Source organism: Caulobacter sp. 10L414 (assembly GCF_056395525.1).
This window is the reverse complement of sequence record NZ_JBFTJR010000002.1, coordinates 54,770-109,464: the sequence shown is the minus strand read 5'-3', so window position 1 is coordinate 109,464 and position 54,695 is coordinate 54,770. Positions and strand designations below refer to the sequence as shown.

Below are 54,695 nucleotides of genomic sequence, written 5' to 3'. Positions count from 1 at the left end.
GCGGTCGCGGCCGGCCAGTTCGTCTACGGACGAGTTGATCAGCGCATTGCGGGTGAAGACCTTGTTGTCCAGGCTGGGCTTGAGCCGAGTCTCGGCGCGCCAGCGCAGGGTCTTCCAGAACTCCGAACCGATCTGGGCGCGGTAGAGCTCGCGCACCACCCCGGCCATCGGATCGCCCTTGCCCGACAGGCGTTCGGGATCGCCGTCCACCGGCCGGAACACCGTCATCATCGCCTCTTCGAAGAAGTCGCGCCGCGACACCGACAGGCGCCCGTAGCCCATGACCACGCCCGGTTCGTGCAGGGCCTTGGCGAAGCGCGGCCCGAACCCGGCCGCCGCTGTCTTCTCGTAGCTGGGCTTGAGGCGGACGTTGGGCGCCGTCTCGACCTCCAGGTCGACGATGATCCCCAGCAGGCCGTAGCCGCCCATGGCCAGGGCGAACAGGTCCGGCTCGACCTCGCGCGAGCAGCGCACCAGTTGGCCGTCAGCCGTCAGCAGCCTGATCGACCGGACGGTCGAGCCCATCGGCCCCAGCGGCGCGGCCCAGCCGTGGACGTTGACGCTGAACGCTCCGCCCAGGGTGAAGTCGTTGTTGGCCTGGGTGACCATGGGCGCGCGATCCAGCGGGTCGAGCGTCGCGATCACGTCGCGCCAGCGGGCCCCGGCGCCGGCGTGGTAGGTCCGGCCGTCGGCGTCCGGCCTGCAGACGCCGCGGTCGAAGGTGATCGCCGCGCCGTCCCGCGCCAGGCTCTGGCCGCCCATCGAGTGGCGCGCCCCGCCGACGCAGACCGGACGCCCCTCCGCGGCCGCCGCCTTCAACTCCCGCCGCAGCGTCTCGACCAGGCCCTCGCCGACCGGCGGCCGCAGGTGGCGGGCCACCGGCGTGGCGTTCAGGCCGCTGACGTCGTCGAGGATGATCGGGCCTGACGTCGGCGCGGCGATCGCCGGCGCGGCCAGCACGGCCGCCCCGGCCGCGATCCCGCCCACCGCCTCGCGACGGGAAGGCGCTTTGCGCCGAGAAACCGCTTCCGACATGCCGTCCGCCCCCGCGTCACTGACGCAGGCAGCTTAGCCTCAGGTTGTGAAGGCCGATAGCTCGCCGGTCAGGCCAGCGCCCGGCTCGTCCAGTCGATGATCTGCGGCGCGCTCATCAGGCCGGCCTGGCGGGCGACCACCGCGCCATCGCGAAACAGGATCAGGGCCGGGATGCCGCTGACGCCCAGGGCCGAGGCGGGCGCGGGATGGGCCTCGGAATTCAGCTTCAGCAGCCGCACGCGAGGCTCCAGCTTCGCCGCCGCCGCGGCGTAGTTCGGCGCCATGGCCCGGCAGGGGCCGCACCACGGGGCCCAGACGTCGAGCAGCACGGCCGCGCCCTTGGTCAGGCGGCGATGGCGGTCGAGGCCCGCGGCGTCGACCTCGACCGGCGCGCCCGTGAAGACGGCGCTCTTGCAGCGGCCGCACTTGGCCGCGGCGGGATCACGGTCTTCTGGCAGGCGATTGACCGCCCCGCACGATGGACAGACGATTTGCATGGGCCACAGGTGGGCCCGTCCGCCGGCTTCGCAAGCCCGGCGTCAGCCGCCGTCGCCTTCGCCGCCGTCGCCGGGACCGTGCTCGAAGGTCATCAGGTCGCCCGGCTGGCACCCCAGTTCCCGGCACAGGGCGTCGAGGGTGGAGAAGCGGATGGCTCTGGCCTTGCCGGTCTTCAGGATCGACAGGTTGGCGATGGTGACCCCGACACGGTCGGAAAGCTCGGTCAGCGACATGCGGCGTTCCAGCAGCACGCGGTCGAGATTGACGCGAATGGACATGGAAAACTCTGGGCTACGCGATCAGGAGGGACGCGGTCAGATGGTCAGTTCGGCTTCGCGGCGAAGGCGGGCGCCTTCGCGGAAGACCTCGGCCAGGACGAAGACGACCAGGACCGAGAACCACGCATTCAGGGTGAAGGATCCGTCGACGACCTGCTCGTCGCGCATCAGCACCTGGGTCAGGGCCGCGAACGCGTAGCGGCCGATCTCCAGCCCGGCCAGGATGGCGCCCACCACGCGCAGCCGGCGCACGTTGTCGGGGTGGAACGGGTCGCCCACGATCATGGTGGCGAAGATCTTGCGCAGGCGCTCGACGATGGCCATCCAGCCGCCGGACATCAGCGCCCAGCCGGCCAGGGCCACGGGCGCGCCGGCCCCGTACTTGCGCAGTTCCGCGGCCGCCTCGGCCGGCAGCATCGAGGTCAGCAGGTCGGGATTGAAGCTGAGCAGCAGCACCAGCACCGTCACCAGGGCCAGGAAGCTGACCCAGACCCACAGCGCATAGTAGCTGACGTCGAGAATGATCTTCAGGAAGCTCGATACCGAGCCCGGCCCCAAGGCGCGCATGGGCTTTGTCCCCCGCCAGTCACGACTCGCCTCCCCGGGCGGCCGCCGGATTGAAGTCTAGAGCGAGTGAGCCAGGAACGTCACGGCCGAGATCGGCAGGCCCGCGATCAGCGCCAGGGTCGCCAGGCGGACGACCGAGGATTCCAGGAGGCTGAACAGGCGGGGCGGCGTCATGAGGCGGTTCCGGACAGGGGGTGTCGGGCGATCCTCGCCGACGTCGCCAGGATCGCCGCTCCGCGCCCCACGAACAATGCTGCTTATCGATAAACGATATTAAACTTTCGCAATGATCCGCCCTTGCGGCGGGCGCGCGCCGGGGGTCTAAACACCTCCTGTTTTTCCGCCCGGAGGCTCCGATGACCCTGAAACTGATCAACGGCCAGAAGATCGTCGCCGCCACCCACAATCCGGGCAAGGCCAAGGAGCTGGCCGCCCTGCTCGACGGGCGTTTCGAGGTGCTGGCCGCCGGCGCCCTGGGCCTGCCCGAGCCGGACGAGACCGAGACGACCTTCGTCGGCAACGCCCTGCTCAAGGCCCGCCACGCCGCCGATTTGTCGGGCGAGGTGTCGCTGGCCGACGACTCCGGCATGTCGGTCACCGCGCTCGACGGCGCGCCGGGCATCTATTCGGCCCGCTGGGCCGGCCCGGGCAAGGACTTCGCCATGGCCATGGACAAGGTGGCCGAGCGCATCGAGGAGACCGGTTCGGAAGACCTGTCGGCCTGGTTCACCTGCGCGCTGGCCGTCGCCTGGCCGAACGGCGGCCCGGCCGTGGTGGTGCAGGGCGAGGTGCACGGAACCCTGGTGTTCCCGGCGCGCGGCGACAAGGGCTTCGGCTACGACCCGATCTTCGTGCCCAACGGCTACGACCAGACCTTCGGCGAGATGGAGCCGGCCCAGAAGGACGCCATGAGCCACCGCGCCGTGGCCTTCGAAAAGCTGAAGGCGGCGCTGTTTGAGTAAGCCCGGCCTCCCGCCTTTCAATCCGCCTGTCCCCGCGAAGGCGGGGATCCAAGCCGGCGTCCAGGAAAGCGTGCGGCGCGGAAGCTTCACCGCCTTGATCCATTCGGCATCTCAGCTTGGGTCCCCGCCTTCGCGGGGATGCGCGGCTTAGGGGGCGGGATATTGGAAAGCCCCCTCCTCCCTCTCGGCCTCTACGTCCACTGGCCCTACTGCGCCCGCATCTGCCCCTACTGCGACTTCAACGTCGTGCGCGACCGGGGGCGTACGGACGAGCAGGCGGCGCTGGCCGACGCCATCATCGCCGACATGACCGCCCAGCGCGCGCTGACCGGCGAGCGCCGGCTTTCGTCGATCTTCTTCGGCGGCGGCACCCCCTCGCTGATGGATCCGGCCGCCGTCGCCCGGGTGATCGAGACGGCCAAGGCCCTGTGGTCGGCGGCCGACGACCTGGAGATCAGCCTCGAGGCCAATCCCACCGACGCCGAGGCCGGGCGCTTCGAGGCCCTGGCGCAGGCGGGCGTGGCGCGGCTGTCGCTGGGCGTCCAGGCGCTGGACGACGCCTCGCTGAAGATGCTGGGCCGCAACCACGACGCCGGCTCGGCCCGCCGCGCCATCGCCACGGCCGCGCGCCTCTTCCCGCGCCTGTCGGTCGACCTGATCTACGCCCGCCCCGGCCAGACCGACGCGGCCTGGCGCGAGGAACTGGCGGAAATGCTGGCCTACGGCCCCGAGCACGTCTCGCCCTATCAGCTGACCATCGAGGCCGGCACCGCCTTCGACCGCGCCGTCGGCCGCGGCAAGATCGTCCCGCCCGACGAGGACCTGGCCGCCCAGCTGTTCGAGACCACGCAGGAGGTGCTGGAAGCCGCCGGCTTCGACGCCTACGAGGTTTCCAACCACGCCCGGGGCGCGGCCGCCCGCTCGCGCCACAACCTCGTCTACTGGCGCGGCGTCGACTATGTAGGCGTCGGCCCCGGGGCCCACGGCCGCCTGACGCTGGAGACCGGCCCAATCGGCGGCAAGGTCGCCACCACCGCCCGCTCGAAGATCGCCGACTACATCGCCGCCGTCGCCCGCGACGGCGTCGGCTTCGACCGCGAGGACCTCACGCCCGTCGAGGCCGCCGAGGAGCGCCTGCTCTTGGGCCTGCGCATCGACGACGGCGTCGCCTTCGCCGAGATGGCTCCGCTGGACCTGTCGCCGGACACGCCCAAGGTGAAATCGCTGGTCGAGACGGGACTTCTGGTCGACGACCCGGTTCGGTTGCGCGCCACGCGCCAAGGCCGATTGCTCCTCGACCGGCTGACAGGCGTGCTCGCGACCTGATAACGTCTCGCTTCACGGGCCCTGGCCCGGCCCACTCAACGGAAAGTACCGCCGCTTGAGCCGTTTGCTTCCCCCGCCCGTCCTGTCCGACGCCCCCCTCGCGCCCGGCCTCTATCTGGTCGCCACGCCGATCGGGAACCTGCGCGACATCACCCTGCGGGCGCTCGACGTGCTGGCCGCCTGCGACCTGCTGCTGGCCGAGGACACCCGGGTGACGGGCAAGCTGCTGTCGGCCTATTCCATCCGCACCAAGCTGGAGCGCCACGACGAGCACGTGGCCGAGCGCGCCATCCCGGCCATCCTCGAACGGCTGGAAGCCGGCGAGCGCGTGGCCCTGGTGTCGGACGCCGGCACGCCGATGGTGTCGGACCCCGGCTATCGCCTGGCCCGCGAGGCCATCGCCGCTGGCCATCCGGTGTTTCCCATCCCCGGCGCCTCGGCGGCCCTGGCGGCCCTGACCCTGGCGGGCCTGCCCACCGACCGTTTCCTGTTCGCCGGCTTCCCCCCGCCCAAGACCGGCGCGCGCAAGACCTTCTTCGAGGAATTCGCCGCGACCCGCGCCACCCTGATCTTCTTCGAAGGCGCCTCGCGGGTGGACGACACCTTGGCCGACATGGCCGCCGTGTTCGGCGCCGAGCGCCCGGCGGCGGTGTGCCGCGAACTGACCAAGCTCTACGAGACCTGCGTGCGCGGCCCGCTGGGCGAACTGGCCGTCGACCCGCGTTTCGAGGCCCCCAAGGGCGAGATCGTCATCCTGGTGGGTCCCGGCGAGGAGAAGGCCGCCAGCGCCGACGACGCCGAGGCCGCCCTGCGCGAGGCCATGACCCGCCTGCCCCTGGGCGAGGCCGCCTCCGAGGTGGCCAAGGCCCTGGGCCTGTCGCGCAAGGACCTCTACCGCCAGGCCCTGGCCCTGAAGGAGGCCGGATGACGGCCCCGCCGCTGCGCGAGATCCGCAAGGTCCGCGGCGCGGCCGCGCGGCGCTCGGGCCGGCGCGCCGAGGCTTGGGCCGCCGCCTGGCTGATGCTGAAGGGCTACCGCATCCTCGGCTTCCGCCTGGCGACCAGGGCCGGAGAGATCGACATCCTGGCGCAACGCGGACGCGTCTTGATCGTTGTCGAGGTCAAGAGTCGGACGAGCCTGGAGGCGGCGCTGGAGGCGGTGAGCTTCGAACAACGGATGCGCCTGCGCCGCGCGGGCGCGCTGGCCGCGGCGACGCGCGCCGGTCTCAAGGGCATGGCCGTGCGTCTCGACCTGCTGGCCATGACCCCCGGCCGGCCGCCTCGCCACGTGCCCGACGCCTGGCCCGACGACGGAAGAGCCTGGGCATGACCCGCGAAGAGGCCGAGGCCATCCTGACCCGCGCCGGCGAGCACGACGACGACGGCTTCCCGCTGTTCGAGGCCGCCCTGGCCTGCGCCGCGCACGACGATCCCGACCGCGACGAGCAGCCCGCCCTGGATCTGGCTCGCTCGGCCGTCGAGCGGCTGAAGGCCCGCATGCAGAGCGAGTCGCCCGAGGAGGCCATCGCCGAGGCCATGGCCGGCGACCTGCGCCTGACCGGCGACCTCCTGACCTACGACCATCCCGACAACGCCGACGTCATCGCCATCGCCGAGCGCCGCAAGGGCCTGCCCGTGGCGCTGGGGGTGTTCTACATCCACGCCGCCCGCGAGACGGGGCTGGACGTCAACGGCGTCGACTTCCCCGGCCACTTCCTGCTGCGCATCGAGACCGACGAGGGTCCGCTGGCGCTGGATCCGTTCAGCGAGGGCCGGGTGGTGCTGCCGTCCGAACTGTCGCGCCGGGCCCTGCGCACCGGCCTGATGCCCGACGTCGCCGCCCGCCTCGACCAGCTGATGGCCCCGATCTCGGATCGCGCCGTGTTGATCCGTCTGCAGAACAACATCTTCGCCCGCGCCCAGCAGTCGCGCGACTGGGCCAGGGCCGAGCGCTCGGCCCTGCGCCGCGCCCTGCTCGATCCCACCGACCACCACCCCTGGCTCGACGTCGCCGCGGCCCGCGAAGGCCAGGGCGCCCTTGCCGGGGCATTGCAGGCCCTGTCGCGGGCGCAGACCCTCGACGGCGGCGCGACCATCGCGGCCCGAGCGGCGCGCGAGCGGGTGCGGCTGCGGCTGAACTGACCCCTCTCCCCTTGCGGGAGAGGGTGGCCTCCGAAGGAGGTCGGGTGAGGGGTCGAAAGCCCGATCCGCCGCGACAGGCCCGATCGGCTAGGTAGGGACGGGTCGTTTTTGAGAGACCCCTCATCCGTCGGCTTCGCCGCCACCTTCTCCCGCAAGGGGAGAAGGATACTGAGATCGCCCCTCGCAATCGGCCAGCTTCGACTTAACTAGACACCAGCGCCGCGGAACCGTGTACCTGTGCGGCGTCCAGAAAGCCCCGGAGTCGTCATGTCGCTGAGAGTCGCCGTCCAGATGGATCCCGTCCTGGGGATCAACATCGACACCGACACCACCTTCCTGATGATGATGGAGGCCAAGATCCGCGGCCATAAGCTGTGGTTCTACACGCCCGACAAGCTCTCGCTCGAGGACGGCCGCGTCTTCGCCCGCGCTCAGCCGCTGGAGGTGTTCGCGGAAAAGGGCGCCCACGCCAAGCTCGGCGAGACCGTGCTGCTCGACATGAAGGACGACGTCGACGTGGTGCTGATGCGCCAGGATCCGCCGTTCGACATGGCCTACATCACCGCCACGCATTTTCTCGAGAAGGTGCACCCCCACACCCTGGTGGTGAACAATCCGGCCGAGGTGCGCAACGCGCCCGAGAAGCTGTTCGTCACCGACTTCCCGGGCGTGCAGCCGCCGACCCTGATCACCTCGGACCACGAGGCGATCTACGACTTCCGCGCCCGCCACGGCGACATCGTGCTGAAGCCCCTCTACGGCGGCGGCGGCTCGGGCGTGGCCCGTCTGCTGGCGGACGATCCCAATCTCGACGCCCTCCTGGAACTGCACGCCATGATCGGCCGCGAGCAGGTAATCGCCCAGAAGTTCGTCCCGGCCGTGAGCAAGGGCGACAAGCGCGTGCTGCTGGTCGACGGCGAGCCGGTGGGCGCCATCAACCGCGTGCCGGCCGCCGGCCAGGTGCGCTCGAACCTGCGCGTCGGCGGCCGCGCCGAGGCCGTCGAGCTGACCGCCCGCGACAAGGAGCTGTGCGCCATCATCGGCCCGGAGCTGAAGAAGCGCGGCCTGCTGTTCGTCGGCATCGACGTGATCGGCGACTACCTGACCGAGATCAACGTCACCTCGCCCACCGGGGCCCAGCAGCTCAAGCGGTTCAGCGGCATCGACGCCGCCGCGGTGCTCTGGGATCGGATCGAAACCATCCGATCAACCCCTGCGTGAGGAAGTGGCCATAGACGACTGAATCGTCACACTTTCCCGAAACGTTCGTTTTTCGTTCTTGCTCCGAACCGACAACCATGCTTGGCTTGTGGATAAGTCGAACGTTTTTCGGGGGAGAACGATGGCGGCCAAGGTCGTCACGGTGGCGTTCGAGGGCGTCGAGGCGCGCCGCGTCGACGTCGAGGTGCAGCTGACCGGCGGCAATATCGCCTTCGCCGTGGTCGGCCTGGCCGACAAGGCCGTGGCCGAGAGCCGCGAGCGGGTGCGCGGCGCCTTCGCGGGTCTGGGCCTGTCGATGCCCGGCAAGCGCATCGTCGCCAACCTGGCGCCCGCCGACCTGCCCAAGGAGGGCACGCACTTCGACCTGCCCATCGCCCTGGCGGTGCTGGGCGTCATGGGCGTGATCCCGCCCGACGCGCTGGACGGCTGGGCGGCCATGGGCGAGCTCTCGCTGGACGGCCGCATCGTCGCCTGCGCCGGCGCCCTGCCCGCGGCCATGGCCGCCGGGGCCATGGACCTGGGCCTGATCTGCCCCGAGGCCTGCGGGCCCGAGGCTGCCTGGGCCGGCGGCACGCGGATCCTGGCGCCCCGCTCGCTGGTGGCGCTGATCAACCACTTCCGCGGCAGCCAGGTCCTGGGCCCGCCCGTCCCCGGCCCGGTGATCGAGGGCGAGCGCGTCAGGGACCTGCGCGACGTCAAGGGCCAGGAACAGGGCAAGCGGGCGCTGGAGATCGCCGCGGCCGGCGGCCACAACCTGCTGTTCGTCGGCCCGCCGGGGTCGGGCAAGTCGATGCTGGCCCAGCGCCTGCCGGGGCTGCTGCCGCCGCTGACCTCGCAGGAACTGCTGGAGACCTCGATGGTCCATTCGGTGGCCGGGCTGATCGCGAGGGGCGCGCTGACCAGGGCCCGGCCGTTCCGCAGCCCGCACCACAGCGCCAGCATGGCCGCACTCACCGGCTGTTAATTTTCAAAGATAATGAGAATTATCAGAGAAAATGAGAGTGTGGGATGTCGGTTTTCGCAGCTGGCTGGATTCTATGCGAACATGTGGGGCCTGGTCCTCTTCCAGTGAAAACTTCGACGGTTGACGCTAATTGGCTGGACAGTTGTCACATTCGCTAACACCGGCAAAACAAGTGCACAGGCTCTCGTGATGATCCGAGCGCCGACGTCGACAGCTAGACCTCCGAGCCGCTTGTGAGATGTTCCTATGATGGCCAACCGGTTTCACGATCGACCTCATTCCAGGGAAGCGCCGGCGCACGTCACGGCTGCTGTTACGGATGTTCGCTCAGGCGATCCGAAACGCTAACTGCGAAGCTTGCTAACTGCCCTGCTCTGTCGATCTCGCTAGGGTCCCGCTGGCGTTCGGTGGAGCCCAGACCCTCTATCTCCGGCTAACCCGGATGACTTTTCGAGATCCGCCTGCCGGATGCGCGCCTCTCTGCTCCAGGCCTCGGGGCTGCTCTTCGTGAGGCCAGCGCATCGGTAGGCCTCTGTCAAGGAGCCGAACCGGTGAATGAAGAGCGCTGGCGGCGGGGACTCCGTGGCCCTGATCAGGCGTGCGGTGACATAGCCGTGGCGGGCGTGCAGTCGGCGCAAGTGGTCGAGAAGTTCATCGTCGGAGTATTGGCCATCGACGGTCGGCCACCGGGGAACAGTAACTCTCCGAGGCGGCAAGGCAGCCCGCCGGGCCGAGGTCCGGGCCATGCCGCGTCGCTTGAACTCGACGTAATCATACGGCACGCCCGCCAGCCGATAGGCGTTTGAGAGGTTTCCGAAGTGGTACCGGTAGAGGAAAGCGGAAGGTAAAGAGGGATCGGCGTTGAGCATGGCCTCGCTTAGGTGGCCCTCTCGCTCGTACACCGCACGGAGAACCGCCAGCATTTCTTCCTTGGCGACCAGCCCTTGCATCCGCGGACGCCGCCGCCAGCGCTCATTCTGGTACCCGAGGGCATCGTAAGCCGCCTGGAGCGATCCAAACAGCCTACACAGGGTTTGCTGACTTGGCGTGTAGGGGCAGCGATCGATCAGATCGCCAGTCAAGTACCCCTTCGCTTTGAGCAGTCGGGCCACTGCGGCGACAGCTTCGGCCCTCGGTAGCCGGCGGCGGGAGATACGCATCCGCTGTGCTGCACGATCGAACAGCGCCCGGCTGATCACGGGCTCCAACACCTTGGTCCGGATCCAGGCTTCAGGGGGATTTAGCCGCCGACGTCCTTTAAGCGGCTGGCTGGTGCGATTGAACACGTAAGTGCCGATCAACAACTCGTTCGTCAGGATGTTCCGTACTCGCAGCGCGGTCCAGGTGCCGCCGCCGGCCGTCGGCACGCCGGTTTCGTCCAGCCGCCGGGCGATGGCGACCAGGCTCATGCAGTCGGTACCGTACCAGCGGAAGATTTCCCGAATGACGGCTATTTCTTCGCTGGCGCCAACGGCCCAAACGACGCGCTGGTTGTTGAGAGCCTTGGTTTGACCTGGCTCCAGCTTCTGCACCGGATGGCCATGCTCGTCGACGAGGACGCGCTCAAATCCGTACCGTCGGTTGCCGCCTAGCTTGTGGCCCATCCGCGCCTGTAGAAGTTGGGCATACAAGACCTTTTCTGAGAGTTCGCGACTAAATTCGGCGGCCTGAACGCGCTTGATCTGCTTGAGAAGCGCCATAACCGGCGAACCATCGTTCTGGAAAATTTCCCGGCAAAAGACGACCGGCGCGCCCGCCTCGCAGCACAGAAACTCATACGCGGCGGCTTGATCGGTATTCTGGAAGCGCCCCCATCGGCTCACGTCCAGCACCAAAACTCGTTTAAACTGGCACGCTGGTTTCATGACGTCCGCAATCAGGGCCTGAAGCCCAGGGCGTTCCCGCAGCGTGAGTCCGCTTTCGCCGGGGTCGGTGTAGGTCTTGACGATGATGAAGCCGTGTTCAGCGGCATAGGCCGCGATGGCGCGAGCTTGGTTGCGTATCGAGTAGTCCTGATGGTCTTTCGACATGCGCAGGTATTGCGCCACCGGGATCGGCGACGGCGTGAGACCGGACATGGTTCACCTCCACGCCCCCACGGTGCCAAGGCATCCTAGCATTGCGGTCAGCGCATACGACGCGCAAACATTCGCCGTCTACACCCTAGCGTGCCTCCAAGAACCTTTGCATGATCAGAGCTATATGGCGTGGCATCAGCGCCATTCTATCGGGGCAAGAATGCAAGCGCCTTTTGAAATGACGGACGGCCTGTCCAAGCTAAAAGCAATCATAGCCGACTTTCCGACGGATAGCCGTCATTGGAACGAAGCGCAGAATAGGTTTCAGTTCATTGATCGGCTGATGATCGAGTGTCTGGGTTGGGAACACCCCAACATGGAAGTCGAACGGCGTGACGATGATGGCGGTAAGGCCGACTACGTCCTGGGAGTGCCCCCGAGGGCAGTCCTGGAAGCTAAGCGGGAGGCCGTCAAATTTGAGTTCTTACCATCTGGAAGGCCTGCGACTGTTCGCAGACTTCGGCCGCTGATCGAAGCGTGCCCCAATCTCAAGTCTGCGGTTCTACAAGTTATCAGTTACTGCTCTCTTTTAGGCGCGCAGACGGCCATAGTTTGCAACGGGCCGCAAATAGTCATCTTTCAATCAATTGCTATAGGCCACTCACCAATTGACGGTGAGTGTTACGTGTTTAACGGGTTTGACGAGTACATCTCGAACTTCGCACTTCTATGGTCACTAATTTCTCCAGAAGGCATCACGGAGAACCGCGCCTATCGCCAACTGGCCATCCATAGAAATCCGCGAATTCCCGCCAAGGCTTCGAATTCTATTACAGAGCCTTTCAAATATAGATATAGAAGCCCTTTTCAAGAGAACCTCCGGGGCTTGGCACTTACTTTGCTGGAAGATATCACTTCCCATCCAGCGGTACGAAGTGACTTTTACAAAGAATGCTACGTACCCATCGAGGCAAACAATAGACACCTGCTACTAAGTAAGAACATCATTGCGGCGCGCTACAAGCGCGCCTCCGATAGCGGCGTATCGCCATCGGCGATCGGCCTTCCAGTAGTTAGCGGCAAGCTACTTGTAGATGAGACCATCTTGGCAGAGGCGGCGGGGTCTCGGCCCATCGTGGTACTTGGAGATGTAGGGGTTGGGAAGACTTCGTTCTTTGAAAACCTATTTGAGCAAATCGAAGAAAAATATAAAGAAGACACATTTTTCATACATATAAATCTTGGCGTGAAGGCCACAATGACCGACGATATAAAGGCGTTCGTCATTGATGAAATTGCTCGGGTTTTAAAGGACGACTTTCAAACTGACATCCACAGCGGCGCGTTTGTAGATGCCGTATATCACTCGGCGCTAACATCATTCGATGGCAGCGTCGAGGGTCGACTGAAAGAAATAGACCGTATTGCATATGAGAAGGCTAAGATTGAATTTCTCAGGGAGAAGATCTCCCAGAAAGACAATCACATACAAGCTTCCCTTGGGCACATCACCCACGGGCGCGGAAAGCAAATCATAGTTATTATCGACAATGCCGACCAAAGAAGTTTCGAAACGCAGCAGAAGGCATTTCTCATAGCGCAGGAGCTAGCCGCCACGCGAAATCTAGTTGTGTTCGTAGCGTTACGCCCAAGCACATTCTATCAATCAAAAACGACCGGAGCCCTCTCAGGCTACCAGAACAAAATTTTAACAATATCACCACCACCCGCCGACGAGGTGCTTAGAAGACGAATATCATTCGCCGTCAATGTTGCTGAGGGACGCATCGCCCCCTCTGCGCTCACCAACATTCGCCTGAACCTTAGTAGCATTGTCTTCTTCCTGAGAGCTACGCTGCGGGCTATCCGTAGCAACGAGAAGATACGCGCCTTCCTGAGCAATATTGCAGGTGGAAATACGCGCTTAGTCGTTGAACTCATTACGGGCTTCTGCGGAAGCCCAAACGTTGAGAGCGAGCGCATTGTCAAAATTGAAGAAGAAGAGGGAAGCTACCAAATTCCGCTGCACGAGTTCACGAAACACGCGCTGCTTGGCGAGTATGCCTATTACAATGCGCAGTCATCTCTTGTAGCATGCAACGTATTCGATATATCTCTTGCTGATCCAAGAGAGCATTTTTTAGCGCCCTTGATTGTAAGCTATCTCTCGTCCTCAGTCGGCACCAAAGACAATGACGGCTTTGTTTCTGGATCGCATATTATTGAGGAGATGAAAGGCAGCGGATTTATCGAAGATCAAGTACGCCATAGCCTTAAACGGCTGGCGTTGAAACGCCTCATCGAGACTCCACATGCTCATTACAGGGAGATAAAGGTTCCCGAAGGCGAGCTCCCGGATAGCTTTTACTTTCGATCGACCTCAATCGGCATATACCATGTGCGCTTCTGGATGGGATCGTTCGCGTTCCTCGACGCGATGTGTACTGACACGCCGATATTCGACCTTGCGACACGAGAAGTTATATCGACAAGAGCGGGCTCTCTAGAGATTGGAGATCGCCTCAAGCGAGCAGAATCATTTAGAGAGTATCTCGAAAGTCAATGGACATCAGCAAATATCACTAGGCCATACCTGGATCTTGTGAGCGTATTCAACTCTCAAGACGACAGCTTTTCATCGGTTAGAAGAGCTGTAGAAGGAAAGAAGACTAGACATAGGAAATATCGCCCCGGCTCCAGATGGTCTAGTTAGAAATCGCCTTTTAGACATGAAATTTTCTAACCTGTCTGCGCGTTAAACCGATGCGTAACGCTAGGTTCTCATGGTTTCAAATAGAGGTTCGGATGGCCTCCTGCTTATTCAAGCGATCAGCTCTAGGGCGTGGGGGTCACCGGTCGTACGACCGGCTACCGATTTGAATGCCCCCAACACCTACCAGTTGGCCTTGAGGGGGTCCTAGGGCTGCAAGGAGGCCAGTTCCGAGCGAGCCCAATGGGCAGGCGGCAAGGCCAAGCCATTCGGCGCAGAGGCCAATGGTCGCCGCAAGGCCGCCAGCTTCGCGCAGCAACAGCGTCTCGGGTGAGGTATACGCGGCTTGGGCCTTTGCCAGGTCCCCGACCAAGCGCAAGGAGCAGCCGCTCCTGTGGCCCAGAAGCGCCGCCACATCCAGATCGTTCGCCGTCGCCAGACCGGGCGCGTCGATGACGTGCAGGCGATGATCAGTCGGCTCGTAAAGGGCGACAAGCTGATGGTCGCTGTTGATGAGCAGGACTCTGACGCAATGCAGTCCGCCGGCGGTCGGGTAGGGGCGATGTTCAGTAGCTATTCCCGCGCGCCCCACGCCGGTGGGAGTCGGCGCCATGACATACCAAAGAAGGTCGGCGACCTCATGGATGTGAACTGGACCGCCGATCGACGAATGGCGGGTCTGCAGGACGTCAAGGAAGGACCGCTCCGGCGGGAGGGTTGGTTCCGGCAGCGACAAGATGCGGTTTGCGCGGGGCCAGGCATCTGACCACGCGCCCGGTTCGCTAAGTGGAGCAGGCTCTTCAGTGAGCATCCCAGCCAAGGGCTTCCCAGGTCTTATAATGCTTGATGCAGCCGCGGCATTGCCCGCAGGCCAGATTGCCCGTGTGGCACGAGTGCGCCCAGGCCAGCACCTCGCGGGGAATGCCCGACGTGGTGACAAGCTCGACGGCGTCCAGCGCGATCGCCGGCGCCTCGACGGTCAGGCCACCCTCCTGCATCGCCATCAGGCCCGAAATCCGCTCGATGAACTCCGGGCGGCCGTCGGCATGCTCCCCGTCGGTGCGCAGGGCGCCAATCGCCAAGCTCTTTGCCCCCAGCTTGATCGCGAACATCCCGGCGAGGGTCAGCAGCAATTGATTGCGAAACGGCCACCACTCCGGAACCGGAGCGACGGAAGAGGCTGGTGTTCCGGCCATGTCGCCAGAGCCCAAGGGCGAGCAATCGACTTTTATGGCCCGGTGCTCGATGCCCATGGCCGCGCATGCCGCTGTGCCGGCGTCAAATTCAGCCTGGGCGGCGCGCTGGCCGTAGTCGATGAAGATTGCGACATCAGGTCGGCGCCACCAAGCCACGCTGATGGAGTCCATGCCGCCAGACATGAGGATGGCTCGCATGTCAGGGCAGCTTCCAGACGGCGCGGTAGAGCGCCGATGCGAAGTCGTCCGTGATCTCGCAGCCGGTGCCCTCGATCATCTTCAGGTCTTCTTCTTTCACGTTCTGCGCCAGCGCCATGACAGGGATACCCTTCTTGATCGCATACCCGACTTCGAAGATCGTGCCGGGGTCCAGGCCGTTGAGGATGGCGAAGACGACGTTGCTGGCCTCTAGGCCGGCGATGTCCTTGGGAGCGACATAGCTGGCGGGTCCGGGGCCGACCTCGTGGACGGGCGAAAAGACAGATGCGCCAAGAGCGGTGAGCAGGCTGAGGCTTTCCTCGACGAGCCAGCGTTGCCCGATATCGAAGAAGGGGCTGGCAAGATAGATCGTGCCGTCGCCTGGCTTGATCGGGGCAAACTGCAGTGCTTGCAGCGCGCCTACGGCCGGGGCGGGCAGGTAGCGGGTGTTGACATAGTTGGCCGTCGCTCGCGAGGCCAGGTCCGCGGCTTGGTCGGGCGCCATGCCCTGGCAGCCCCATAGCGCGGCGAAGGTCGCCGAAAAGACGTCGCCCGATCCGACCTTCCACACATATTGGGTCTCGTAGGCAGGGATGGTGTGCTCTCCCGAGGCAGTCAGGACGACGGCGCCATGGCTGCCCTTCTTGAGCACGATCACCTCGGCGCCTTCGGATTCCAGCAGGCTTCGGGCTGCCAACATCGGATCATCGATGCCGGTCATGGCGTGGACTTCAGTGCGATTTAAGACGAGCGCTAGGCGCTTTGCTTTGGAGCCATTTTCTGAGAAGGGGCGCGGATCGAAGGCTGATTGGGGATCGTACACCGCAACCCCGGCATCGATGATGGCGTCCCCTTCCATCATGCCGTAGCGCAGGACGACGTCGCCCTTGACGGTGATGGTGGGCGCTTGAGCGATCTGGGATGGAGGTGGGTAGATCGAGGGCCTCGCCAACGGGTGCAAGTAGCTGAAGCTGACGAACTGGGTTGCGGGGTGTGCCTTCAGGGTCGCGCCGCAGCGTGTTGCGAGATCCTCAACCGTGGCCTGGGCTTCCGTTGCGACATAGGTGACAAGTTCCACCGGGCCATCGACGAGTGTTTCCACCGCGTGGGCGGCTCGGCCGGCGGAGCCGAAGACCGCATCCCAGGCGGGCTCGATGCAGGTCTCGCCGTAGACGCCGCCAACAATTGTCAGGCCATGGGTCACTGCGGGTCTACCGTGACCTGGTAGACGCCGCCGGCGATGTTTGTGATCGTGGCCAGATAGCGCGCTCCGCTATCGATGCATTTGATTATGTTCAGGTAGCCGTTGAATGTCAGGGAGCCTGCTTCGGTCCCGGCGATCGTCTTGACCGCCAAAACCGGCGATCGGCCGGTTCTGTCGACGGAGACGCTGAGGGTGTCCCCGATCTTTGACCCGCCCAGAACGGCAGCCTTGGGGCTGTTGATCGGTCCCTTGTATGAGATCGAGCAAGGATCGATGGGGCCGCCGCCAGAGCCTAGCCCGCCGCCGCCACCGCTCCCTGAACCGCCGCCGCTGAAGTAGCCGTCGCTGCGGCCTCCGCCTGATCCTGACATTGCTGCTCGCCCCAACTTAAGAGGGGCAAAGCTTCGCCATTGCAATTTGAGGTGTCAATGAGGGAGGTCAGCAGCTTGCGATCCATGGATCGCATGGTGTGCCACATCACCGCGTCCACGACTGACGCGCGCACGCCCCCGGCCGAGCAAAAGTCCAGGAAGCGACTTTCCAGATCCAGATAGTGGCGGGCCGGATCAGAACCGTTCGGGAAGACGGCCATGTGCTCGCAGGCGCGGATGATGTGGACGTCCAGGATCGCCACCGCGTCGCTGGCGCGCCGATTCCTCACGATCCACGAGGCGGTCTTCGGCCCGATCCCTGGCAGTCCGCACAGCGCGTCGCGGAACTCAACGTCGGTCAGGCTCGTCTCGTCGATGTCGTCCAGGCCAACTAGGGCGCCGGCCAGGTACTTCGCCCTTTGCCGGGCGAAGCGATAGCGCACGGGCCTCCCCTTCACGATGAGGGGCTCAAGCAACAACGCCTCCAGCCGCCCTTGTGACAGGTGACCGGAGTCCTGGTCTGCAAGGGCGTCCAAAATCCGGGCAGACGCCGCCAGGCCCACTTCCGCCGGGGCGCCGTGCCCCCCGAGAAGGCACGTAACGACTTCTTCCCGCAGAGATTGGGTCAGCGTGAAATCAATCTCGCCGCCGTCGTCCTGCATCCACGACTGACTGACCCAGAAGGCGGGCGAGAGGATGTGTTCGAAGGCGCCCCACTGGATGCCGGGCATGATCTCAGCTTCGGGGCCTGGCAGGTCCAGAAAGCGATAGTGACCGTCGATGCCGGCGATGACCTGTTGCATGGTTGATCCATTCCATGTAATGCATGGAATATTATGTAATTTGTGCATGCGAGTCAATGACTTCGGTCGATCTGGTCGATGCAATTCTCGCCCGTATGGTGGCGGACGACGTAAGCCGGAGCGCCCTGGCTCGCGCGTGCGGGCTGTCACAGCCGCACATCAGTCGCGTTTTGAATAAGCAATTGAAACCCGGGCCAAAAACCCAGATTAAGTTGACGAGCTGGCTTAATGGACCAGGCGTTCAGCCCCCCTTGGAGGGGCCTGCGCCGTCGATCGCCGACCTTCAGCGATTGGTGAAAAGAATGGGCGGGAAGTCACCCGAGCGCCGCATGCAAATCATGCATTTTCTGCGGTTGCTGGACGCGGTGGCGGGCGATGGCTGATTGCCCGCCACCCATTGTCCTCCATCAAGTCAGGCGCAGATTGGCTGACGAACTAGGACTGCCGCGCGATGCTCAACCTCGGCCTCTCGTTGCTCACTTTCGCCATCGTGGTCGTCGGTGAGTGCTGGTGGATGGACCATCGGGGTGCTGCAGCTTCCCCTCCGAGCCGGCCGGGTCGGAAGATCAGACTTCGCTAGCCGCAATCGCCACGGTGGTCGCGCTTAGCGATACGGCGTCTTGCTCCAGCGACCACAACAGCCACGGCGCCTGTTCAGGTCATTCCGAGCTTTGATTGTGCAGGCTGACCAACACAATCACGGCGAAGTTTAGAAATCGCACAACTTTGCCGACTACCGATTGGCCCAGCGCCGTGGCCTCGTATGAGGACGCGGCCGGCGGCCACGGTGATGAGTAAGCCATGCGTACAAAGGCTCAGGCGCAGCTCTCGTTGAGCGCCTTTCCCAAGGACGGCTTGATTTGGCAGGTCGTTGGCCACGGCAAGATCAGGGCACCGACCGAAGTTGACGAGGCTGCTTGCGAGGTAAGCCTGGCCGAGGCTGGCTGGGACAAGGTGTCCTGGCAGCCGCCAGCGGCGGCGCGGACCTGCTCGATCTGGATTGGATTGGGTCAGCTGCCGCTTACGCCGGTGGGGAGCCTCTGGCGCGACGGCACCTATCTAGAGCAGGCCCCTAGCAAGGCCAGCCGCGTCGAAGTTGTCGGCACCTCGAAAAAGTGGTCGGATCTGCCGCTGGGGCGGACTGCCGCCTATCAGCTTTCGCCTACGGCTCCGTGGACACCAGCCTACCCGCTGGCCGAAGAAGCGGCCGCGCCGCTCTTTCTGGTCATGACCGGCGATGGCGGGATGCTGTGGGTCCCGGCTATCGAGGTGGCCAGGGCGACGTTCGGTGTAACGAGCCAATGGCTGAGGTTGATGATCGAAGGCGGCATGGACATCTGGCCCGACCTGCGGGGGCGGATCATCGATCCTAAGCGATCGGGACGCTATGGCGAGGCCGGCAGATCTCTGAGGGTTTGGGCCTATCGAGGCCTGGACGACCTGGACGTGCTCGCCGCCGCGCGAATCTGCGCTGAACATGGCCTGCGCTATAGCTTCAACCAGGTCTGCGAAAGTTTGCGGCGCAACGGCTTTGGACGTGGCCCCACCCATGTGCGCATACCGTTCCCGTTCGCTAGGCCAAGCACATGGACGGTCGAAACACGTTGGGTGGGGGTCCGGGCAGCCGATGGCCAGCTCAAGAAGCGCCACCTGGTCACGCGGATTTTGCACATAGAATACGATCTTGGCCTGGATCATGTTCGTGTTTTCCACCCCGGCCGGGTCGAGTCCGACGAGGGGGAGGTTCCGCTCGATACAAGCTCCCAGCGGCTGCGCCTGCGCGCCCAGGGCGACATCAGCCAGGACGTTCAGGTGATCACCGGCCAGGCGAGCTGGGCGGCGCTGGGCGTCATGCAGAAGACCTCGCTCAATCAGCGAGCGTCTGGGGGCTGGACCATCGAGCATATCCCTGTCGAGCCCGAAGAGTTGGGCGCGGGGAAAACCGCGATCGTGCCGGTCGATGGCCCGATCCGCGCGGCTACGACGGCCGGACACGGCCCCAAGTCGGAGCGACGCGGTCGCCTGGCCATCAAGCTCAACATAAAGGACAAGGTGCAGGCCAAGATGGACGTCTCCCGCCCGCCTCCGGCTCGCATAGCCTCCACGATCGCCGCGCTTGAGAAGCTGTCGGTGGACTTGCGACGTGAGCTAGAGATCGTCGCGCCGAAGGAGGGGCCCGGTAGCGATCGTATCGACGGGCTTTGGCGATATCCGACGGACAGCGGCGCCGGCGTCCTGCACTGGGCGACCACCAGGGAGGGGCGCCAGCGCCGCGCCCTGGTCGCGCGTCTGCGGGGCGATCGGGGCTGGATCTACTTCTTTGAGGCCGAGCACTTGGAAATCGAAAGCGCTGAGCCAGGCAGCGGGCCGTCATCGGTCATCGGCCAGGACGGCTATTCGGCGCTCTGTGTCCTCTCCTACCCTGGAGGGGATCTGATGTCGGCCGACATGATCGGTGATCTGCTGCGTGTGAACGCCCTATCCCGGGGCGTGTGGCGGCGGCCGGGCTTGGCGCTGCCAATGACGACCGTGCGTAGGGCCAATGCTTGGCTTCACGATCACGGTTCTTACGCTCGGGCGATCAAGCGGGCTATCGGCCGGCTGGAAGGCAATCCTGCGGCGGCGGACCCTAGCTAGTCGTCGAGCTGGCGCAGGCCAAGATCTTCGGCGAATTCCTCAAACCGCGCCCGCGCATCGGCCTTGAAGATCGCCGTCACCGCCTGGCAGTCCCCCACCCATCGACGCAGGGTCTCCTTGGTCGCTGTAGCGCCGGTATTGCGAAGATAGGCCAGGACCGCGGCGATCTCCGCGTCACTGGGCTTGTAAAAGCCATGGCTCAAATGGTCAGCGACGACGCGTTCGATCGCGTAGGGTGGGTTCAACTCGTCGCGCAGCAGCCAGCTTCGCCATACCCGCGCTTCCTTGCAGGTTTGGACGAGGCGACTGGGCCATTGTTTGAGCACGGCCGCCACTAGGTCCAGAAGCCGGTGGCGCTCTGCCACGCCAAGGTGCTCCAGCGACTGGCCTTTGGTATAGGGGTAGGGCGACGGATCGCCACCGTAGTGCTTGACCACGGCTTTGCGTAAAGCGTCCGAGCGCGGATTAAAGGCCAAGCTCTTGGCGATGATCCTCAGGCTGCCGAAGTAAAGGTGGCTCCAGCTAAAGATGCTGGTGCCCAGATGCCCCCAGCCCCGCTCCAGGATCGAAAGGGTCCGGGTCTGCAGCTCTAAAGCCCGCCGGCTGGCCATCGGCGCGGTGGCCTGACGAAGGTCCCATCCACATCGTGGGCAGATATGCAGCGCTGGCGCGCGGTGAGGCTCCAATGTTCCGCCACAGCCATCGCACCGGTCAAGAAGCCGGCGGACGTGCGCAGGGCAGCACGTTACGAAACCAAGACGCCAGGCTCGCTTGAAATAGCCCGTCTCTTCCAGGCAGCCAGGGCAGTATTGCAGCCCGGCCAAGCGCCTGATCCGGTGGCGGACGCCGACATGCAGCACCCAATCGTTCCTGCCACCCGGAACGTAGTGTTCGACAAGATATCCGTCATAGGCCGCCAGCGTCGTGGCCCAGGCGCGCGTGACGGGCGTTAGGGTTTTGGCGGCCATCACGCCGACGATGCGGGGATCGGCGAAGTTGTCGATGTCGCGTGTCAGGAGGGGCGGGGTCGAGCGCCACGTCATATGGGCCAAGGTATAGGGCTTGAGCCCTAAGCCATGGGCGATGCGCAGGAACCAGGACGAAAGCAGCTCGTCTGGGCGAGGCGCGGGGCAATAGGGCCAGGGGCGCGATCTAGCCGGGTCAGGGCTTTGCTTCCAGGCCTGGAAGACCGCCTCGACCTCGTCGATCATCTGACTGACCGAACGAGCGCTTCGGTGATGCGCTCCTCGCCGCTGTCGACCGCGGCCAGGGCCGCGTCATAGAGGAGGTTGGAAAGCTCGCCGATGATGCCGCCCTTGGAAAGGGTGTAAAGACGCTCGCAAAGCGATGGATCGGTCAGGTCGCTGGGGCGGCGCAAGGGGATCAGCTTGCCATAGGCCCGCAAGATCTTGCGCCACTCGTTGTCTAGTTTCATGGGCTCGAGATGGATCCGATTAAAGCGCCGGTCGAGCTGATCTTCCTTATGAAAGACCTGGTCGACGCCAGCGGTGCCCGCCGCGACGATCGGCACGCCGGTTTCGTTGGTGAGGTTCTTGATCAGGACGTTGAAGTGCAACCGCTTGTCGAACCGGCCCGACAGCGCGTTGTGAAACTCGTCCATCAGCACCACCTTCACACCGCACCGGGCGATCGACTGGCGGACCATCAATTCCTTTTGGGCCACGCTGATGGAGGGCGAGGGCCTCATCCCAAATTCCAGCAGGATGTTGTTGTAGAGCTTAGTCTCGTCCCCCGCTGGCGGGGTCTGAATTCGGATCGCCGGCAGCACTATCCAGTCGCCAGCCCCATCAAACGCTTCGCTTTCCACCCGCTTGGCGTTCTCGGCGCGAACGCGGGTCTCCCAGCGTTCCAGGATGGTCGACTTGCCCAGGCCGGACTCCCCGTAAATGAGCAGATTGCGCGGCCGGATCGAGGGCGGGGTGATCAAGTAGCGGTTCAGGATCGCAAAGATGTTGTCGGCCGCCTTGTGGCCGATCCACAGACCGCGCCAGCGGGCGATAATCCGCTCCTCGACAGGTAGGTCAACGAGCGCGCGGGCCTTAGGGTGAAGGTGATCGAGCCCTTCGATGAGGGGGGCGGCCGTGGTTTCAACTGAGTCCATCAGATGTCCAGATCATCATAGTCGTCGTCGGGTTCGACGAGCGGCGCGGCCGGCGTGAGCGAAAAGGCCCGGCTTGTCGGCTCGTGCGGCGCGGGCCTATCGCGAGCGATGGGCGTCGTCGCGGCCGGCGACGTTGGGGCCGCAGCGGCGATGACGGCCTTCTCTCTCGCGATGGCGGTATTTTGGCTGAGACGGCGCTGGTTGTCCCGCTGGGCTTTGCGGGTAAGCTTTTGGGCTTCCTCCAGGAGGGCGAGGCGTTTGCGCCGCTCATTATAGGCGTCGAAAATCGTCAGCTCCGTATAAGCCTTGATACCCTTGGCCTTCAGGTCTGCACGTACCGCGCGCAACTCCCAAATACTCATGGGCGGGCCTTCGGCATGCCGATAGGGCACGGTCAGATAGCGCTTGTTGTCGGGGTCCCAGATGTAGGTCCGGCTGATGTCACGGGGGTCCCTGCGTACTGTGAAGGTGCTCCCCCTTTCACGGGCGTGGCGGTGCCGCATCGCCACCAGCTCGTCGGAGTCGTATTTGATCAGGTCCCACACCACGCCATAGGCTTGGAGGGTCAGCATCTTGAAGGGCAGCAGCTCGATGCGAAGCTGCTCTAGATTGTTGGGCTCCTCAGGGAGTTCGCGAATCTGAACGCCATTTTCGAAGAAGCATGAGCGCCACTTCTGCAGGGGCGTCAGGCCGCCGAGCGAGGAGTGCGGCGTGTTCATGTACTCGTTCAGCACGCTGAGCAGATAGAGTTCCATCTCCTGCAGGGTGAGGCTAGCGGTCTTGGCGCTGTCGCGGGTTTTGCGTTCCTGAACGTTCGCCCCTGTGGCCCCCGGCATTGATTTGACCTTCTTGGCCAAGGTGCCGAAGAAGCGCTCGATATGGGCACCGAACTGGGGGCGCTTGACCGGTCTGTTGAGGAGTTCGCGATCCTCCTGCGCCAGAAAGCGGCGAAGCATCGTGCCGCGAAATTCCTTGGCGTTGTCGGCCATGATGATCTGAGGCAGGCCCCAAACCGGCCAGACCATGTCCACGCCCAGTACCTTGAGCCACGCCTCCTTGCGGGTAATGGCGTGAAAGATGGCTGCGCCGGCGACGCCGGCGGACGGAGGGTCGAGCGTCAGAACAAAGCCGGTGGGCATGAAGGTGTGGGTGCAGATGGATAGCGCTAGCCAGGGTCGGCCAATCGGGAGCCGATAGATGTCGTCGACGATCTCGGCGTCGTAGGGCCAATAGTCGATCTGCACGCAGGAGAGCGGAGCCGTGCCGAAGGGGAACTTGCCCATCAAGGATGCTTTGGCATCCCGCGCCGCGCGCTTCCCTTGGCGTCGCTCGATCGCGTGGATAGGGTCTACCTCGGCAATGTGCCTATAAAGCGTGACCATGCCCGGCGCGGCCAGCTGGGCGTCCGCAAAGGCGGGCAGCACGAAGTCGTTGTAGACCTCCACGACATTCCGCTGGCGGCGATTGAGATATTCCTTGTCGATGATATGCGCCAGCAGGGCCTTGCGCTCATCGCCCAGCCGGCTCTGTCCTTGCCCGCCGGGCCGTTTGCCGGGCAACAGGCTCACCGGATCACCGTTCCATTGTTCCAGGCGGCGATAGATCGTCGCCGGGCTGGTCGCCAACTTGTCGGCGACCGCGGCGACAAAGGCCGCCCGCTCGCCACGCTCCACGCTCTTTTCCAGAAGCGGCTTAAGCGTATCGTGCCATCGATATGCCGTTTCAATTTCGTCCGGGCTGCAATCGTCATAATGGCGCTTAGGCGCGCTGAAGACGGGTTCGTGGTCGATTTCCTGGGCCGTGACGACCCGCGTCTGGCCGCTCTCAAACCGGACAATGAAGCAGTCGAAGTCGAGGATCTTTACGAACCTGCCGGCGCGTCCGCCTACAGAGACCTCTTCGCCGACGCGGAAATTAGCCGGTTTCAATCGCCGCCTCCTCTTCAGCCAGCTTTGCCCACCATCGCATGGCCGTCATATCGCTGACCGGGACGTCCAGGTCGGCCACCAAGTAGCCCATGCCCAACATGTGGAAGAGCGCCTGCTGGGCGGTGTCCCGCAAAAGGCCATCTGCGATCAGCAGCTTTTTGACTTCACCGAAGGAGCGGCTGGCGACGCCTGGATAGGTGAGGATGGCGCGCACGGTGGAGATGATGTCCTGCGACAGTGGCCGCCGCATCGCGGGACCAAGTAGCGCGGCGTTTGCCTGCCGGGCACAGTTTATAGTTCGATCGGTCACGACCCTGAAGCCGACGCCCTCGGCGGCAAAGTGCTGTCTGGCGGCCCGATACTTTGGGGCTAAGTCCGCGTAGTCCCGCTTGAGGATCTGGTAGGGCTTGATCTCGAACACGACCTGCTGCTTGCCGAATGGCTGGCGCGCATCTTCCCACCAGGTCGCCAGGATGTCGGGCGTGTAGCGCCGACGGCGCCCGTCCACGACCAGATCAAGTGTGACCGGCTGCGTCGCCAGCGCCTCAATCCCTGTGTCGATTTCCAACATGATCAGGAAGTCGCGCTCCAGCTTCGACTCGTAGTGAAGCTGCCGAGCGGGAAAGCGCGTCGGGAGGGAGCCGGTGATCGACCGATGGCTTGGCGGGATGATCCGAGTCACTGCCCGTCTCCAATCTCGTCGCACTTTCTTCGATAAAATAGCATTCTGTCTCGCTTTCTTTGAAAATTATTTGTGGGCGCTTCGGGCTGCGGAGGGGGAACAAACTGAGATTTCATCTCACTATCTCTGAAAGTTCACACCGGCGGGGGCTTGCGCGCCAAGCCCGGCGAGGTGTCGCTGGCCCACAACGGCGTGCTGTTCCTCGACGAGTTGCCCGAGTTCGGCGTCCAGGCGCTCGACAGCCTGCGCGCGCCGCTGGAGACCGGCGAGGTGATGGTCGCCCGCGCCAACGCCCACATCCGCTATCCGGCCCGGGTGCAGCTGGTGGCGGCGATGAACCCCTGCCGCTGCGGCCATGGCGGGGCCGGGCGCGGCGCCTGCGGCAAGGCCCCGCGCTGCATCCGCGACTACCAGGGGCGGGTGTCGGGGCCGCTGATGGACCGCATCGACCTGGCCGTCGACATGCCCGCCGTCACCGCCGCCGACCTGGCTTTGCCCGCCGCCAGCGAGGGCTCGGCCGAGGTCGCCGCCCGCGTCGCGGCCGCCCGGCGCCTGCAGGCCGATCGCGCCGAAGACCTGATGCCGGGAACCGCCGAGACGCTGAACGGCCGGGCCGAGGGCGAACTGCTCGAACGCATCTGCGCCCTCGACGATGCCGGCCGCGCCCTGCTGGCCGAGGCCGCCGAAGCCGGCCGCATCAGCGCCCGCGGCTGGACCCGCACCCTGCGCCTCTCACGCACCATCGCCGACCTGGAAGGCGCCGGATCGGTCAAGCGGGTGCACGTCGCCGAAGCCCTGGCGCACCGGCGGACCAGTACGGCCGGGGAGATGGAAGGAACCTTGTGAAACCTCTCCCGTGGGGAGAGGGAGGGGCCCGCCGCGAAGCGGTGGGAGGGTGAGGGCGTACGCCGTCGGCGGTCCCGCCACCCTTGGTCCATGGCCTCTCCAGAAAGGGCGAAACCCCTCACCCTCCCAGGCTGTCGCCTGGGCCCCTCCCTCTCCCAACGGGAGAGGTGGAGTTTGGCGCGACCTCCACCGCCCGTTAAGTCGTGGCTGATAGAGTTGACGCCATGACCAAGACCCGCGACGCCGTCTCCGCCGAGCAGTTGGCCACCCTGAGCCACGAGTTCCGCACGCCCCTGAACGGGGTGCTGGGCATGGCGCGTCTGCTGGAGAACACCCGCCTGACCGCCGAGCAGCGCTCCTACGTCGCCGCCCTGCGCGAGAGCGGCGACCACCTGCTCTCCCTGGTCAACGACGTGCTCGACTTCGCGCGCCTGGGCGCCACGGCGCTGGAGCTGCACCTGGCGCCCGTAAGCCCCGAGGACCTGCTGCGCCAGGTGGCCGAACTGATGAGCCCGCGCGCCCACGAGAAGGGGATCGAGATCGCCTGGGCGGTCGAGCGCGGCCTGCCGCCGCTGCTGGCCGACGAGGGCCGCCTGCGCCAGGTGCTGCTGAACTTCGCCGGCAACGCGGTGAAGTTCACCGAAAAGGGCGGCGTGCTGATCACCGCCCGCGACGCCGGAAACGGCCGCGTGCGGTTCTCGGTCGCCGACACCGGACCGGGCGTGGCGCCCGAGGCGCGCGAGAAGATCTTCGAGGCCTTCGTCCAGACCGATCCCTCGCATCAGGCCCAGCTGGGCGGCGCAGGGCTGGGCCTGGCCATCGTCGCCCGCCTGGCCGCCGCCATGGACGGCGAGGCCGGCGTCGCGGAAAACCCCGGCGGCGGCGCCGACTTCTGGTTCGAGGCCCCGTTCGAGCGCCATCACCAAGCCCCGGCCGCCCCGCCGCTGGAAGGCCGGTTCGTCGCCGTCGTCTCGCCCAACCCCGTGGTCCGGGAAGCCGTCGGCGCCCAGGCCATCGCCAGCGGCGCCTGGGTCAGGAACCTCGCAGGCCTCGACAAGGTCGAGACCCTGCCGGCCCAGACCGTGCTGCTGGTCGACGCGGCCCTGGCCGGCCCCGACCGCCCGCTGGCCGCGCCGGCCGGCCGCGCCGCCGTGGCCCTGCTCACCCCCGACCAGCGCGACCTGATCCCCAACCTCTCCAAGGCCGGTTTCTCGGGCTACCTGATCAAGCCGCTGCGCCGCGCTTCGCTGGTCACCCAGGTGCTGGCCGCCAAGCCGATCGACGCGGCGCTGGAGGCCCTGGTCACCCCGGCCGAGGCGCAGGACGACCGCATCGCCCCGGCCGCCGCCCCCGGCGCCCGCGTGCTGCTGGCCGAGGACAACCCGATCAACGCCCTCCTGGCCCGCACCCTGCTGGAGCGCGAGGGCTGCACGGTCGACCGCATCGCCAGCGGCGACGAGGCCGTGGCGGCCCTGTCGCGCGGAACCTACGATCTGGTCTTCATGGACCTGCGCATGCCCGGCCTGAACGGCCTGGAGGCCACCCGCGCCGTCCGCGCCAAGGGGGTCGACACCCCGATCCTGGCCCTGACCGCCGACGCCTTCGACGAGGATCGCCGCCAGTGCCTGAGCGCCGGCATGGACGACTTCCTGGTCAAGCCGCTGACGCCGGCCGCCCTGCGCGAGGCCCTTTCCCGCTGGACCGGCCCCGACCGCCCCCGCCGCTGGACGAACGACGCGACGCGCGCCAAGGTCGCCGGCTGACGGGACGGTCCCAGCCTCCCCGTTCACTTCGGGGAAGACCATGACCGAGCAGACCAAGAGCGAAGCAAGCGCTGCGCCCAAGAAGAGCCTGGCCGGCGCCCTGGCGGTGTTCGGCGAGCGCCGGGCCCTGGCCCTGCTGGGCTTGGGTTTCGCCTCGGGCCTGCCCTACATGCTGATCTTCGACACCCTGTCGCTGTGGCTGCGCGACTCGGGCCTGTCGCTGGCGGTGATCGGCTTCTTCAGCCTGGCCACCCTGTCGTTCTCGCTGAAGTTCCTGTGGGCGCCGCTGATCGACCGCACCAGGATCCCGGTGCTGCACGGCCTCCTGGGCCATCGCCGCGCCTGGATGCTGGTCTGCCAGGCCGGGATCATGCTGGGCCTGTGGACGATCTCGACGCTCAATCCCGCGACCAACCTCGGCCTGCTGGCCGCCCTGGCCGTGCTGACCGGCTTTCTCACCGCCAGCCAGGACATCGTCATCGACGCCTGGCGTATCGAGGTGGCCGACGCCGAGCGCCAGGGCCCCATGGCCGTGGCCGTGCAGTGGGGCTATCGCGGGGCCATGGTCATGGCCGGCGCCGTGCCGCTGATCCTGGCCGAAAGCTTCGGCTGGAACTTCTCCTACGCGATCATGGCCCTGGCCGTGCTGATCGGGGTCGGCGCCACACTGTGGGCCCCGCGCGAGGCGGCCCACACCATCCGCCCGATCCATACCGACGACGTCTCCCAGCCCCAGGTCCTGGTGGTGCTGGAATGGCTGGCACGCCTGGCGATCATCGCGTTCGGCGCCCTGATCCTGGGCTCTGGCCTGGCCGGCGACGCCGACCTCCTGTCCAAGATCGTCGGCGGCGAAACCCTGGCCGAGGCCTGGAAGGCCAAGCCCAACGGCGTCTGGCTGCAGCTTCTCGGCGCCCTGGCGGGCCTGGGCGTCATCGTGCTGGCCGCCTGGCCGATCCCCGGCCTGCGCACCAAGCCCGGCGTCTATCTGTCGACCGCCCTGGGCTCGCCGCTGAAGGAGTTCATGAACCGGTTCTCGGGCGTCGCCGGCCTGATCCTGGCGGCAATCTGCATCTACCGGGTCTCGGACTTCGTGCTCAACATCATGAACCCGTTCTACCGGGACATGGGCTTCTCGCTGACCGAGATCGCCGAGATCCGCAAGGTGTTCGGCATCATCGCCTCGATGATCGGCGTGTTCCTGGGCGGGGTGATCGTCGCCCGCTTCGGCCTGATGAAGGCCCTGATCATCGGCGCCTTCGCCCAGCCGATCAGCAACCTGGGCTTCGCGGTGCTGGCGGTCAGCGGCCACAGCGTGCCGATGCTGTTCACCAGCATCTGCCTGGACAACATCTGCGGCGGCATCGCCGGCACGGCGCTGATCGCCTACATGTCCAGCCTGACCACGGCGGGCTTCACGGCCACCCAGTACGCCCTGTTCTCGTCGCTCTACGCCCTGCCGGGCAAGCTGGTGGCCTCGCAGTCGGGCCGCATCGTCGAGGCCTCGGCCGCCGCCGCCGAGCACGGCGCGCTGGCCGGCCTGAAGGGCCTGTTCGCCCGCACCCCGCCCGAGACCTTCGCGGCGGCCGGCGCCAAGCTGGGCGTCAGCGGCCAGGCCATGGGCGCGGGCTATGTGGCCTTCTTCATCTACACCGCCCTGATCGGGGTGGCCGCGATCATCCTGTCGTTCCTGGTCGCCGCCCGCCAGCCCAAGGTGCAGGCGGCCAAGGCGGCGGCCGAAGCCGCCGCCTGATCCCTCACCCGCAGCTGCAGATCAGCGGATAGCTGGTCGTGTCGGCGATGGTGGTCATGCCGAAATAGTCGACCAGAACCGACTCGGCCGTGCAGAAGGCGCCCTCGACCCAGGCCTGGTCGTTGGAATAGGCCTCGCCGATGATGAACAGGTTGGCCGCCGTCGCCCCGGGCACGAGGCCCGTGGGCTGGCGGATACGCTGCATCACGTCGCAGATGTCGTAGTGCGCGGCCCAGGCGTGATAGCCGGCCCCGAACGGGTTCAACGAGAAGTCGTTGAAGATCGCCTCGACCGGCCAGGGGATCTGGTGGGCGGCGTTGGGATCGCCCCAGTGCACCTTGGCCAGCTCCAGCAGCACCATGCGGATCATGGTGTCGGTGGCCTTGCGCGGGCCGAACAGCACCTGGTGGTCCTGGTCGATCGGCACCTTGCGGCGCTCGGTGACGTCGACCTCCAGCTCCTGCCAGAACTGCACGTACTGCATGTCGTCATACGAGGCGAGGACGCCGTAGGCGGGGTTCTCCGCCCCGTCGCTGTTGTTCCCGAAGTAGTAGACCTGGCGCAGCGGGAGGTCGGTGATGGTCGGGCCGAAGGTGTTGGGCGCCCCGGTCAGGCTGGGCGGATAGGGCACGTCCGCATCGTTCCACCACGGGCGGTCGAAGAACAGCATCACCCGCATCGACGGCTGGCGGATCACCCCGTCGATATAGAGCTGCACGCCCTCGGCGTTGAGGATGTCGAGCGTGCCGTCGGGCATGTCGGCGTACTGGGTGGCCTCGGCCACCAGGTCCAGCGAGGCCGGCGGCATGGCCAGGAAAGCGTTCTGCGTTGTCTGCACCGCCCCGCCCTTGAACGGCGTCTCGGCCGACGCCAGGCGGTAGTTGACCGTCTCGCCCTCCAGCCAGATCGAGTGCAGGCGCGTGCGCTGGGTCAGGTCGAAGGTCACGCCCGAGGCCTGGGCGGCCTTGAGGGTCTGCTGATAGAGCTCGACGAAGACCTGGGAATAGCCACCGCTGAGGGTCTTGAAGGCCCCGCCGGGCGCGAACTCGCCGTTGTAGACGGCGGCGTTGGCGGCGTTCCAGTTGATGACGTTGGAGGTGTAGCCGCCGGCGTCGGCGGCGTACTCGTAGCCCTCGTTGCCGGCCTGGTCGTAGAAGACGTTCCAGTAGCCGATGTTACCGGCGATCGAGCCCGGCGGATAGACGAACGAGTTGAAGGTGTCGGGCAACCGGCCCGAGCCGTAGAAGGCGCACTGCTGGGAGCGGGTCGAGACCGGCGCGTTCCCGGTGATCAGGGCCGAGATGTTCGAGAACAGGGTGGCGGCCGGCTTCTCGTTGTTGCCGGGCGTGTTGTAGGGCGCGGGATGGGTCGCCAGGTCGTTCTGGTAGATGTGCTCCTCGCGCAGGAACAGCAGCGGATTGTCGGTGGTGTTGAAGTCGATGATCTTGCCGGCCAGGCCCAGCGCCTCGATCGTCAGGGTCACAAGCTGGTGGCCCTCGCTCTTGGCCGCGTCCCACTGGATGAAGCGCATGCCGCCGGCCTCGATGTAGGACTGGCGCGGATCGTCGTTGCAGAAGTGGGTGACGATGCGGCCCGCCGGCAGGCGCGTGCCCGAGCCCGGCCCGTCGAAGGCGTAGTCGCCCCACTCGTAAAGCTGGATCACATCGCCCGCGACGGCCTTGCCGCCGGTGACCAGCCGCCAGGCCGTGTAGAGGCCCGCCGGCCCCGCGCCGAAGATCGTGTAGGTCGTTCCCATGGCCGTCTCCCCCGTTCGGCCGCCAACGCGACCCTGACGTGCATCGCCGCCACTTCGCGCGACCGTCGAACGGGCGGCTGTGCGAAACCCGACAGGTAACGAAGAAAAACGGCAGCCATCTCCTCCCCCGCCTGCGGGGGAGGGGGACCGGCGAAGCCGGTGGAGGGGGCGGCCGCGCGCTCGGCGCTCTGCCCCTCGCCCCCTCCGTCACGGTGCGTATCCGCACCGCGCCACCTCCCCCGCTTGCGGGGGAGGATCAAAAGAAAAAGGCCCCGGATCGCTCCGGGGCCTTCGTCTTCAGTCCGGGTCGCCGGGATCAGTCGGCGACCGTGGCGGTATCGGTCGGGGCGGCGTGATGCTCGTCCGCGCCGTGCGACCACTTCTTGAGGAAGGGCGAGGCGATCAGGAACAGCACGCCGATCGCCGCGGCGATCAGGCCGATGACGTTGAACACCTGCAGCGAGGTGCGCAGCGCCGCTTCGGGGTCCAGCACCTGGCCGCCGACGGTTTCCACCGCCGTCAGGCCGGCGATGAAGCCGCCGACGTACTGGGCGATGGCCACGGCCATGAACCACACGGCCATGATGAACGACACCATCGAGGCCGGCGACAGCTTGGTCATCTGCGACAGGCCCACGGGCGACATGCACAGCTCGCCGGTGGTGTGCAGCATGTACATCAGCACCAGGAAGAACAGCGGCATGCGGAAGGCGCCGTCGGCGAAGGTCGAGCCCCACTGCAGCACCAGGAAGCCGAGGCCCACCTGCAGCAGCGCCAGGCCGAACTTCACGACGGGGTTCGGATCCTTGTCGCGGCGGCCCAGGAAGGTCCACAGCGCCGCGAAGACCGGAGCGAAGATCAGGATCCAGCCGGCGTTCAGGGCCTGGGTCTGGGCGGCGTTGAAGCTGGAATCGATCCACAGCGTCTTGGCCGGGTCGATGGCGGCGGCGGCGAGCTGGGCGGGCGTGGCGAAGGTCACCGCGCCGCCGAACCACTGCACGGGGGCCGAGGTCAGGTTGAGGTTGACGTTGGTGGCCGCGAACAGGTTCAGCGACGAGCCGGCCTGCTCGAACAGGGTCCAGAACACCACCGCGCCGAAGATCAGGAACAGGGCCAGGGCCAGGCGCTCGCGCTCGACCTTCTGCACCTTGGCGAACATGAACCACAGGACGTAGCCGATCGAGCCGATCATGCCGGCCACCAGGGTCACGCCGACGATGGCGCTGCGCTGGACCAGGAAGAACACGCCCAGCACGCCTACCAGCGACAGGGCGTAGATCACGTGCTCGCGGGTCAGCGGGCCGGCGACCTTCTCCTTCAGCTTCTTGGGCTCGGGCGCCTCGCCCTTGCCCAGCAGCCAGGGCTTGCCCAGCACGAAGACGACGAAGCCGGCCAGCATGCCCAGGCCCGCGAGGCCGAAGCCCGCCCACCAGCCGACCTTGATGCCCAGCAGGCCGCAGAGGATCGAGGCCCAGAACGAGCCGAGGTTGATGCCGTAGTAGTAGAGGGTGAAGCCCGGGTCGCGACGCGGATCGCCCTGCGGGTACAGCTGGCCGACGATGGTCGAGATGTTGGGCTTGAGGAAGCCGACGCCKACGATGATCAGCGACAGGGCCAGCCAGAAGATGTTCAGGTAGGTCGGATCACGACCCTCGACGCCCAGCTGGTACTGGCCCTTGGGCAGCACGGCGGGCAGCGGCGCGGCGGCCGGCAGGTCCTTGATCTCGAAGTCGCCGGCCTTGGTGGCCGAGACGTCGTAGGGCTTGCCCGCGACCACCAGCTTGGCGACCCGTTCACCGCCACGGCCCTCGGCCTGGAAGCTGTAGGTCTGGCCGGCATAGGTCAGGGTCTGGGTGGCGGGCTTGCCTTCCACCGCCATGGCCAGGTGGCCGGCGACCAGCAGGATGGCGCCGAAGGCCACGGCCTTGCGGGTGCCCAGCCACTTGTCGGCCAGGAAGCCGCCGATCAGCGGCAGCAGGTACACGAGGGAGGTATAGGAGCCGTAATGGCCGTTGGCGACCTTCGGGTCGAAAAGGAAGTGCTGCGTCAGATAGAAGATCAGGATGGCCCGCATGCCGTAGTAGGAGAACCGCTCCCACATCTCGGCGAAGAACAGGATGATCAGCCCCTTCGGGTGCTCCTTGATGAGCTGCAAAAAGACCGGCAGGCCCGTCACCAACGTGACGAGAATGCCGGCGACAACGACAATGCTATTCATTCTCGACCTTGACTATATTCAAGTCAGATAGGGCGACACCAACGGTCGTTTCGCCCTTCCCTCCCCGGTTCGCGGGGAGAAGATCACGCGGCTTTCCGTTTCACAAGCAAAGGCTTGCCGGGAGGGAGCGGTTGGGGCGCGCCGCGCGTTTCATTGGCTGCAAGTTCCGCAACGACACCTTCAACGCCTGGGGAACGCCCATGCAATCGTCAGACCCCAACCATCCGATCACCTGCGCCCGCGAAAGCGGCCGCGTCCGCGTGCTGTTCGAGGGCCACGAAATCGCCGACAGCGACGACGTGCTGGTGCTGCGCGAGGCCGACTATCCGCCCGTCCGCTACTTCCCGCGCGACGACGTGGCCATGGCCTTCCTGCGCCGCTCGGACAAGACCACCCGCTGCCCCTACAAGGGCTCGGCCAGCTACTACACGATCTATCGCGACGGCCAGATCATCGAGGACGCGGTGTGGTCCTACGAGGCCCCGTTGCCGGGCATGGAGCGCCTGGCCGGACGCCTGGCCTTCTATCCCCAGCACGTCGACTTCCAGAACGACGCGCCGAGCCCGGCCGAAACGGCGGTCATCCCGCCCGGGACGGCTCCGCGCAACGCCCGCGACATCGACGAGATCGTGCGCCACACCGACAGCGGCTCGGGCTCCAGCCAGGCCGAGCACTGGGACGCCAACGTCTCGATGCCCGACGACGAGGCCTGGGAGGGCGACGAGGACCAGGTGGTCGGCCGCCCATATCATGGGACCGGATCGATCTGAGCGCCCGGCGGCGAGCGGCCAAGTCGGGGAGTCGACGCAACCCCCTGTGTGGTAACGCACATTTTTGTGACTGCGCGGCTCCGTTGGCCCTTGCCAAGCGTTGCAACCCAGGAGATCGTATCAAATGAAACCGCCCGCTCCCGCCCCCGAGGGAGAACAGAGGCGGGGGAGGAAGACATGGCTTATCTCAGCATGGGGGCGCGCCCCGATACCGCGCCCTCGCGTCGCCGAGTCCGTTGGAGCCGGGTCGCCGTCGTCGGCGCCAGCATCGTGCTCTGGGCCGGCCTTATCGCCTTGGCCACCGTCCTCTTCTGATTTCACGGAAACGGCTGTCAGCCCGCGCGTTCCTTCGCCGATGACGAGGAGCGTCGCATGACCGTGCATCCCTGCCGCCCGATCACTATCGGCGTCGCCCGCCCGGCCGACGCCGTCTACGATTATGCGGCCGATCCCGAAAACATGTCCGAATGGGCCGCGGGCCTGGGCGACGGCTTGCGTCGATCGGCCGACGAAGACGGCGTGTGGATCGCCGACACCCCCGCCGGCGAGGTCCGCGTGCGGTTCTCTCCCGCAAACCCGTTCGGCGTGCTCGACCACTGGGTGATCCTGCCGGACGGAACCGAGATCTCCGTCCCCCTGCGCGTGGTGGCCAACGGCGACGGGGCCGAGGCGACCCTCACGCTCTTTCGCCTGCCCGACATGGACGACGCCGCCTTCGAGCGCGACGCCGCCGCCGTCACCCGCGACCTTGAGGCGCTGAAGGCCAGGCTGGAACAATCCTCCCCCTTCAGGGGGAGGGCCTAATCCTCCGCCAGCGGCGAGCGGAAGAACCGCGCCCAGGCCCAGGCAGCCAGCCAGCAGGCCATGGCCCAGGCCGCGCCGACGCACCAGCCGGCCAGCACGTCGCTGGCCCAGTGGACGCCGAGATAGACGCGGCTGAGCCCCACCAGCACCGAGAAGAACACCGCCGACGCCAGGGCCAGGGCCTTGACCCGGCGCCTGGGCGCAAAGCGCGCGGCCAGGGTTCCCAGGGTCAGGAACACCACCGCCGACAGCATGGCGTGGCCGGACGGAAAGCTGGGATTGGCCGCTTCCACGGCGCGATAGACCAGATCGGGCCGCTCGCGCAGGAAGAGGTGCTTCAGTCCCTGGCTGATGCTGACACCGCCCACCGCGCCGACCACCAGCACCAGCGCCTCGGCCCAGCGGCGCAGGCTGGCGCAGATCGCCAGGGCCAGCAGCACCAGCAGGGTCAGCACCGTCACCGAGCCCAGGGCCGTGACGTCGGCGGCGGCCGTGTGCAGCCATTCCGGACCGATCAGCTGGTGCGGCTGGCCCGGCACGCGCAGCGCCTGCAGGATCTGGAAATCGAGGGCGCGGGTGTCGCCCTCGGCCACCTCGTCGGCGATGTTCAGGAAGGCCAGCAGGCCAAGGCCCGCCACCAGCAGGGCGGCGGTGGCGGCGATCTCGCGCCGGGCGGACCGCAGCAGCAGGGGCAGATCGCGACGGGGGTTCAGGCGGAGCTTGAGCGGCATGCACCCTCAACGCGCGAAAAGCAGATCGGCCGCAACCGGTATTCGTCGTGTATAGCTACAATGTTTCATGAAAGAAACATGAACCGTTCCTGAGTTGCTTCGTTCATCACCAGTCCAAATCGACCTCACTAAGGTGGAGGCATCGAAGGGAAAGGACTTGTCATGAAACGTCTCATCATCACCGCCGTCGCCGCCTCGCTGCTGGCCGGGACCGCCCTGTCGGGGACCGCCATGGCCCAGCCCCGTCACGACGACCGTCACGACCGCTACGAGCAGCAGCGCGCCTACGAAAAGGGCCGCCGCGACCAGGCTCGCTACGAGCGCAAGGAAGATCGCCGCGAGTACCGCCGCTGGGCCAAGGGCCAACGCCTCGACGCCCGCTATCGCGGCAACGGCTACTACGTCAGCGACTACCGTCGCCACGGCCTGCGCGCCCCGCCCCGCGGCTACCGCTGGCAGCGCGTGAACGACCAGTACATCCTGGCCGCGGTCGCCACCGGCATCATCGCCTCGGTGATCATCGCCAACAACTAGGGCTTTCCAGTCCCAGGCGAAGGGCGGCGGAGCAATCCGCCGCCCTTTTCTGTTTCAGGGAACCTCCCCCTCTGGGGGAGGCGGCCGAAGGCCGGTGGGGGGATGGTTTCAACCGCCGCGGAATTGAACCGTCCAGGCGAGACTCCCCCCACCGATCGCCATGCGATCGCCTCCCCCACGGGGGGAGGTCCCTTTGGGGCTGGAGCATCAGTTTCGAGCAATTCCCCCTTCCCCTCCCAGGGGCGGAGCGCTAATCGAAAACCCATGCCCGAACTGACCGACAGCCACGCCGCCGATCCCCTGATCACCCTGGTCCCGGACAAGTGGGTGACGCTGCGCGACGCGTTCGGCGTCGACAGCGACATGAAGGTGCCCGCCTTCTCGCACCGCGATCCGCACGTGCCCGAGATCGATCCGGCCTACCGCTTCGACCCGCAGACGACCAAGGCCATCTGCGCCGGCTTCGCCAAGGACCGCCGGGTGATGGTCCAGGGCTATCACGGCACTGGCAAGTCGACCCACATCGAGCAGATCGCCGCGCGCTTGAACTGGCCGCTGGTCCGCGTGAACCTCGACAGCCACGTTTCCCGGATCGACCTGGTCGGCAAGGACGCCATCGTCCTGAAGGACGGCAAGCAGATCACCGAATTCCGCGAAGGCATCCTGCCCTGGAGCCTGCAGCGCCCGATCGCCCTGGTGTTCGACGAATACGACGCGGGCCGTCCCGACGTGATGTTCGTCATCCAGCGCGTGCTGGAGGCCGGCGGCAAGCTGACCCTGCTCGACCAGAACCGGGTGATCCGCGCCAATCCCTACTTCCGTCTCTTTTCGACGACGAATACGATCGGTCTTGGCGACACCACGGGGCTCTACCACGGCACCCAGCAGATCAACCAAGGCCAGATGGACCGCTGGTCGATCGTCACCACGCTGAACTACCTCGAGCACGACGTCGAGGCGGCCATCGTGCTGGCCAAGAACCCGCACTACGACACCGCCGAGGGCAAGCGCACCCTGGCGGCCATGGTCCGCGTGGCCGACATGACCCGCAACGCCTTCATGAACGGCGACATCTCGACGGTCATGAGCCCGCGCACGGTGATCACCTGGGCCCAGAACGCCGAGATCTTCGACGGCGACATCGGCCTGGCCTTCCGCCTGACCTTCCTCAACAAGTGCGACGAGCTCGAGCGCCCCACCGTGGCCGAGTTCTACCAGCGCGCCTTCGGCCAGGACCTGCCGGAAAGCGCCGCCCGGGTGAAGGTGGCGTAAGACCCGCCTCCAGAACCTTGGAAAAACGATCGAAGGCGGCCCCTCGCAGGAGAGGCCGCCTTCTTCGTTTTCGGGACGCTTCCAGCCTAGTTGGTCTTCAGGTCCATGATCGTCCGGTCGCCCTCGCGGAACATCTCCATGCGCTTGACCGCGCCGGGCGGCAGGTCGCGCGGGTTGAAGCCGGCCGGCGCCGGCTTGCCGTCGAGCCGGAACTCGGTGCTTTCAGTGTTTCCCTTCACGTGCACGTCGCCCTGGTAGACGACGCGATCGGGCTTGTCCTTGAAGGTCTCGATGCTGTCGGCCTCGATCCGCACCGGGCTGAAGGTGGCCCCCGAAGGCAGGCTGATCGTCGGCAGCGACACCGACCGGGCGGGCGCCGCCTCGGGCCGGGGCTGGGCGTGGCGGGCMTCGTCGGCCAGGGCGTTGGCGCCCATGACGCCGCCGCCGGCGACCAGCAGGGTCAGGGCCGCGACGGCGATGCGGCGGGCGCCGGAGATCGGCGCGGCGGGGTGCAGGATGGAGTCGAGGCGCATGGCGGTCGGGGTCCTTTCTCGGCCAGTGAACGCGGGGTGCAGGGAAGGGTCGGCGGCGGCCTGGCGCAGCACGTCGACCAGGGCCTGGGCATAGGCCCGGCGCGCTTCGGGCGGGGCGGCGCCGACGGCGATCTCGTCGCAGACGGCCTCGCGGGCGGCCAGCATCCGCCGGCGCAGCAGGTTCGTCAGCGGCGACAGCCAGAAGAGGCCGGCCAGCAGTTCCTCGACCGGCAGGCGCAGGTTGTCGCGGCGGACCAGGTGGGCCAGTTCGTGGCGGCAGATCCGGATCAGGGTCTCGCGCGGCAGGGTCTCGACCAGTCCGGCCGGCAGCAGGATGGCCGGGCGGCGCACGCCCGCCAGCAGCGGCTCGGCCACGCCGGCTCCGACCAGCACCCGCGGCGGCGCCACGCCCAGCGCGCCGGCCTCGACGGCGACGGCCTGGGCGAGATCGGCGTCGGCCGGCCTCGCCCGCGCGACCACCGCGGCCAGACGCCCGCGAGCCAGCAGCCAGCCCGTCGCCCTGAACAGCACGCCGACCAGCGACAGCGCGAGCAGCCCGCCGGCGATCCAGGCGGCCGAGGCGGCCCAGTAGCGGGGCCGCCCCGCGTCGACCCCGCTGAACTCGGTCAGGTCGACCGACAGCGGCGCCGGCAGCAGCACCCGCGGCTGCTGGGGCAGCGGGATCGCCGCGCCCAGCAGGGTGGCGGCCAGCACGGCGGCCGGCAGCAGGAAGGCCAGGCCCCAGACCAGCGCACGGACGCGCGGCGCGGGCGTCAGCCCCTCGACACTCCAGCCGAGCAGGAAGCCGAGGGCCCCCACGGGAAAGGCGGCGACGAGGCCGAAGCCGAAGGCGGCGAGCAGGGGGCTCATTTCGAAGGCTCCTCGTCGCGGACCTGGTCGTCGGCGGCGGCCAGCAGGGCCTGCAACTCGTCCAGTTCGGCGGCGCTGAGCAACTGGCTGCCCGAGAAGGCCGAGGCCGGCAGCGGCCCGTCGATGTCGAGCAGGCCGCGCAGGCGCTGCAGCACCCCGCCGATCACCGCCACCTTGGCCTTGCGCGGACGATAGACGGCCAGGCCGTGCACGGCGCCGCGCTCCAGCAGCCCCTTGGCGACCATGCGCTCCAGCACCGTGCGGGTGGTCGAGCCGCTCCAGCCCAGCGAGGCCTGCACGGCGGCCTGCACCTCGCGCGCGCTCATCGCGCCATCGCGCCAGAAGGCCTTCATGACCTCCAGTTCCAGTTCGGACGGATCACCCATGCGTTTGCCTCACGACTTCATTAGCGATGACGCTACATTTGTAGCGCCCTCAAAGTCAACCGGCGATCTCCGAGCCAGGGAAGACCCGCTTGCCTTGCAGCGGCAACGGCGCTTAAGGCTGGCGCAAGCTTCACTGGAGCGCGTTCATGCTCGCCTCGATCCGCCACGGCTTCTCGAACCTTTGCCGGTTTTCAGGCCGCGACCGGCGCGGTCGGTTCTGGCCGTTCGCGGGCTTCGTCGTGATCGGCGGCCTGATCGGGATGAACCTGGCCATTCTGCCGATCTTCACGGCCGCCTTCGTCGCGGCCGATCCGTTCGCGGACGGCGGCTCGGGCTTCCGCCCCTTCTTCTGGATCATGGGCGCGGGCACGGCCGCGATCGTCGCCCTGCTGGCGGCCGCCGTGACCCGTCGGTTGCACGACATCGGCCGCTCGGGCCTTTGGGGCCTGCCTCCGGCGGTGTTCCTGGCGATCGGCCTGGCGCTGTTCCCGGTCTTCTTCGAAGGCGCGATCGCCGGCGACGAGACGACCATGTTCCTGTTCCTGCCGCTGTTCGCCAACAACCTGGCCTACATGGCCTCGCTGGTCATGCTGGTGGTCTTGCTGTGCCGGGCGGGCAAGCCCGACGACAATCGCTACGGCCCGGAGGCGTGAGCATGACCCGCTGGAAACTGGCCGGCGCCGTTGTCGCCGCGATCCTGACGACGGGCTGCGCGCCCTCCGCCGAGGAGGCGACCAAGGCCGCCATCCTGGCGCGCGACGTCGCGGCCCTGCGCGAGGCCCTGGCCGCCAAGCCCGACCTGGAACCGCCCTGCGGCCCCTACGACATCTGCAAGCCGCTGGCCCTGGCCGCCAGCCACGCCGACCTCGAGATGGTCCGCATGCTGATCGAGGCCGGCGCCGATCCCAACGGCCTCAACGCCTATGGCGACACGGCCTTCATGGTCGTCGGCGACATCCACTCGATCAAGGGCGGCCCAGCCGCGGATCCGGCGACCATCCGCGCCTATCTGCTGGCCCACGGAACCGACCCCAACTACTTCAACCAGAGCGCCGCCAGCGCCTTCATGGGCAGCGCCGCCCTGGGCGACATCGCCGCGCTGGAGCTCTGCCTCAAGCACGGCGGCAAGATCGATCTGCAGGCGCCCGACGGCGGCTTCACCCCATTGATGGGCGCGGCGCAGTTCGGGCAAGCGCAGTCCGTCCGCTGGCTGCTGGCGCACGGCGCTAATCCGTCGCTGAAGGACGACAGCGGCCGCACCGCGCGCAAGGTGGCGCAGGACGCCGGCCACCACGCCGTGGCCGCCCTGCTGCCCTAGGCCTTGTCGCCCGCGATCTCGAACAGCAGCTCGCGCACCCAGCGGCGGCCGGGATCGCGGTGGGTGCGCTCGTGCCAGACGGCCAGCTTGGTGAAGCCGGGGATCGCCACCGGCGGATCGCGGAAGACCAGGCCCTCGGCGTCGTCCAGCAGGCGCCGCGGCGCGACCGCGATCAGGTCGGTGGTCCGCAACAGCTTCAGCAGGATCAGGAAGCTGGTCACCGACAGCGCCACCTTTCGCCGCCGCCCGAGCTTGGCCAGGGCGGCGTCGGTGGGGCCGAAGAACGGCTCGCCGAAATAGGAGACCAGCGCGTGGTCGAGTTCGCAGAACCGATCCAGCAGGATCGGTCCGGCGGCGTCGGGATGGTCGGCGCGCAAGGCGCAGACATAGGACTCGTCGAACAGGCGCTGCGAATGCACGCTCTGCGGCAGGGTCTCGGGCGACATGAAGCCGATGTCGACCTCGCCCCGTTCGAACTGCGTCAGCACCCGTGCGTCCTCCATCGGCCTGACGGCGACGACCATGTTCGGGGCCCGGGCGCGCAGGGCGGCGATGAACGGCGCGACGATGGCCTGCAGGGCGTAGTCGGTCGCCGCCAGGGTCAGGGTGAAGCTGGCCGTCGCCGGATCGAAGGCCGCAGGGCGCAGCAAGGCCTCGACCTCGGCCAGCACCTGCCTGACAGGCCCGGCCAGCTCCAGCGCCCGCGCCGTGGGGGTGACGCCGCGCTGGGCGCGCACGAACAACGGATCATCGAACCCCTCGCGCAGGCGCGCCAGCATGCCGCTGACCGCCGGCTGGGTCAGGGCCAGGCGCTCGGCCGCACGGGTGACGCTGCGCTCGTCCATCAGGGCGTCGAACGTCTTCAGCAGGTTGAGATCCAGGGTTTTGATATCGCGCACGCTGATGAATCCGATATCGAATGACGATTGGCGTTATGACGGCTTAGGGCGCATCCCTCACCGGGTCCAGGGGCCTCCCCGCCCCGCCCCGCCTGAAGGCTTCCCCCATGCACGCCATCCGCTGGCCCGAGGGCTACCTGCCCGGAACCACCGACAACTTCGTCTCCAACGAGATCATCGTCCCAGACCTGACCGCCGCCGACGCCTGGCCCTATCTCGCCACCGCCACGGCCTGGCCGACCTACTACGAGAACGCCGCCGACATCGCGTTTCACGACGTTCCCGGCCCAAGGCTGGCGGACGGCGCCCGCTTTTCCTTCACCACCTTCGGCTTCCCCGTCGAAGGCCGGGTGGTCGAGTTCGTCCCGCCGGTCGCGGGCGATCCGGCCCGTATCGCCTGGCGCGGCTGGGTCGAGGGCGAAGGCGAGGCCCGGCTCGACGTCCACCACGCCTGGCTGCTGGAAGACCTGCCGGGCGGCCGCCTGCGGATCCTGACCCAGGAGACCCAGAACGGCGGGCCGGCCCGCGACCTGGCGGCCACCCTGCCCAACCCGATGCTCAACGCCCACCAGGCCTGGCTCGACGGCCTGGCCCGCGCGGCGCGCTCGCGAGCGCCGCTCGAATAACGGACATTGTGCCCCCAAGGCACAGGTCTTGCGCCCGAACGGCACTTGAGACGCACCGGTCGGGCCTACACCTCTGCCGCCTCCATTCCCTTTCCTCCCCGAAAGAACCCGCCCGCATGTCCGCACTGTTCACGCCCTTCCGCCTGAAGGACGCCCAGCTTCGCAACCGCATCGCCATTCCGCCGATGTGCCAGTACAGCGCCGAGAACGGCGTCACGACCGACTGGCACCTGCCCCACTACGCCGGCCTGGCGCGCGGCGGCGCGGGCCTGGTGATCGTCGAGGCCACGGCCGTCTCGCCCGAAGGCCGCATCAGCCCCGGCTGCACCGGCATCTGGACCGACGAGCAGGCCGAAGGCCTGGCGAAGATCGCCGCGGCCATCAAGGCGGCCGGCGCCGTCCCCGGCATCCAGATCGCCCACGCCGGCCGCAAGGCCAGCGCCAACCGTCCGTGGGAAGGCGACGACCACATCGCCGAGGGCGATCCGCGCGGCTGGGAGACCATCGCCCCCTCGGCCATCGCCTATGGCGCGGGCCTGCCCAAGGTTCCGCGCGAGATGACCCTGGCCGATATCGAGCGCGTCAAGGCCGACTTCGCCGCCGCGACCCGCCGCGCCCGCGAGGCCGGCTTCGAATGGCTGGAGCTGCACTTCGCCCACGGCTACCTGGCCCAGAGCTTCTTCTCGCACCACTCCAACCACCGCACCGACCAGTACGGCGGCGACGCGCACGGCCGGGGCCGGTTCATGGAAGAGGCCCTGGCGGCCGTCCGCGCCGAGTGGCCCGAGAACCTGCCGCTGACCGCCCGTTTCGGCGTGCTCGAATATGACGGCCACGACGAGCAGACCCTGGCCGAGTCGATCGACCTGACCCGCCGCATGAAGGCCGGCGGCCTGGACCTGCTGAACGTCAGCGTCGGCTTCACCATCCCCAACACCAGCATTCCGTGGGGCACGCCGTTCCTGGGCCCGATCGCCAAGCGCGTGCGCGAGGAAGCCGGCCTGCCGGTGGCCTCGTCCTGGGGCCTGGACGCGCCCAAGCTGGCTGAAAGCCTGGTCGCCAGCGAGCAGATGGACCTGGTCATGATCGGCCGCGCCCACCTGGCCAACCCGCACTACCCCTACGAACTGGCCCAGATCCTGGGCGTGGATCGTCCTACCTGGGCGACGCTCCCGGCCCCGTACGCGCACTGGCTCGACAAGTACCGCCCGGCGGCCGAACTGGCGGCGGCCGCGGAATAACAACCCTCTCCCGGAGGGGAGAGGGAGGGCCCCGTCGCATCGCGACGGGAGGGTGAGGGGTGACGGCGCCCGACGGCGTGCCGGCACGCCGGTTGAAGGCGTAACCCCTCATCCTCCCACGCCTGACAGCGCGGGCCCCTCCTTCTCCCTATGGGAGAAGGTGAAACTCTAGAGCGGCACCGCGAAGGTCTGCTTCACGGTCTGGGCCGGGATGTCGGTCTTGACGTTCAGCACGCCCCGGATGCGGCTGAGGTGATCGGCCTGGAAGCGGCGATAGGCGGCGATGTCGGCGGCGACCACGCGCAGCAGCATGTCGCAGTCGCCGAGCATGACGTAGCACTCGACCACCTCGGGCATCTTGTTGATCTCGGCCACGAAGTGGTCGACGGCGTCCTCGTGCTGCGAGTTCAGCCAGATGCGGGTGAAGAAGGTCTGGCCCCGCCCCACCTTGGCCGCGTCGACCACGGCCACGTAGCGGGCGATGACCCCCGTTTCCTCCAAGATCCGCACCCGGCGCAGGCAGGGCGAGGGCGACAGGCCCACCCGCTTGGCCAGTTCGGCGTTCTGGATGCGGCCGTCCTTCTGCAGTTCGCGCAGGATGCGGCGATCGATGTCGTCCAGCTTCATGGAATCCAGAACCAAGATTTGGCGATCAGCTTCGCTCTGATGCCAATCATCGATCATATGGGAGCATGATCGCAACCCGATTGCGCAGGGTTTGCGCTAGGCTGCCAATCCTTCCCGCAACCGCCCTCCCCCGGTCGCCCATGACAATCGAAACCTGCGCTCCCGCCGCCATGCCTGGCGAGCGGCTCTCCGAACTGCGTCCTGAGTCCGGGCGCGACCGATCGCGATCCGAATTTCGGCGCGGCCTGCTGGCCTCGCTGCCGGTGACCGCCGGGTTCACGCCCTTCGCCCTGGTGCTGGGCGCCCAGGCCGCCCAGAAGGGCCTGTCCGTCGTCGAGACGCCGCTGATGACCGGCCTGAACTTCGCCGGCGGATCGGAGTTCGCGGCCATCGGCCTGTGGACCTCGCCGCCGCACCTGCTGCTGATCGCAGCCGTGACCCTGATGGTCAACAGCCGCCACCTGCTGATGGGCGCGGCGCTGGCGCCGTTCCTCAAGACCCTGCCCAAGCGCCGGGTGCTGCCGGCGCTGTTCCTGATGTGCGACGAAAGCTGGGCCATGGCCCTGGCCGACGCCAAGGCGCGCGGGACCTTCAGCCTGGCGCACTATCTGGGCGTCGCCCTGCCGATGTGGCTGGCCTGGATCGCCTTCACGACGCTGGGCGCGATGGTCGGGCCGGTGCTGGGGAACGTCGAGACCCTCGGCCTCGACATGGCCTTCCCGGCGATCTTCCTGGTGCTGCTGCGCGGCATGTGGACCAGCTTCCGGGCCGCCCGCCCCTGGCTGGTCAGCCTGGCCGTCGCCGCGAGCGGCCACCTTCTGGCGCCGGGCGCCTGGACGGTGGCGGCCGGCGCGCTGGCCGGCCTGCTGACCGCCTGGCTGTGGGCCGCGCCGAACAGGAAGGAAGCCGCCGCATGATCTCGCTGCCCGTCCTGGCGACCATCCTGGCCATGGCCGCCGTCACCTACCTGACCCGCATCGGCGGCTATCTGGTGCTGCGCAACCGCACGCTGGGCCCGCGCGCCACGGCGGTGATGGAGGCCGCGCCCGGCTGCGTGCTGATCGCGGTGATCGCCCCGCACTTCGTCTCGCCGCGCCCGGCCGACCTGCTGGCCCTGGCCGTCACCTTCCTGGCGGCCCTGCGCCTGCCGATGCTGGCCGTCGTGCCGATCGGCGTCATCGCAGCCGGCGGGCTGCGCTGGCTGCTGGGCTAGAGGCCCTAACCCATCGCCCAAGCCCAGGGCATCGCACGATATTGCCTGTCATCCCGGCCGTAGCGAAGCGGAGCGCCGGGACCTCCCACGCTTGCCGAGCCTGCCGACGTGAGAGATCCCGGCTCTGCGGATCGCTAACGCGCTCCTCCGGCCGGGATGACAAGTTTCTTTGGGCTTCAGTGAGACCTAAGCGTCCAGCCGCCAGGCGGCGTCGAAGGCCGCGGCGTCCACCTGGACCAGCGACATCCGCTCGTCGCCGTCGACGGCCTCGTAGCCCGCCCGCAGGTTCTCGGTGCTTTCGAAGAAGTCGCCGTCCGTCAGGTTCTCGGCGTCGGGGCCGAAATAGTTGGCGACCGTGTCGCGCTCGCGGCGACCGTCGCGGTAGATGTCGACCATCCGCAGCACGCGGCCTTCGTCGTCGACCTCGTAGAACAGGGTGACCGGCTCGTCGGCGTGGGCGTGGGTCCAGTCGCAACGGTAGTGGGAAAGGCTCATGGCGGCTCCTTTCCCCGAACCACGGCCGCGAGGCAAGGCCCGGCCTTGCCAGCCCGGGCGCGCGCCGCCATGTCTTCCTCCATGACCACGCCCGCCGAAGACCTGCTCGACCGCGCGGCCGCCGCCGCCCTGTCGCTGGCCGCCGACCGCCCCTGGCCCCAGATCGCCCTGCGCGACATCGCCGTGGCCGCCGGGGCGCCGTTCGCCGAGCTCTACGTGAAGGCCGACAGCAAGGCCAAGGTGCTCTCCCACCTGTCGCGGCGCTTCGACCAGGCGGCCCTCAACGCCGACGCCGGCGAGGGCGCGGCCGCCCACGACCGCCTGTTCGACGCGGCCATGGCCCGGGTCGAGGCGATGGAGCCGCATCGCCACGCCCTGATCGCCATCGCCAAGTCCGAGGGCCTGGCGCACGCCGCCCTGCGCTTTCCCAGGACCGCCCGGGCGATCCTGGAAGCCGCCGGGGTCGAGGCCACGCCCGTGCGCCTGGCGGCCATGACCGCCGTCTGGGCCCGCACCCTGCAGGTCTGGCGCGACGACGAGGGCGCGCTGAACCGCACCATGGCCGAACTCGACAAGCGCCTGAAGCAGATGGCCGACCAACTGGCCAAGGTCGGCGCGGGGCTCTAGCGCACCGGTAGCGATTGCGCCAAAACTCCCTCCAAAGTTAAGCTTTCCGCCCCAGCAACGACGTAGCGCAACGCGCTACATAGTACTGGACAGGCGTAGCGCAACGCGCTACATTTTATGGCGACACGGATGATCCGGAGTTGGAAAAGCGACGCCGCCAGGGCTGTGTTCCTGGGCCAGACGCCCAAGGGGTTTCCTGCCGATCTGGTGCGGCGGACACGCAGGCTGCTCGCCCAGCTGAACGCCGTCACGGATGTCGCGCAGATGCGGATTCCGCCGGGCAATCGCCTGCACGCGTTGAGCGGCGACCGGGCGGGCGAATGGTCGGTCAGCGTCAACGACCAGTTCCGCATCACTTTTCGCTGGGGCGCGGACGGGCCTGAGGATGTCTGGTTCGGCGACTATCATTGAGGACACGCAACGATGAGCGCCACCTTCCTCGACCTCGACTTCGTCACCCCCCTGCCTCATCCGGGCGAGATCCTGCGTGAAGACTTCATGGCCCCCTTGGGCCTGACCGCCGGGGCGCTGGCCAAGGCCATGGGCCTGAAGGATCGCACGCGGATCGAGCGTCTCGCCCGCGAGACCCAGCCCGTGACCCCCGACACCGCTCTGCGGCTGGAGCGCGTGCTAGGCATGAACGCCCAGTTCTGGATGAACCTGCAGGTCCAGCACGACCTGTCGAAGGCGGTGATAGAGCGCCGCGCCGACCTGGAAGCGATCGCGCCCCTCACCGCCGCCTGACGGTTCGCCGGACGACGGCCAGCCCCGCCCTGGCCCCTCAGGCCTCGTTCCAGGACAGGCTGGCGTTGCGGGCCACCTTGACCGGGCGCGGGATCGGCGGCGGCACGGTGGCGGGCCAGCGGGCGCCGAGGAAGCGGTCCTTGCCCAGCCAGGCCAGCGACACGCTGTCGGACTGGTTGCCGCCCAGGATGCGGAAGGCGCCGGTGTCGTCCTCGCCGGCGTAGAAACCGACATGGCCCTTGCCGCTGGTCCGGCTCTCCCGCCAGAACACCATCACCGCCCCCGGCGTCGGCGCGATCGGGATCCCAAACCGCTCCCAGGCCCTGGCCGACAGCAGGCTGGAGGGCGTGGCCTCGCGGTCGAGGGTGCTGCTGACGCAGTGGCCGACGAAGAGGCCGCACCAGGGGATGTCGTCGCCGGTGTAGCTGTTCTTCAGCCCCTGCTCGGTGGCCCAGTCGAGGATCTCCGGATTGTTGCCGGCCCCGGGCTTCTCGCGCGTGCCGATCAGGCGGCGCGCCTCCTGGAACCACACCAGGCTGGGATCGTCGAAGCCGGTCAGCGACGACGGCGTCGGGGCGGCCGCGGCCGGCGCTCCCTGGAACAGGGCCGCCAGGGTCAGGGGCCCGACCACGCCGTCGGCCTCCAGCCCGTGCCGGCTCTGAAACCGGCGGACGGCGGCGATGGTCTGCCGCCCCCAGATGCCGTCGATCGGCCCTGGCGTGTAGCCGCGCGCGGCCAGTTGCTGCTGGATGTCCTTGATCTTCATGACCCGGCCCTTCCTTGAGGAACGCCGGTATCGGAAGCGCACGCATCACGGCGAGTCAACCGATAGTGGCATTCACGGAATTACCCGGTCATATTGTGTCGACGGGACGACGGAAACGGACGCCGCTCAGGCTCAGCCCGGCAGCCGCATCACCGCCCGCAGCCCGCCCATCGGCGAGCGCTCCAGCACGAGATCGCCGCCCAGCCCGCGGGCCATGTCGCGGGCCAGGGCCAGGCCCAGGCCGACCCCCTTCTCGTTCTGGTTCCGCGACTCGTCGAGGCGGTTGAAGGGCTTGAAGGCCTCTTCGTAGCGGTCCTCGGGAATGCCCGGCCCGTCGTCGTCGACCACGATGTTGACCCCGCCGGTCAGCCGCGCCTCCAGCGTCACGCGGACGGTGTCGCCGTGGGCGGCGGCGTTGTCGACCAGGTTGGCCAGGGCCCGCTTGAAGGCGCTGGGCCGCAGGTTGGCGGTCAGGTCCTGCTCCAGCACGGTCTCGACCCGCGCCCCGCCGCGCTCGGCCGCCGCGCAGACCCCGGCGATCAGCGGCGCCAGTTCGACCGCCTGCAGGGCCTCGCCGCCCTCGCCGCGCGCGAAGGCCAGGTACTCGTCGATCATGTGCTCCATTTCGGAGAGATCGCGCTTGATGGCCTCGACCTGCGGCCCCGGCTCGGAGAGCGCCATCTCCAGCTTCAGCCGGGTCAGCGGCGTGCGCAGGTCGTGGCTGACGCTGGCCAGCAGGGCCGTGCGCTGCTCGATGTGGCGCTGGATGCGGGCCTTCATGGCCAGGAAGGCCTGGGCCGCCTGGCGCACCTCGCGCGCGCCGTGCGGCTTGAACTCGGGGTCCAGCCCCCGCCCGAAGGCGTCGGCGGCGTCGGCCAGGCGCTCGATGGCCCGCACCTGGTTACGGATGAACAGGATGGCGATCGCGGTCAGCAGCATGGTCGCCACCACCATCCACAGGATGAAGATGTGCCCCTGGGTGGCGAAGGCGCGATCGCGCGGCGCGTAGATCCGCAGCGTGCCTTCCTTGACCTTCACCTGGATCTGCACGTGGGCGGTGTAGCGGTCCGAGGCGTCGAACCAGAAGGGCTCGTCCAGCCGCTCCTCCAGGGCCCGCTGCATCGAGCGGTCGAGCGAGGCGAACATGGCCGGCCGCTTGCCCGTGGGCAGCTCGCGCCCCCTCAGCAGCGCGATCGACAGGTCCATGGTGTCTTCGGCCCGCTGGGCCATGCGGTCGACGGCGGCGGGGCTGGGATCGTCCTGATAGGTGGCCACGGCCCAGGCGATGTCGCCGGCCAAACCTTCGGACAGGCGGCTGTTCACCGTCTCCCAGTGGGCGTCGAAGAAGCCCCAGGTGACGGCGATCTGCATCACCGCCACCGGCAGGACGATGATCAGCAGGCTGCGGCCGAACAGCGAGGTCGGCAGCCAGCGCTTGATCTGGCGGGGAATGAACAGGCGGGTGCGCAGGCGCATCAGCGGGCGAGCCCCCTCCGGCCCTTCGGGCCACCTCCCCCAGAGGGGGAGGATCTATCCGTGCGGATGCTCCCCTTCTGGGGGAGCTGTCGCGGAGCGACTGAGGGGGTTTTTCCCATCAATCCGGCGCCAGCCGATAGCCCACGCCCCGGACGGTCTGCAGGTACCTCGGGTTCTTGGGGTCGGGTTCGATCTTGCGGCGCAGGCGGGTGACCTGCACGTCGACCGCGCGCCCCGTGGCGTCGGCGGTGTCGCGGGCCAGTTCCAGGCGATCGACCGGCTCGTGCACGGCGCGGGCCAGGCGGCGCAGCAGGGCGACCTCGGCCTCGGTCAGGCGCACGGGCGCGCCACCGCGGGTCAGTTCGCCCCGATCCGGCAGGAAGGCGCAGTCGCCCATGACGATCTCCTGCGGCCCCATCGGCTTGGGCGCGGCGCGACGCAGGATCGACTCGATGCGCAGCAACAGTTCCTGCGGCTCGAACGGCTTGGCCAGGTAGTCGTCGGCGCCGTGCGTCAGACCCTCGATGCGGTCACCGGTGGTGTCGCGCGCGGTCAGCATCAGGATCGGCATGCGGCCGACCTCGCCGCCCTTGGCCCGCACGCGCTTGGTGAAGGAAAACCCGTCCTCGCCCGGCATCATCACGTCGAGCACCAGGAGGTCGAAGTCCATGACCCCGATCAGGCGATCGGCGTGGGCGGCGTCGGCCGCGGCGCTGACCCGAAAGCCGGCGCGGCTGAGGAACTGCTTGAGCAGGTCGCGGATGCGGTCGTCGTCGTCGACCACCAGCAGGTGGCGGTCGCGTCTTTCCTCGGGGCTCACAGCGCCTCCCTTCGATTGACGCCCACCCCTTGGCGCGGACCGGCCAGGGCCGCAAGGATCCTGCGCGCGCCCGGCACGCCGTCCAGCCCGCCCGTGCGATAGGCGCGCCCCAGGAGCGCCCGCAGCCGCTCGCTGACCCGGGCCTCGAAGGCCTTGCCGGCCTCGGTCAGCACCGCGGGCCGCCGACGCGCGTCCAGGTCGCCGGCCGCCTTCTCGGCCAGGCCCAACCGCTGCAGGTCCGACAGGGTCTTGCTGGCGGCCTGTTTCGACAGGCTGGTCAGCTTCGACAGGTCCTGCACGCCGATGCCCGGACGCCGCCGCAGCAGGAACGCCGCCCGCCAGTGCGACCGGCCAAGGCCCGGGCCTTCGGTCTCGAGCACGCCGTCGACCGCCGCCCACAGCGCCGCCTCGGCCAGGAGAATCAACTCCAGGCCGCCGTCGAGCTCCTCCTCGCGCAGGATCAGGCGGGGATCAGCGTGTGGCGTCATGCGAGGGTGTCCATTTCGTTTGACCTTCGGGCTCCTCGGGCGTCTAAGGACCGGGTTCCAAATAAGGAGGTCTTGGACCGATGTCTCTCGTTCCCTTCGATGATCGCGACGGATGGATCTGGCTGGACGGCCAGTTCGTTCCCTGGCGCGAGGCGAAGGTGCACGTACTGACGCACGGCCTGCACTACGCCTCGTCGGTGTTCGAGGGCGAGCGCATGTACGGCGGCGAGATCTTCAAGCTGACCGAGCATACCGAGCGCCTGTTCAAGTCGGCGGAAATCCTCGATTTCGAGATCCCCTACACGGTGGCCGAGATCGACGAGGCCTGCAAGGCGACCGCCGCCAAGAACGGCCTGTCCGACTGCTACCTGCGCCCGATCGCCTGGCGCGGCAGCGAGATGATCGGCGTTTCGGCGCAGCAGACCAAGATCCACGTGGCGATCGCCGTGTGGGATTGGCCCAGCTATTTCGACCCGGCGCTGAAGGCCAAGGGCATCCGCCTGACCTGGGCCAAGTACAACCGCCCCGATCCGAAGACGGCCCCCGTCGCCGCCAAGGCCGCCGGCCTCTACATGATCTGCACCATCTCCAAGCACGCCGCGGAGAAGGACGGCTACACCGACGCGATGATGCTGGACTACCGCGGCTACGTGGCCGAGGCGACCGGCGCCAACGTGTTCTTCGTCAAGGACGGCGTGCTGCACACGCCCAAGCCCGACTGCTTCCTGGACGGCATCACCCGCCGCACGGTGATCGAGATCGCCAAGGGCAAGGGGATCGAGGTGGTCGAGCGCCACATCGAAAAGCAGGAGCTGGCCGACTTCACCGAATGCTTCATCGTCGGCACCGCCGCCGAGGTGACCCCGGTGGCCGAGATCGGCGAGTTCACCTTCACGCCCGGCAAGCTGTCGCTGGACCTGATGGACGCCTACGCGGCCCTGGTGCGCCGCGAAGAGGTCGTGCCGGCCTAAGGCCTGGTTCGGACTGTTGATCTGAAGACCCCGGGGCGCAAACGCTCCGGGGTTTTTCTTTGGGCGAGCCGCCTTCGGACGCTGCGCCTTCAAGGAACCTCCCCCTCTGGGGGAGGCGGCCGAAGGCCGGCGGGGGGCCGTTTTCAGCTTCCGGAACGTTGGGAGGACCGCAAAACTCCCCCCACCGATCGCTGCGCGATCGCCTCCCCCACAGGGGGAGGTTCCTCAAGCCGATCAGTCCGTCACCCCCACCGTCGCCACCAGCCAGCCGCCGCCCCAGGGCGTGTTGACCACCGCCTCGTCGCGAACCTGGCCCATGGCCTTCAGACGTCGCCACAGTCGCAGGGGCTTGAGCGACAGCCACATGGTCAGGCCCACCGCCCCGCCGGGCGCCAGCATGGCGCGGTAGTGGTCGATCAACGGTTCGACCTCGCCCAGGTGCTCGATGCACTCGGAGAACACCACCACGTCGAAGGTCTCGTCGACGGCGAAGGCGCGGCCGTCGCCCAGCAGCATCTCGACCTGGCCCGAGGCGATCTCGGCCGACAGGCGCTTTTGCCCCATCGCCACCGCCGGCTCGGAGAAGTCGACGCCCACATAGCGGGCGGGGCGGTGATTGCGCAGGGCCTCGAAGAACACCCCCTCGCCGGCGCCGATCTCGAGCACGCGGGGGCTGGGCCAGCGGTCGGCGATCATGGCGGCCAGCAGGCGGTGATGGTGGCGTTGGTCGGAGCGGTGCAGGCGGTCGTAGACCCCGTCGCGATACTCCTGGTCCCAGCGCTCGACCGGAGCCGCGCGGAAGGCCTCGCCCTTGCGCTTCTCCATCAGGTCGCCCAGCCACGGACGATCCAGCGACGCCATCTCGATGAAGCGCCGCCAGCGCAGATAGACCATGACTTTCCCCAGAGCGGGGACCGTCCCCGACGCAGGCGATGATGGCGGGGGGAAAGCTTGGCCACAAGGCGCCAGGCCTTCTCCTACCCCGCGACCCGCGCCTCGATCTCTTCCAGGCGCGCGCGGGTGGCGACGAGGTCGAGGCCGAACCGGGCCGGATCGGCGGCGGCCAGGCGCGCGGTGACGTCGTAGCTCTCGCGATACAGATCCAGCGCCCGCATGCGGTGGCCACGGTCCTCGCGCAGGTCGGCCAGCCGCTCCAGCGCCACCGACAGCGCCCGCTGCGCGCCGGGATCGGCGGCTTCGCGACCGCCGGGCGAGCGACGCAGGGCCAGCGCCTCCTCGAAGGCCGACAGCGCCTCGTTCAGGCGTCCCTCGGCCTCGGCCGTGTCGCCCACCCCGGCCAGCGCGCCGGCCAGCAGCTCGTCCGCCGTCGGATCGTTCGGCGCGGCCTTCCTGACCATGCGGGCGTAGGACACGGCTTCCTCATAGGCCTCGGCGGCGTCGTCGTGCCGCCCCTGCGCGGCGGCGAAGTCGCCCAGGTCGCGATAGGCGGTCGTCCGCTCACGGTCGGTTTCAGCGGCGCGGACCAGTCTGGCCAGGACCCGGGCCGCCGGGTTCCAGGCCTCCGAGCCGCACAGCGCCAGCATCTCGGCGCGCAGGATCTCGAATTCGGTGGCCCCGACAGGTGCGGCGGGCGCGGGCGCGCTGGCCGGAGCTTGAGCCGGGGCCGGCGCGGCTTGAACGGTGGAAGCGGTCGTCATGACGGGCGCCGTCATAGCCGGAATCGCCGCCGCCGGCTCGGGCCCGCCCATGTCGAAGGGTTTGGTCAGGGAACGCTCGCCCCCGCGAGCGCTCCCCTTCCTGCGTCGCGTCCCCCGACGCGACGTCCCCATGCGGGGTATCAGGGCGGCGACGAGAAGGATTCCCCCCAACGTCATCGCCGCCCAACCGGCGGTCGTCCGATGCGGCTCGAACGGGCCGAGATCCCAGCCGACGGCCCACGTCCCCAGCGTGCCCAGGCCTGAGATCACATATCCCGACGTCGCCAGGATCAGCCCCAAGATGATCCCTACGATGCGAGCCAGCATGTCGCCCCCTCCACGACGCACTTCCGCCAGGGGCGGAAAGTCATAGGACCGGGCGACCGGCGTCGAGCATACTCGCCTGCCAGGGGAACGTTGATAACCTGGAAGACGCCCGCGCGGGCGCCGAGGCGCGTTCCTGCCTCTAAATCAACCACGTGCGCGGCCTGGGATAGGCCTCGCCGCGCACCAGGAAGGCGATTCCGGCGATGCACCGGACGATGAACCAGATGCTGATCGCCGAGATGATCGCCACCCCCGCGATGATCATCGGCACACCGATCAGCACCAGCGACAGCGGGATGCCGAACAGCACCAGCGCCCCGCCGACCAGGAACCAGGCGATCGACAGCCAGAAGGTGCGAATCGCGAAGGTGTAGTGGCTCTCATTGATCGGCCCGGCCTGGCCGCGCTGCACATAGGCCACGATCAGGCCGATGAAGAAGGTCAGGCCGTTGCTGAAGCCCAGCAGGTAGAGGCCGTAGACCACGGCCGGGACGATCTTGTCCTCGGAGTGGCGTTCGACGGCGGGAGCAAGGTCGGTCATCGGTCCTCAGAGCATCCAGTTGCGGGGCGTCGGATAGGCCTGGCCCTTCAGCAGCCACGACAGGCCGATGATCGCGCGCACGGTCACCCAGATGCCGATGCCAGCCAGGATCAGAAGGCCGATGCCCAGGAACGCGGTCGCAAAGCCGATGACCCCGAACAGCAGCGACAGCCAGAAGGTGCGGATCTGGAAGACGTAGTGGCTCTGCAGCCATTCCGGCGCCGCGCCCTTGGAGACATAGGCCAGGATCAGGCCGATGATCGCCGACACCCCGCCCGTCACCCAGCCGCCGATGTAGCAGGCATAGACGATGATCGGCATGGTCTTGTCGTCCTGCAGGGCGGGCGGGACGGCGGGATCGGGCTGGACGTCGGTCACGGTGTTCCTGGCTTGAAAAGCGATGTTTCGCGGATGCTCGCCAAAAACGCGCGGCGATGCAAATGAAGCTTCCGAAAGGGAAGGCTCGCCCGCGCCCCTCGCCTAGGGCAGCCAGCGCCTGGGCAGGTCGTGGGGATCCAGCGCCTCGCCCCTGGGCAGCCACGGCAGGGCCGCGAAGATCAGCAGCAGCAGGAACACCATCCGGGCGGCCAGGCCGATGGCCATGTCGCGCATCGACGACGAGATCGCCAGCATCAGAAGCGTCAGCGCGCCCGCCGCCAGCAGGCCGACGACCAGGGTCGTGGCGTCGCGCAGCTTGAAGCCGGCGGTCTCGAAACGGGCGCGGGGCGAAAGGTCGGCGCCGACCGCGGCGATCGCCCGCGCCA

General features: G+C 67.4%; 56 protein-coding genes and 2 pseudogenes (2 of these 58 running past the window's edge). 28 read left to right on the top strand and 30 right to left on the bottom strand.

Annotated elements, in window-relative coordinates; translation table 11 throughout:
- From AC1DCG_RS01305 to AC1DCG_RS01290, 4 genes are all read right to left on the bottom strand, one after another.
- On the bottom strand, window positions 1–1,035 hold the 5' portion of the coding sequence (locus AC1DCG_RS01305) for an FAD-binding oxidoreductase (RefSeq protein WP_477036742.1). It extends 432 nt beyond the left edge of the window; 1,035 of the gene's 1,467 nt are visible here — the first part of the coding sequence; the start codon lies at window positions 1,033–1,035; its stop codon lies beyond the left edge, outside the window.
- A gap of 68 nt (window positions 1,036–1,103) precedes the next feature.
- Complete coding sequence (locus AC1DCG_RS01300) at window positions 1,104–1,532, bottom strand: thioredoxin domain-containing protein (protein ID WP_477028332.1); 429 nt, start codon at window positions 1,530–1,532, stop codon at window positions 1,104–1,106.
- A 42-nt stretch (window positions 1,533–1,574) separates the two neighbouring features.
- Entirely contained in the window at window positions 1,575–1,811 is a 237-nt protein-coding gene (locus tag AC1DCG_RS01295; RefSeq protein WP_165261559.1) for a helix-turn-helix domain-containing protein, read from the bottom strand.
- A 36-nt stretch (window positions 1,812–1,847) separates the two neighbouring features.
- Entirely contained in the window at window positions 1,848–2,378 is a 531-nt protein-coding gene (locus tag AC1DCG_RS01290; protein WP_165261557.1) for a DUF2975 domain-containing protein, read from the bottom strand.
- A gap of 356 nt (window positions 2,379–2,734) precedes the next feature.
- Between AC1DCG_RS01290 and rdgB the strand changes: the two genes are divergently transcribed.
- The 7 genes and pseudogenes from rdgB to AC1DCG_RS01255 form a co-directional block, all read left to right on the top strand.
- Complete coding sequence (gene rdgB, locus AC1DCG_RS01285; RefSeq protein ID WP_165261555.1) at window positions 2,735–3,340, top strand: RdgB/HAM1 family non-canonical purine NTP pyrophosphatase; 606 nt, start codon at window positions 2,735–2,737, stop codon at window positions 3,338–3,340.
- Between the two features lie 162 nt (window positions 3,341–3,502).
- Window positions 3,503–4,666 (top strand): radical SAM family heme chaperone HemW, encoded by a 1,164-nt coding sequence (gene hemW / locus AC1DCG_RS01280; RefSeq protein ID WP_477028333.1) that lies wholly within the window; start codon window positions 3,503–3,505, stop codon window positions 4,664–4,666.
- 55 nt (window positions 4,667–4,721) lie between these two features.
- Window positions 4,722–5,594: a 16S rRNA (cytidine(1402)-2'-O)-methyltransferase gene (rsmI, locus tag AC1DCG_RS01275; protein ID WP_165261551.1), complete on the top strand. Its 873-nt coding sequence runs from the start codon at window positions 4,722–4,724 to the stop codon at window positions 5,592–5,594.
- Entirely contained in the window at window positions 5,591–5,995 is a 405-nt protein-coding gene (locus AC1DCG_RS01270) for a YraN family protein (RefSeq protein WP_165261549.1), read from the top strand. Before rsmI ends, AC1DCG_RS01270 begins: the two co-directional genes overlap by 4 nt.
- A complete protein-coding gene (locus AC1DCG_RS01265; RefSeq protein WP_165261547.1) occupies window positions 5,992–6,807 on the top strand; it encodes a SirB1 family protein in 816 nt (271 codons plus the stop codon). The genes AC1DCG_RS01270 and AC1DCG_RS01265 overlap by 4 nt, the downstream gene beginning before the upstream one ends.
- A 267-nt stretch (window positions 6,808–7,074) precedes the next feature.
- The gene (gshB, locus tag AC1DCG_RS01260; protein WP_101716777.1) at window positions 7,075–8,028 is read left to right on the top strand and encodes a glutathione synthase; all 954 of its coding nucleotides are present in this window, start codon (window positions 7,075–7,077) and stop codon (window positions 8,026–8,028) included.
- 121 nt (window positions 8,029–8,149) lie between these two features.
- Window positions 8,150–8,986 (top strand): annotated as a pseudogene (locus AC1DCG_RS01255) (ATP-binding protein); the annotation flags it as partial.
- Between the two features lie 392 nt (window positions 8,987–9,378).
- On the opposite strand, the gene AC1DCG_RS01250 reads toward AC1DCG_RS01255, so the two are convergent.
- Entirely contained in the window at window positions 9,379–11,070 is a 1,692-nt protein-coding gene (locus AC1DCG_RS01250; protein ID WP_477036741.1) for a recombinase family protein, read from the bottom strand.
- Between the two features lie 316 nt (window positions 11,071–11,386).
- On the opposite strand from AC1DCG_RS01250, the gene AC1DCG_RS01245 reads away from it, so the two are divergent.
- Together AC1DCG_RS01245 and AC1DCG_RS01240 are read left to right on the top strand one after the other, a co-directional pair.
- On the top strand, window positions 11,387–13,723 hold the full coding sequence (locus AC1DCG_RS01245; RefSeq protein WP_477041344.1) for a P-loop NTPase fold protein: 2,337 nt from the start codon (window positions 11,387–11,389) through the stop codon (window positions 13,721–13,723).
- Between the two features lie 391 nt (window positions 13,724–14,114).
- The gene (locus AC1DCG_RS01240) at window positions 14,115–14,486 is read left to right on the top strand and encodes a hypothetical protein (RefSeq protein ID WP_476869943.1); all 372 of its coding nucleotides are present in this window, start codon (window positions 14,115–14,117) and stop codon (window positions 14,484–14,486) included.
- 34 nt (window positions 14,487–14,520) lie between these two features.
- On the opposite strand, the gene AC1DCG_RS01235 is transcribed toward AC1DCG_RS01240, so the two are convergent.
- The 4 genes from AC1DCG_RS01235 to AC1DCG_RS01220 all read right to left on the bottom strand — a co-directional run bounded on the left by AC1DCG_RS01235 (window position 14,521) and on the right by AC1DCG_RS01220 (window position 17,492).
- The gene (locus AC1DCG_RS01235) at window positions 14,521–15,114 is read right to left on the bottom strand and encodes a 7-cyano-7-deazaguanine synthase (RefSeq protein WP_477028337.1); all 594 of its coding nucleotides are present in this window, start codon (window positions 15,112–15,114) and stop codon (window positions 14,521–14,523) included.
- A gap of 1 nt (window position 15,115) precedes the next feature.
- Complete coding sequence (locus AC1DCG_RS01230; protein WP_477028338.1) at window positions 15,116–16,318, bottom strand: PfkB family carbohydrate kinase; 1,203 nt, start codon at window positions 16,316–16,318, stop codon at window positions 15,116–15,118.
- Complete coding sequence (locus AC1DCG_RS01225; protein ID WP_477028339.1) at window positions 16,315–16,470, bottom strand: hypothetical protein; 156 nt, start codon at window positions 16,468–16,470, stop codon at window positions 16,315–16,317. The genes AC1DCG_RS01230 and AC1DCG_RS01225 overlap by 4 nt, the downstream gene beginning before the upstream one ends.
- 140 nt (window positions 16,471–16,610) lie before the next feature.
- Window positions 16,611–17,492 (bottom strand): 8-oxoguanine DNA glycosylase, encoded by an 882-nt coding sequence (locus AC1DCG_RS01220; RefSeq protein ID WP_477028340.1) that lies wholly within the window; start codon window positions 17,490–17,492, stop codon window positions 16,611–16,613.
- Between the two features lie 56 nt (window positions 17,493–17,548).
- Between AC1DCG_RS01220 and AC1DCG_RS01215 the strand changes: the two genes are divergently transcribed.
- Window positions 17,549–17,875 carry a hypothetical protein gene (locus AC1DCG_RS01215; protein WP_477028341.1) on the top strand — a complete coding sequence of 109 codons (327 nt, stop codon included), beginning with the start codon at window positions 17,549–17,551 and terminating at the stop codon, window positions 17,873–17,875.
- A gap of 418 nt (window positions 17,876–18,293) precedes the next feature.
- Window positions 18,294–20,129, top strand: coding sequence for a hypothetical protein (locus AC1DCG_RS01210; protein ID WP_477028342.1), 1,836 nt, complete (start codon window positions 18,294–18,296; stop codon window positions 20,127–20,129).
- Here the strand turns inward: AC1DCG_RS01210 and AC1DCG_RS01205 are convergent.
- From AC1DCG_RS01205 to AC1DCG_RS01190, 4 genes are read right to left on the bottom strand one after another with little or no spacing between them, the layout of a single operon-like run.
- Complete coding sequence (locus tag AC1DCG_RS01205; RefSeq protein WP_477028343.1) at window positions 20,126–21,340, bottom strand: TniQ family protein; 1,215 nt, start codon at window positions 21,338–21,340, stop codon at window positions 20,126–20,128. The genes AC1DCG_RS01210 and AC1DCG_RS01205 overlap by 4 nt on opposite strands.
- Window positions 21,337–22,251 carry a TniB family NTP-binding protein gene (locus AC1DCG_RS01200; RefSeq protein ID WP_477028344.1) on the bottom strand — a complete coding sequence of 305 codons (915 nt, stop codon included), beginning with the start codon at window positions 22,249–22,251 and terminating at the stop codon, window positions 21,337–21,339. Before AC1DCG_RS01200 ends, AC1DCG_RS01205 begins: the two co-directional genes overlap by 4 nt.
- On the bottom strand, window positions 22,251–24,179 hold the full coding sequence (locus AC1DCG_RS01195) for a Mu transposase C-terminal domain-containing protein (RefSeq protein WP_477028345.1): 1,929 nt from the start codon (window positions 24,177–24,179) through the stop codon (window positions 22,251–22,253). The genes AC1DCG_RS01200 and AC1DCG_RS01195 overlap by 1 nt, the downstream gene beginning before the upstream one ends.
- Window positions 24,166–24,861, bottom strand: a complete 696-nt coding sequence (locus AC1DCG_RS01190) for a TnsA endonuclease N-terminal domain-containing protein (RefSeq protein ID WP_477028346.1) — start codon at window positions 24,859–24,861, stop codon at window positions 24,166–24,168. The genes AC1DCG_RS01195 and AC1DCG_RS01190 overlap by 14 nt, the downstream gene beginning before the upstream one ends.
- A 132-nt stretch (window positions 24,862–24,993) precedes the next feature.
- Between AC1DCG_RS01190 and AC1DCG_RS01185 the strand changes: the two are divergent.
- The 3 genes and pseudogenes from AC1DCG_RS01185 to AC1DCG_RS01175 form a co-directional block, all read left to right on the top strand.
- Window positions 24,994–25,707 (top strand): annotated as a pseudogene (locus AC1DCG_RS01185) (ATP-binding protein); the annotation flags it as partial.
- 224 nt (window positions 25,708–25,931) lie between these two features.
- On the top strand, window positions 25,932–27,470 hold the full coding sequence (locus AC1DCG_RS01180; RefSeq protein ID WP_477028347.1) for a response regulator: 1,539 nt from the start codon (window positions 25,932–25,934) through the stop codon (window positions 27,468–27,470).
- Between the two features lie 40 nt (window positions 27,471–27,510).
- Complete coding sequence (locus tag AC1DCG_RS01175) at window positions 27,511–29,220, top strand: AmpG family muropeptide MFS transporter (RefSeq protein ID WP_477028348.1); 1,710 nt, start codon at window positions 27,511–27,513, stop codon at window positions 29,218–29,220.
- 4 nt (window positions 29,221–29,224) lie between these two features.
- Here AC1DCG_RS01175 and AC1DCG_RS01170 read toward each other — a convergent pair whose 3' ends face one another.
- A complete protein-coding gene (locus tag AC1DCG_RS01170) occupies window positions 29,225–30,976 on the bottom strand; it encodes a flavin monoamine oxidase family protein (RefSeq protein ID WP_477028349.1) in 1,752 nt (583 codons plus the stop codon).
- 316 nt (window positions 30,977–31,292) lie between these two features.
- A complete protein-coding gene (locus AC1DCG_RS01165; protein ID WP_477028350.1) occupies window positions 31,293–33,194 on the bottom strand; it encodes a peptide MFS transporter in 1,902 nt (633 codons plus the stop codon).
- Window positions 33,195–33,394: 200 nt separating this feature from the next.
- On the opposite strand from AC1DCG_RS01165, the gene AC1DCG_RS01160 reads away from it, so the two are divergent.
- Both AC1DCG_RS01160 and AC1DCG_RS01155 read left to right on the top strand, forming a co-directional pair.
- On the top strand, window positions 33,395–33,964 hold the full coding sequence (locus AC1DCG_RS01160; RefSeq protein ID WP_477028351.1) for a DUF427 domain-containing protein: 570 nt from the start codon (window positions 33,395–33,397) through the stop codon (window positions 33,962–33,964).
- A gap of 372 nt (window positions 33,965–34,336) precedes the next feature.
- Window positions 34,337–34,768 (top strand): SRPBCC family protein, encoded by a 432-nt coding sequence (locus tag AC1DCG_RS01155; protein ID WP_477028352.1) that lies wholly within the window; start codon window positions 34,337–34,339, stop codon window positions 34,766–34,768.
- On the opposite strand, the gene AC1DCG_RS01150 is transcribed toward AC1DCG_RS01155, so the two are convergent.
- A complete protein-coding gene (locus AC1DCG_RS01150) occupies window positions 34,765–35,499 on the bottom strand; it encodes a phosphatase PAP2 family protein (protein WP_477041343.1) in 735 nt (244 codons plus the stop codon). The genes AC1DCG_RS01155 and AC1DCG_RS01150 overlap by 4 nt on opposite strands.
- Before the next feature lie 162 nt (window positions 35,500–35,661).
- On the opposite strand from AC1DCG_RS01150, the gene AC1DCG_RS01145 reads away from it, so the two are divergent.
- Entirely contained in the window at window positions 35,662–36,033 is a 372-nt protein-coding gene (locus AC1DCG_RS01145) for an RcnB family protein (protein ID WP_165261527.1), read from the top strand.
- A 264-nt stretch (window positions 36,034–36,297) separates the two neighbouring features.
- On the top strand, window positions 36,298–37,305 hold the full coding sequence (gene cobS, locus AC1DCG_RS01140) for a cobaltochelatase subunit CobS (protein WP_165261525.1): 1,008 nt from the start codon (window positions 36,298–36,300) through the stop codon (window positions 37,303–37,305).
- Window positions 37,306–37,391: 86 nt separating this feature from the next.
- Here the strand turns inward: cobS and AC1DCG_RS01135 are convergent, their stop codons facing one another.
- The gene (locus AC1DCG_RS01135) at window positions 37,392–38,708 is read right to left on the bottom strand and encodes a M56 family metallopeptidase (protein WP_477041342.1); all 1,317 of its coding nucleotides are present in this window, start codon (window positions 38,706–38,708) and stop codon (window positions 37,392–37,394) included.
- On the bottom strand, window positions 38,705–39,094 hold the full coding sequence (locus AC1DCG_RS01130; protein ID WP_165261521.1) for a BlaI/MecI/CopY family transcriptional regulator: 390 nt from the start codon (window positions 39,092–39,094) through the stop codon (window positions 38,705–38,707). Before AC1DCG_RS01130 ends, AC1DCG_RS01135 begins: the two co-directional genes overlap by 4 nt.
- A gap of 146 nt (window positions 39,095–39,240) precedes the next feature.
- Here AC1DCG_RS01130 and AC1DCG_RS01125 point away from each other — a divergent pair, with 146 nt between their 5' ends.
- Entirely contained in the window at window positions 39,241–39,747 is a 507-nt protein-coding gene (locus AC1DCG_RS01125) for a DUF805 domain-containing protein (RefSeq protein WP_477028356.1), read from the top strand.
- A 2-nt stretch (window positions 39,748–39,749) separates the two neighbouring features.
- The gene (locus AC1DCG_RS01120; protein ID WP_477028357.1) at window positions 39,750–40,412 is read left to right on the top strand and encodes an ankyrin repeat domain-containing protein; all 663 of its coding nucleotides are present in this window, start codon (window positions 39,750–39,752) and stop codon (window positions 40,410–40,412) included.
- Here AC1DCG_RS01120 and AC1DCG_RS01115 read toward each other — a convergent pair.
- Entirely contained in the window at window positions 40,409–41,311 is a 903-nt protein-coding gene (locus tag AC1DCG_RS01115; RefSeq protein WP_477028358.1) for a LysR family transcriptional regulator, read from the bottom strand. The genes AC1DCG_RS01120 and AC1DCG_RS01115 overlap by 4 nt on opposite strands.
- A 107-nt stretch (window positions 41,312–41,418) precedes the next feature.
- Between AC1DCG_RS01115 and AC1DCG_RS01110 the strand changes: the two genes are divergently transcribed.
- Both AC1DCG_RS01110 and AC1DCG_RS01105 read left to right on the top strand, forming a co-directional pair.
- Window positions 41,419–41,937, top strand: coding sequence for an SRPBCC family protein (locus tag AC1DCG_RS01110; RefSeq protein ID WP_477037126.1), 519 nt, complete (start codon window positions 41,419–41,421; stop codon window positions 41,935–41,937).
- 116 nt (window positions 41,938–42,053) lie between these two features.
- Window positions 42,054–43,178, top strand: a complete 1,125-nt coding sequence (locus AC1DCG_RS01105) for an NADH:flavin oxidoreductase/NADH oxidase (protein ID WP_477028360.1) — start codon at window positions 42,054–42,056, stop codon at window positions 43,176–43,178.
- 168 nt (window positions 43,179–43,346) lie between these two features.
- On the opposite strand, the gene AC1DCG_RS01100 is transcribed toward AC1DCG_RS01105, so the two are convergent.
- Window positions 43,347–43,805 carry an Lrp/AsnC family transcriptional regulator gene (locus AC1DCG_RS01100; RefSeq protein WP_116490302.1) on the bottom strand — a complete coding sequence of 153 codons (459 nt, stop codon included), beginning with the start codon at window positions 43,803–43,805 and terminating at the stop codon, window positions 43,347–43,349.
- Between the two features lie 140 nt (window positions 43,806–43,945).
- On the opposite strand from AC1DCG_RS01100, the gene AC1DCG_RS01095 reads away from it, so the two are divergent.
- Entirely contained in the window at window positions 43,946–44,722 is a 777-nt protein-coding gene (locus AC1DCG_RS01095; RefSeq protein WP_477028361.1) for an AzlC family ABC transporter permease, read from the top strand.
- A complete protein-coding gene (locus AC1DCG_RS01090) occupies window positions 44,719–45,018 on the top strand; it encodes an AzlD family protein (protein WP_165261507.1) in 300 nt (99 codons plus the stop codon). Before AC1DCG_RS01095 ends, AC1DCG_RS01090 begins: the two co-directional genes overlap by 4 nt.
- Before the next feature lie 186 nt (window positions 45,019–45,204).
- On the opposite strand, the gene AC1DCG_RS01085 is transcribed toward AC1DCG_RS01090, so the two are convergent.
- The gene (locus tag AC1DCG_RS01085; protein WP_477028362.1) at window positions 45,205–45,513 is read right to left on the bottom strand and encodes a DUF6881 domain-containing protein; all 309 of its coding nucleotides are present in this window, start codon (window positions 45,511–45,513) and stop codon (window positions 45,205–45,207) included.
- 81 nt (window positions 45,514–45,594) lie between these two features.
- Between AC1DCG_RS01085 and AC1DCG_RS01080 the strand changes: the two genes are divergently transcribed.
- From AC1DCG_RS01080 to AC1DCG_RS01070, 3 genes are all read left to right on the top strand, one after another.
- Window positions 45,595–46,140, top strand: coding sequence for a TetR family transcriptional regulator (locus AC1DCG_RS01080; RefSeq protein WP_477028436.1), 546 nt, complete (start codon window positions 45,595–45,597; stop codon window positions 46,138–46,140).
- A 129-nt stretch (window positions 46,141–46,269) separates the two neighbouring features.
- Window positions 46,270–46,551, top strand: coding sequence for a type II toxin-antitoxin system RelE/ParE family toxin (locus AC1DCG_RS01075; RefSeq protein WP_477028363.1), 282 nt, complete (start codon window positions 46,270–46,272; stop codon window positions 46,549–46,551).
- Between the two features lie 12 nt (window positions 46,552–46,563).
- The gene (locus AC1DCG_RS01070; RefSeq protein ID WP_477028364.1) at window positions 46,564–46,884 is read left to right on the top strand and encodes a HigA family addiction module antitoxin; all 321 of its coding nucleotides are present in this window, start codon (window positions 46,564–46,566) and stop codon (window positions 46,882–46,884) included.
- A 37-nt stretch (window positions 46,885–46,921) separates the two neighbouring features.
- Here the strand turns inward: AC1DCG_RS01070 and AC1DCG_RS01065 are convergent, their stop codons facing one another.
- The 4 genes from AC1DCG_RS01065 to AC1DCG_RS01050 form a co-directional block, all read right to left on the bottom strand.
- The gene (locus AC1DCG_RS01065; protein WP_165261501.1) at window positions 46,922–47,650 is read right to left on the bottom strand and encodes an NlpC/P60 family protein; all 729 of its coding nucleotides are present in this window, start codon (window positions 47,648–47,650) and stop codon (window positions 46,922–46,924) included.
- A 132-nt stretch (window positions 47,651–47,782) separates the two neighbouring features.
- Window positions 47,783–49,126, bottom strand: coding sequence for an ATP-binding protein (locus tag AC1DCG_RS01060; RefSeq protein ID WP_165261499.1), 1,344 nt, complete (start codon window positions 49,124–49,126; stop codon window positions 47,783–47,785).
- A gap of 118 nt (window positions 49,127–49,244) precedes the next feature.
- On the bottom strand, window positions 49,245–49,946 hold the full coding sequence (locus tag AC1DCG_RS01055; RefSeq protein WP_477028365.1) for a response regulator: 702 nt from the start codon (window positions 49,944–49,946) through the stop codon (window positions 49,245–49,247).
- Window positions 49,943–50,434: a MarR family winged helix-turn-helix transcriptional regulator gene (locus AC1DCG_RS01050; RefSeq protein WP_165261495.1), complete on the bottom strand. Its 492-nt coding sequence runs from the start codon at window positions 50,432–50,434 to the stop codon at window positions 49,943–49,945. Before AC1DCG_RS01050 ends, AC1DCG_RS01055 begins: the two co-directional genes overlap by 4 nt.
- 80 nt (window positions 50,435–50,514) lie before the next feature.
- On the opposite strand from AC1DCG_RS01050, the gene AC1DCG_RS01045 reads away from it, so the two are divergent.
- A complete protein-coding gene (locus tag AC1DCG_RS01045) occupies window positions 50,515–51,405 on the top strand; it encodes a branched-chain amino acid aminotransferase (protein ID WP_477028366.1) in 891 nt (296 codons plus the stop codon).
- A gap of 234 nt (window positions 51,406–51,639) precedes the next feature.
- Here the strand turns inward: AC1DCG_RS01045 and AC1DCG_RS01040 are convergent, their stop codons facing one another.
- The 5 genes from AC1DCG_RS01040 to AC1DCG_RS01020 all read right to left on the bottom strand — a co-directional run.
- The gene (locus AC1DCG_RS01040) at window positions 51,640–52,299 is read right to left on the bottom strand and encodes an SAM-dependent methyltransferase (RefSeq protein ID WP_477028367.1); all 660 of its coding nucleotides are present in this window, start codon (window positions 52,297–52,299) and stop codon (window positions 51,640–51,642) included.
- A gap of 83 nt (window positions 52,300–52,382) precedes the next feature.
- The gene (locus tag AC1DCG_RS01035; protein WP_477036882.1) at window positions 52,383–53,390 is read right to left on the bottom strand and encodes a tetratricopeptide repeat protein; all 1,008 of its coding nucleotides are present in this window, start codon (window positions 53,388–53,390) and stop codon (window positions 52,383–52,385) included.
- Between the two features lie 139 nt (window positions 53,391–53,529).
- Entirely contained in the window at window positions 53,530–53,931 is a 402-nt protein-coding gene (locus tag AC1DCG_RS01030) for a DUF4870 family protein (protein WP_165261487.1), read from the bottom strand.
- 6 nt (window positions 53,932–53,937) lie between these two features.
- Entirely contained in the window at window positions 53,938–54,309 is a 372-nt protein-coding gene (locus AC1DCG_RS01025) for a hypothetical protein (RefSeq protein ID WP_165261485.1), read from the bottom strand.
- Between the two features lie 102 nt (window positions 54,310–54,411).
- Window positions 54,412–54,695, bottom strand: partial view of a hypothetical protein gene (locus AC1DCG_RS01020; protein ID WP_477028369.1) — the 3' portion only. It continues 271 nt past the right edge of the window; the window shows 284 of its 555 coding nt (coding positions 272–555); the start codon falls outside the window, past its right edge — the gene reads right to left on this strand; its stop codon occupies window positions 54,412–54,414.

Coding starts and splice junctions, on each gene's coding strand:
- AC1DCG_RS01300 (WP_477028332.1), bottom strand. CDS start 1,532: ATGCAAATCGTCTGTCCATCGTGCGGGGCGGTCAATCGCCTGCCAGAA.
- AC1DCG_RS01295 (WP_165261559.1), bottom strand. CDS start 1,811: ATGTCCATTCGCGTCAATCTCGACCGCGTGCTGCTGGAACGCCGCATG.
- AC1DCG_RS01290 (WP_165261557.1), bottom strand. CDS start 2,378: ATGCGCGCCTTGGGGCCGGGCTCGGTATCGAGCTTCCTGAAGATCATT.
- rdgB (WP_165261555.1), top strand. CDS start 2,735: ATGACCCTGAAACTGATCAACGGCCAGAAGATCGTCGCCGCCACCCAC.
- AC1DCG_RS01270 (WP_165261549.1), top strand. CDS start 5,591: ATGACGGCCCCGCCGCTGCGCGAGATCCGCAAGGTCCGCGGCGCGGCC.
- AC1DCG_RS01265 (WP_165261547.1), top strand. CDS start 5,992: ATGACCCGCGAAGAGGCCGAGGCCATCCTGACCCGCGCCGGCGAGCAC.
- gshB (WP_101716777.1), top strand. CDS start 7,075: ATGTCGCTGAGAGTCGCCGTCCAGATGGATCCCGTCCTGGGGATCAAC.
- AC1DCG_RS01250 (WP_477036741.1), bottom strand. CDS start 11,070: ATGTCCGGTCTCACGCCGTCGCCGATCCCGGTGGCGCAATACCTGCGC.
- AC1DCG_RS01245 (WP_477041344.1), top strand. CDS start 11,387: ATGGAAGTCGAACGGCGTGACGATGATGGCGGTAAGGCCGACTACGTC.
- AC1DCG_RS01235 (WP_477028337.1), bottom strand. CDS start 15,114: ATGCGAGCCATCCTCATGTCTGGCGGCATGGACTCCATCAGCGTGGCT.
- AC1DCG_RS01220 (WP_477028340.1), bottom strand. CDS start 17,492: ATGCAACAGGTCATCGCCGGCATCGACGGTCACTATCGCTTTCTGGAC.
- AC1DCG_RS01215 (WP_477028341.1), top strand. CDS start 17,549: ATGACTTCGGTCGATCTGGTCGATGCAATTCTCGCCCGTATGGTGGCG.
- AC1DCG_RS01210 (WP_477028342.1), top strand. CDS start 18,294: ATGCGTACAAAGGCTCAGGCGCAGCTCTCGTTGAGCGCCTTTCCCAAG.
- AC1DCG_RS01205 (WP_477028343.1), bottom strand. CDS start 21,340: ATGATCGACGAGGTCGAGGCGGTCTTCCAGGCCTGGAAGCAAAGCCCT.
- AC1DCG_RS01200 (WP_477028344.1), bottom strand. CDS start 22,251: ATGGACTCAGTTGAAACCACGGCCGCCCCCCTCATCGAAGGGCTCGAT.
- AC1DCG_RS01180 (WP_477028347.1), top strand. CDS start 25,932: ATGACCAAGACCCGCGACGCCGTCTCCGCCGAGCAGTTGGCCACCCTG.
- AC1DCG_RS01175 (WP_477028348.1), top strand. CDS start 27,511: ATGACCGAGCAGACCAAGAGCGAAGCAAGCGCTGCGCCCAAGAAGAGC.
- AC1DCG_RS01170 (WP_477028349.1), bottom strand. CDS start 30,976: ATGGGAACGACCTACACGATCTTCGGCGCGGGGCCGGCGGGCCTCTAC.
- AC1DCG_RS01160 (WP_477028351.1), top strand. CDS start 33,395: ATGCAATCGTCAGACCCCAACCATCCGATCACCTGCGCCCGCGAAAGC.
- AC1DCG_RS01155 (WP_477028352.1), top strand. CDS start 34,337: ATGACCGTGCATCCCTGCCGCCCGATCACTATCGGCGTCGCCCGCCCG.
- AC1DCG_RS01150 (WP_477041343.1), bottom strand. CDS start 35,499: ATGCCGCTCAAGCTCCGCCTGAACCCCCGTCGCGATCTGCCCCTGCTG.
- AC1DCG_RS01145 (WP_165261527.1), top strand. CDS start 35,662: ATGAAACGTCTCATCATCACCGCCGTCGCCGCCTCGCTGCTGGCCGGG.
- cobS (WP_165261525.1), top strand. CDS start 36,298: ATGCCCGAACTGACCGACAGCCACGCCGCCGATCCCCTGATCACCCTG.
- AC1DCG_RS01130 (WP_165261521.1), bottom strand. CDS start 39,094: ATGGGTGATCCGTCCGAACTGGAACTGGAGGTCATGAAGGCCTTCTGG.
- AC1DCG_RS01125 (WP_477028356.1), top strand. CDS start 39,241: ATGCTCGCCTCGATCCGCCACGGCTTCTCGAACCTTTGCCGGTTTTCA.
- AC1DCG_RS01120 (WP_477028357.1), top strand. CDS start 39,750: ATGACCCGCTGGAAACTGGCCGGCGCCGTTGTCGCCGCGATCCTGACG.
- AC1DCG_RS01110 (WP_477037126.1), top strand. CDS start 41,419: ATGCACGCCATCCGCTGGCCCGAGGGCTACCTGCCCGGAACCACCGAC.
- AC1DCG_RS01105 (WP_477028360.1), top strand. CDS start 42,054: ATGTCCGCACTGTTCACGCCCTTCCGCCTGAAGGACGCCCAGCTTCGC.
- AC1DCG_RS01100 (WP_116490302.1), bottom strand. CDS start 43,805: ATGAAGCTGGACGACATCGATCGCCGCATCCTGCGCGAACTGCAGAAG.
- AC1DCG_RS01095 (WP_477028361.1), top strand. CDS start 43,946: ATGACAATCGAAACCTGCGCTCCCGCCGCCATGCCTGGCGAGCGGCTC.
- AC1DCG_RS01090 (WP_165261507.1), top strand. CDS start 44,719: ATGATCTCGCTGCCCGTCCTGGCGACCATCCTGGCCATGGCCGCCGTC.
- AC1DCG_RS01085 (WP_477028362.1), bottom strand. CDS start 45,513: ATGAGCCTTTCCCACTACCGTTGCGACTGGACCCACGCCCACGCCGAC.
- AC1DCG_RS01080 (WP_477028436.1), top strand. CDS start 45,595: ATGACCACGCCCGCCGAAGACCTGCTCGACCGCGCGGCCGCCGCCGCC.
- AC1DCG_RS01075 (WP_477028363.1), top strand. CDS start 46,270: ATGATCCGGAGTTGGAAAAGCGACGCCGCCAGGGCTGTGTTCCTGGGC.
- AC1DCG_RS01070 (WP_477028364.1), top strand. CDS start 46,564: ATGAGCGCCACCTTCCTCGACCTCGACTTCGTCACCCCCCTGCCTCAT.
- AC1DCG_RS01065 (WP_165261501.1), bottom strand. CDS start 47,650: ATGAAGATCAAGGACATCCAGCAGCAACTGGCCGCGCGCGGCTACACG.
- AC1DCG_RS01060 (WP_165261499.1), bottom strand. CDS start 49,126: ATGCGCCTGCGCACCCGCCTGTTCATTCCCCGCCAGATCAAGCGCTGG.
- AC1DCG_RS01050 (WP_165261495.1), bottom strand. CDS start 50,434: ATGACGCCACACGCTGATCCCCGCCTGATCCTGCGCGAGGAGGAGCTC.
- AC1DCG_RS01045 (WP_477028366.1), top strand. CDS start 50,515: ATGTCTCTCGTTCCCTTCGATGATCGCGACGGATGGATCTGGCTGGAC.
- AC1DCG_RS01040 (WP_477028367.1), bottom strand. CDS start 52,299: ATGGTCTATCTGCGCTGGCGGCGCTTCATCGAGATGGCGTCGCTGGAT.
- AC1DCG_RS01035 (WP_477036882.1), bottom strand. CDS start 53,390: ATGCTGGCTCGCATCGTAGGGATCATCTTGGGGCTGATCCTGGCGACG.
- AC1DCG_RS01030 (WP_165261487.1), bottom strand. CDS start 53,931: ATGACCGACCTTGCTCCCGCCGTCGAACGCCACTCCGAGGACAAGATC.